54 protein-coding genes and 3 tRNA genes (1 of these 57 running past the window's edge) are annotated in these 57,671 nt (G+C 51.4%); 40 read left to right on the top strand and 17 right to left on the bottom strand.

Features of this window, described 5'->3' with window-relative positions; translation table 11 throughout:
• Nucleotides 1-327 carry the end of a UTP--glucose-1-phosphate uridylyltransferase GalU gene (galU, locus tag CWE07_RS04490; protein ID WP_111568568.1) on the top strand. The gene continues 588 nt to the left of window position 1, outside the view, so the window shows 327 of its 915 coding nt (coding positions 589-915); the start codon falls outside the window, past its left edge; the stop codon is at nucleotides 325-327.
• Nucleotides 328-439: 112 nt separating this feature from the next.
• Here galU and CWE07_RS04485 read toward each other — a convergent pair whose 3' ends face one another.
• Genes CWE07_RS04485 through cmoA form a run of 3 tightly spaced genes read right to left on the bottom strand, consistent with a single transcriptional unit; the run spans nucleotide 440 to nucleotide 3,165 of the window.
• Nucleotides 440-1,366, bottom strand: a complete 927-nt coding sequence (locus CWE07_RS04485; protein ID WP_111568569.1) for a LysR family transcriptional regulator — start codon at nucleotides 1,364-1,366, stop codon at nucleotides 440-442.
• Between the two features lie 58 nt (nucleotides 1,367-1,424).
• Nucleotides 1,425-2,402 (bottom strand): tRNA 5-methoxyuridine(34)/uridine 5-oxyacetic acid(34) synthase CmoB, encoded by a 978-nt coding sequence (gene cmoB, locus CWE07_RS04480; RefSeq protein ID WP_420836537.1) that lies wholly within the window; start codon nucleotides 2,400-2,402, stop codon nucleotides 1,425-1,427.
• A gap of 10 nt (nucleotides 2,403-2,412) precedes the next feature.
• Nucleotides 2,413-3,165, bottom strand: a complete 753-nt coding sequence (gene cmoA, locus CWE07_RS04475; protein ID WP_111568571.1) for a carboxy-S-adenosyl-L-methionine synthase CmoA — start codon at nucleotides 3,163-3,165, stop codon at nucleotides 2,413-2,415.
• Between the two features lie 188 nt (nucleotides 3,166-3,353).
• On the opposite strand from cmoA, the gene CWE07_RS04470 reads away from it, so the two are divergent.
• The 20 genes from CWE07_RS04470 to CWE07_RS04375 all read left to right on the top strand — a co-directional run bounded on the left by CWE07_RS04470 (nucleotide 3,354) and on the right by CWE07_RS04375 (nucleotide 18,561).
• Nucleotides 3,354-3,821: an RNA-guided endonuclease InsQ/TnpB family protein gene (locus CWE07_RS04470; RefSeq protein WP_198679881.1), complete on the top strand. Its 468-nt coding sequence runs from the start codon at nucleotides 3,354-3,356 to the stop codon at nucleotides 3,819-3,821.
• Nucleotides 3,822-3,976: 155 nt separating this feature from the next.
• A complete protein-coding gene (gene aspS, locus CWE07_RS04465; protein ID WP_111568572.1) occupies nucleotides 3,977-5,743 on the top strand; it encodes an aspartate--tRNA ligase in 1,767 nt (588 codons plus the stop codon).
• Between the two features lie 10 nt (nucleotides 5,744-5,753).
• A complete protein-coding gene (ruvC, locus tag CWE07_RS04460) occupies nucleotides 5,754-6,287 on the top strand; it encodes a crossover junction endodeoxyribonuclease RuvC (protein WP_111568573.1) in 534 nt (177 codons plus the stop codon).
• Nucleotides 6,288-6,374: 87 nt separating this feature from the next.
• Nucleotides 6,375-6,986: a Holliday junction branch migration protein RuvA gene (gene ruvA, locus CWE07_RS04455; RefSeq protein ID WP_111568574.1), complete on the top strand. Its 612-nt coding sequence runs from the start codon at nucleotides 6,375-6,377 to the stop codon at nucleotides 6,984-6,986.
• Between the two features lie 15 nt (nucleotides 6,987-7,001).
• The gene (ruvB, locus tag CWE07_RS04450; protein WP_111568575.1) at nucleotides 7,002-8,003 is read left to right on the top strand and encodes a Holliday junction branch migration DNA helicase RuvB; all 1,002 of its coding nucleotides are present in this window, start codon (nucleotides 7,002-7,004) and stop codon (nucleotides 8,001-8,003) included.
• 516 nt (nucleotides 8,004-8,519) lie between these two features.
• Complete coding sequence (gene ybgC, locus CWE07_RS04445) at nucleotides 8,520-8,927, top strand: tol-pal system-associated acyl-CoA thioesterase (RefSeq protein WP_111568576.1); 408 nt, start codon at nucleotides 8,520-8,522, stop codon at nucleotides 8,925-8,927.
• Nucleotides 8,917-9,639 (top strand): protein TolQ, encoded by a 723-nt coding sequence (tolQ, locus tag CWE07_RS04440; protein WP_111568577.1) that lies wholly within the window; start codon nucleotides 8,917-8,919, stop codon nucleotides 9,637-9,639. The genes ybgC and tolQ overlap by 11 nt, the downstream gene beginning before the upstream one ends.
• A gap of 16 nt (nucleotides 9,640-9,655) precedes the next feature.
• Nucleotides 9,656-10,081: a protein TolR gene (tolR, locus tag CWE07_RS04435; protein ID WP_420836536.1), complete on the top strand. Its 426-nt coding sequence runs from the start codon at nucleotides 9,656-9,658 to the stop codon at nucleotides 10,079-10,081.
• Nucleotides 10,082-10,142: 61 nt separating this feature from the next.
• Complete coding sequence (gene tolA / locus CWE07_RS04430; RefSeq protein ID WP_241974060.1) at nucleotides 10,143-11,123, top strand: cell envelope integrity protein TolA; 981 nt, start codon at nucleotides 10,143-10,145, stop codon at nucleotides 11,121-11,123.
• A gap of 84 nt (nucleotides 11,124-11,207) precedes the next feature.
• Nucleotides 11,208-12,518 (top strand): Tol-Pal system beta propeller repeat protein TolB, encoded by a 1,311-nt coding sequence (gene tolB / locus CWE07_RS04425; RefSeq protein ID WP_420836535.1) that lies wholly within the window; start codon nucleotides 11,208-11,210, stop codon nucleotides 12,516-12,518.
• 60 nt (nucleotides 12,519-12,578) lie between these two features.
• A complete protein-coding gene (gene pal / locus CWE07_RS04420; protein ID WP_111568580.1) occupies nucleotides 12,579-13,124 on the top strand; it encodes a peptidoglycan-associated lipoprotein Pal in 546 nt (181 codons plus the stop codon).
• Nucleotides 13,125-13,254: 130 nt separating this feature from the next.
• On the top strand, nucleotides 13,255-14,031 hold the full coding sequence (ybgF, locus tag CWE07_RS04415) for a tol-pal system protein YbgF (RefSeq protein WP_241974059.1): 777 nt from the start codon (nucleotides 13,255-13,257) through the stop codon (nucleotides 14,029-14,031).
• 217 nt (nucleotides 14,032-14,248) lie between these two features.
• Nucleotides 14,249-14,324 (top strand) — tRNA-Lys (locus tag CWE07_RS04410).
• Between the two features lie 32 nt (nucleotides 14,325-14,356).
• A tRNA-Lys gene (locus CWE07_RS04405) sits at nucleotides 14,357-14,432 on the top strand.
• 147 nt (nucleotides 14,433-14,579) lie between these two features.
• On the top strand, nucleotides 14,580-15,623 hold the full coding sequence (nadA, locus tag CWE07_RS04400) for a quinolinate synthase NadA (protein ID WP_111568581.1): 1,044 nt from the start codon (nucleotides 14,580-14,582) through the stop codon (nucleotides 15,621-15,623).
• A gap of 34 nt (nucleotides 15,624-15,657) precedes the next feature.
• Nucleotides 15,658-16,497, top strand: coding sequence for a sugar nucleotide-binding protein (locus CWE07_RS04395; protein WP_111568582.1), 840 nt, complete (start codon nucleotides 15,658-15,660; stop codon nucleotides 16,495-16,497).
• The gene (locus CWE07_RS04390; RefSeq protein ID WP_111568583.1) at nucleotides 16,484-16,714 is read left to right on the top strand and encodes a DUF2798 domain-containing protein; all 231 of its coding nucleotides are present in this window, start codon (nucleotides 16,484-16,486) and stop codon (nucleotides 16,712-16,714) included. Before CWE07_RS04395 ends, CWE07_RS04390 begins: the two co-directional genes overlap by 14 nt.
• Nucleotides 16,715-16,862: 148 nt before the next feature.
• Nucleotides 16,863-16,952, top strand: a tRNA-Ser gene (locus tag CWE07_RS04385).
• Nucleotides 16,953-17,242: 290 nt separating this feature from the next.
• Nucleotides 17,243-17,881 (top strand): hypothetical protein, encoded by a 639-nt coding sequence (locus tag CWE07_RS04380; protein WP_111568584.1) that lies wholly within the window; start codon nucleotides 17,243-17,245, stop codon nucleotides 17,879-17,881.
• The gene (locus CWE07_RS04375; protein ID WP_111568585.1) at nucleotides 17,878-18,561 is read left to right on the top strand and encodes a hypothetical protein; all 684 of its coding nucleotides are present in this window, start codon (nucleotides 17,878-17,880) and stop codon (nucleotides 18,559-18,561) included. The genes CWE07_RS04380 and CWE07_RS04375 overlap by 4 nt, the downstream gene beginning before the upstream one ends.
• Before the next feature lie 33 nt (nucleotides 18,562-18,594).
• Here CWE07_RS04375 and CWE07_RS04370 read toward each other — a convergent pair whose 3' ends face one another.
• A complete protein-coding gene (locus CWE07_RS04370) occupies nucleotides 18,595-20,169 on the bottom strand; it encodes a sensor domain-containing diguanylate cyclase (protein WP_111568586.1) in 1,575 nt (524 codons plus the stop codon).
• Between the two features lie 194 nt (nucleotides 20,170-20,363).
• Here CWE07_RS04370 and CWE07_RS04365 point away from each other — a divergent pair, with 194 nt between their 5' ends.
• A complete protein-coding gene (locus CWE07_RS04365) occupies nucleotides 20,364-20,498 on the top strand; it encodes a DUF3149 domain-containing protein (protein ID WP_111568587.1) in 135 nt (44 codons plus the stop codon).
• Nucleotides 20,499-20,557: 59 nt separating this feature from the next.
• Here CWE07_RS04365 and CWE07_RS04360 read toward each other — a convergent pair whose 3' ends face one another.
• Both CWE07_RS04360 and gltB read right to left on the bottom strand, forming a co-directional pair.
• Nucleotides 20,558-21,973, bottom strand: coding sequence for an FAD-dependent oxidoreductase (locus tag CWE07_RS04360; protein WP_111568588.1), 1,416 nt, complete (start codon nucleotides 21,971-21,973; stop codon nucleotides 20,558-20,560).
• Nucleotides 21,974-21,983: 10 nt separating this feature from the next.
• Nucleotides 21,984-26,468 carry a glutamate synthase large subunit gene (gene gltB / locus CWE07_RS04355; protein WP_111568589.1) on the bottom strand — a complete coding sequence of 1,495 codons (4,485 nt, stop codon included), beginning with the start codon at nucleotides 26,466-26,468 and terminating at the stop codon, nucleotides 21,984-21,986.
• Nucleotides 26,469-26,790: 322 nt separating this feature from the next.
• Here gltB and CWE07_RS04350 point away from each other — a divergent pair, with 322 nt between their 5' ends.
• Nucleotides 26,791-28,164, top strand: a complete 1,374-nt coding sequence (locus CWE07_RS04350) for an SLC13 family permease (RefSeq protein ID WP_111568590.1) — start codon at nucleotides 26,791-26,793, stop codon at nucleotides 28,162-28,164.
• Nucleotides 28,165-28,176: 12 nt separating this feature from the next.
• Here the strand turns inward: CWE07_RS04350 and CWE07_RS04345 are convergent, their stop codons facing one another.
• Genes CWE07_RS04345 through CWE07_RS04310 form a run of 8 tightly spaced genes read right to left on the bottom strand, consistent with a single transcriptional unit; the run spans nucleotide 28,177 to nucleotide 35,058 of the window.
• Nucleotides 28,177-29,664, bottom strand: coding sequence for a complex I subunit 5 family protein (locus tag CWE07_RS04345; RefSeq protein ID WP_111568591.1), 1,488 nt, complete (start codon nucleotides 29,662-29,664; stop codon nucleotides 28,177-28,179).
• Complete coding sequence (locus tag CWE07_RS04340; RefSeq protein ID WP_111568592.1) at nucleotides 29,661-31,160, bottom strand: proton-conducting transporter transmembrane domain-containing protein; 1,500 nt, start codon at nucleotides 31,158-31,160, stop codon at nucleotides 29,661-29,663. Before CWE07_RS04340 ends, CWE07_RS04345 begins: the two co-directional genes overlap by 4 nt.
• Nucleotides 31,157-32,632: a complex I subunit 5 family protein gene (locus CWE07_RS04335; protein WP_111568593.1), complete on the bottom strand. Its 1,476-nt coding sequence runs from the start codon at nucleotides 32,630-32,632 to the stop codon at nucleotides 31,157-31,159. The genes CWE07_RS04340 and CWE07_RS04335 overlap by 4 nt, the downstream gene beginning before the upstream one ends.
• The gene (locus tag CWE07_RS04330) at nucleotides 32,629-32,964 is read right to left on the bottom strand and encodes an NADH-quinone oxidoreductase subunit K (RefSeq protein WP_111568594.1); all 336 of its coding nucleotides are present in this window, start codon (nucleotides 32,962-32,964) and stop codon (nucleotides 32,629-32,631) included. The genes CWE07_RS04335 and CWE07_RS04330 overlap by 4 nt, the downstream gene beginning before the upstream one ends.
• Nucleotides 32,954-33,928 (bottom strand): hydrogenase subunit MbhD domain-containing protein, encoded by a 975-nt coding sequence (locus CWE07_RS04325; RefSeq protein WP_111568595.1) that lies wholly within the window; start codon nucleotides 33,926-33,928, stop codon nucleotides 32,954-32,956. The genes CWE07_RS04330 and CWE07_RS04325 overlap by 11 nt, the downstream gene beginning before the upstream one ends.
• Entirely contained in the window at nucleotides 33,925-34,209 is a 285-nt protein-coding gene (locus tag CWE07_RS04320; RefSeq protein ID WP_111568596.1) for a cation:proton antiporter, read from the bottom strand. Before CWE07_RS04320 ends, CWE07_RS04325 begins: the two co-directional genes overlap by 4 nt.
• Nucleotides 34,206-34,493, bottom strand: a complete 288-nt coding sequence (locus CWE07_RS04315; protein ID WP_241974058.1) for an MrpF/PhaF family protein — start codon at nucleotides 34,491-34,493, stop codon at nucleotides 34,206-34,208. Before CWE07_RS04315 ends, CWE07_RS04320 begins: the two co-directional genes overlap by 4 nt.
• Entirely contained in the window at nucleotides 34,480-35,058 is a 579-nt protein-coding gene (locus CWE07_RS04310; protein WP_157983216.1) for a Na+/H+ antiporter subunit E, read from the bottom strand. The genes CWE07_RS04315 and CWE07_RS04310 overlap by 14 nt, the downstream gene beginning before the upstream one ends.
• 245 nt (nucleotides 35,059-35,303) lie before the next feature.
• Between CWE07_RS04310 and CWE07_RS04305 the strand changes: the two genes are divergently transcribed.
• From CWE07_RS04305 to bfr (CWE07_RS04295), 3 genes are all read left to right on the top strand, one after another.
• The gene (locus tag CWE07_RS04305; RefSeq protein WP_338067864.1) at nucleotides 35,304-35,606 is read left to right on the top strand and encodes a bacterioferritin-associated ferredoxin; all 303 of its coding nucleotides are present in this window, start codon (nucleotides 35,304-35,306) and stop codon (nucleotides 35,604-35,606) included.
• 110 nt (nucleotides 35,607-35,716) lie between these two features.
• Nucleotides 35,717-36,181, top strand: coding sequence for a bacterioferritin (gene bfr, locus CWE07_RS04300; protein ID WP_111568598.1), 465 nt, complete (start codon nucleotides 35,717-35,719; stop codon nucleotides 36,179-36,181).
• Nucleotides 36,182-36,193: 12 nt separating this feature from the next.
• Nucleotides 36,194-36,685, top strand: a complete 492-nt coding sequence (gene bfr / locus CWE07_RS04295) for a bacterioferritin (RefSeq protein WP_338067863.1) — start codon at nucleotides 36,194-36,196, stop codon at nucleotides 36,683-36,685.
• On the opposite strand, the gene asnA is transcribed toward bfr (CWE07_RS04295), so the two are convergent.
• Nucleotides 36,682-37,671 (bottom strand): aspartate--ammonia ligase, encoded by a 990-nt coding sequence (gene asnA, locus CWE07_RS04290; protein WP_111568599.1) that lies wholly within the window; start codon nucleotides 37,669-37,671, stop codon nucleotides 36,682-36,684. The genes bfr (CWE07_RS04295) and asnA overlap by 4 nt on opposite strands.
• A gap of 179 nt (nucleotides 37,672-37,850) precedes the next feature.
• On the opposite strand from asnA, the gene asnC reads away from it, so the two are divergent.
• The 3 genes from asnC to CWE07_RS04275 all read left to right on the top strand — a co-directional run bounded on the left by asnC (nucleotide 37,851) and on the right by CWE07_RS04275 (nucleotide 41,178).
• Nucleotides 37,851-38,312, top strand: coding sequence for a transcriptional regulator AsnC (gene asnC / locus CWE07_RS04285; protein ID WP_111568600.1), 462 nt, complete (start codon nucleotides 37,851-37,853; stop codon nucleotides 38,310-38,312).
• A gap of 179 nt (nucleotides 38,313-38,491) precedes the next feature.
• Entirely contained in the window at nucleotides 38,492-39,499 is a 1,008-nt protein-coding gene (locus CWE07_RS04280; RefSeq protein WP_111568601.1) for an ArsJ-associated glyceraldehyde-3-phosphate dehydrogenase, read from the top strand.
• Nucleotides 39,500-39,510: 11 nt separating this feature from the next.
• Complete coding sequence (locus tag CWE07_RS04275; RefSeq protein WP_111568602.1) at nucleotides 39,511-41,178, top strand: Na/Pi cotransporter family protein; 1,668 nt, start codon at nucleotides 39,511-39,513, stop codon at nucleotides 41,176-41,178.
• Between the two features lie 16 nt (nucleotides 41,179-41,194).
• On the opposite strand, the gene CWE07_RS04270 is transcribed toward CWE07_RS04275, so the two are convergent.
• Both CWE07_RS04270 and CWE07_RS04265 read right to left on the bottom strand, forming a co-directional pair.
• Entirely contained in the window at nucleotides 41,195-41,695 is a 501-nt protein-coding gene (locus tag CWE07_RS04270) for a DUF3429 domain-containing protein (RefSeq protein WP_111568603.1), read from the bottom strand.
• Nucleotides 41,696-41,751: 56 nt separating this feature from the next.
• Nucleotides 41,752-42,729, bottom strand: coding sequence for a calcium/sodium antiporter (locus tag CWE07_RS04265; protein ID WP_111568604.1), 978 nt, complete (start codon nucleotides 42,727-42,729; stop codon nucleotides 41,752-41,754).
• 225 nt (nucleotides 42,730-42,954) lie between these two features.
• Here CWE07_RS04265 and CWE07_RS04260 point away from each other — a divergent pair, with 225 nt between their 5' ends.
• From CWE07_RS04260 to rfaH, 11 genes are all read left to right on the top strand, one after another.
• The gene (locus tag CWE07_RS04260) at nucleotides 42,955-44,556 is read left to right on the top strand and encodes a BCCT family transporter (protein ID WP_198679884.1); all 1,602 of its coding nucleotides are present in this window, start codon (nucleotides 42,955-42,957) and stop codon (nucleotides 44,554-44,556) included.
• A gap of 202 nt (nucleotides 44,557-44,758) precedes the next feature.
• Nucleotides 44,759-46,630: a DUF294 nucleotidyltransferase-like domain-containing protein gene (locus CWE07_RS04255; protein ID WP_111568606.1), complete on the top strand. Its 1,872-nt coding sequence runs from the start codon at nucleotides 44,759-44,761 to the stop codon at nucleotides 46,628-46,630.
• Between the two features lie 76 nt (nucleotides 46,631-46,706).
• Nucleotides 46,707-47,456, top strand: coding sequence for a 3'-5' exonuclease (locus CWE07_RS04250; RefSeq protein ID WP_241974057.1), 750 nt, complete (start codon nucleotides 46,707-46,709; stop codon nucleotides 47,454-47,456).
• Nucleotides 47,457-47,629: 173 nt separating this feature from the next.
• Complete coding sequence (locus tag CWE07_RS04245; RefSeq protein WP_111568608.1) at nucleotides 47,630-48,673, top strand: Fe(3+) ABC transporter substrate-binding protein; 1,044 nt, start codon at nucleotides 47,630-47,632, stop codon at nucleotides 48,671-48,673.
• Between the two features lie 13 nt (nucleotides 48,674-48,686).
• Nucleotides 48,687-50,438, top strand: coding sequence for an ABC transporter permease (locus tag CWE07_RS04240; protein ID WP_338067862.1), 1,752 nt, complete (start codon nucleotides 48,687-48,689; stop codon nucleotides 50,436-50,438).
• On the top strand, nucleotides 50,425-51,480 hold the full coding sequence (locus tag CWE07_RS04235) for an ABC transporter ATP-binding protein (RefSeq protein ID WP_198679883.1): 1,056 nt from the start codon (nucleotides 50,425-50,427) through the stop codon (nucleotides 51,478-51,480). The genes CWE07_RS04240 and CWE07_RS04235 overlap by 14 nt, the downstream gene beginning before the upstream one ends.
• Nucleotides 51,481-51,757: 277 nt before the next feature.
• Nucleotides 51,758-53,764: a M1 family metallopeptidase gene (locus tag CWE07_RS04230; RefSeq protein WP_241974055.1), complete on the top strand. Its 2,007-nt coding sequence runs from the start codon at nucleotides 51,758-51,760 to the stop codon at nucleotides 53,762-53,764.
• Between the two features lie 254 nt (nucleotides 53,765-54,018).
• Complete coding sequence (locus CWE07_RS04225) at nucleotides 54,019-54,549, top strand: hypothetical protein (RefSeq protein ID WP_111568610.1); 531 nt, start codon at nucleotides 54,019-54,021, stop codon at nucleotides 54,547-54,549.
• Nucleotides 54,550-54,654: 105 nt separating this feature from the next.
• Nucleotides 54,655-55,650: a capsular polysaccharide export protein, LipB/KpsS family gene (locus tag CWE07_RS04220; protein WP_157983215.1), complete on the top strand. Its 996-nt coding sequence runs from the start codon at nucleotides 54,655-54,657 to the stop codon at nucleotides 55,648-55,650.
• An 849-nt stretch (nucleotides 55,651-56,499) separates the two neighbouring features.
• Complete coding sequence (locus CWE07_RS04215; RefSeq protein WP_126818977.1) at nucleotides 56,500-56,808, top strand: hypothetical protein; 309 nt, start codon at nucleotides 56,500-56,502, stop codon at nucleotides 56,806-56,808.
• Nucleotides 56,809-57,025: 217 nt separating this feature from the next.
• Nucleotides 57,026-57,517, top strand: a complete 492-nt coding sequence (gene rfaH, locus CWE07_RS04210) for a transcription/translation regulatory transformer protein RfaH (protein ID WP_111568613.1) — start codon at nucleotides 57,026-57,028, stop codon at nucleotides 57,515-57,517.
• The last annotated feature ends 154 nt before the right edge of the window (nucleotides 57,518-57,671 follow it).

The following is a 57,671-nucleotide window of genomic DNA, read 5'->3' as shown; positions in this document are numbered from 1 at the left end:
GGGGAACAAGCGCCGATTAAAGAGTTGGTAGAAAAGCCACCCGTAGAAAGCGCGCCTTCGGATTTAGCTGTGGTTGGGCGCTACGTATTTACCCGTGAGCTATGGCCGCTACTGGCAGTTACCCCAGTGGGTGCAGGTAACGAGATCCAGCTCACAGACGCCATTGCGATGTTGTTAGATAAGCAGCAAGTCAATGCGTATTACATGAAAGGCCGTAGCCATGACTGTGGTAATAAGCTTGGCTATGTACAAGCATTTGTCGAGTACGCTAAGCGTCACCCTGCGTTGGGTAAAGAGTTCTCGGCTTGGTTAAACGGGGTGAAGTAGCGCACGCCAGTTGAGATCCAACAAAACCTCAGTGACAAAAAAGCGGCTGCATGAGCCGCTTTTTTACTTGGTTTTCGAGCTTGCATGCAAGCCTGAAAACCAAATGCCTGCGTTAAGCCTGTCCCAACTCAACCACGTTGGATACCACTTGAGGCTTCATCTCCAGTAACTTGTTGGCGAGTAGCTTGGCGCACGGGCCGGTTTTCTCGCCTTTCGGTAACACCAAATAAAGTAAACCGCTGCGATGTGAGCTGCCGTCGATAATTAAACGCGCAAGCTCACCGCGGGCGATGCTTTGTTCGGTCATGTAGGTTGGCAACCAGCAGAAACCTAAGCCTGATTTGACCAAACGCAGGGCTTCGTCAAAATGGCTAACGGTCCAGCGTTGTTCGGCTTTTAACCAACCTGAGGTTTCAGCAGGCTTACTCGCGGTGTCGCGAATCACGACCTGCAGGTGGTTGAGTAAATCGGCTTGCTTAATCGGCTGTGGCAGCGTCGCAAGTTCATGCTGTGGGTGACACACCAACTCCATGCGGAACTCACCAAAGGGCTCGCCTAACACGCCTTTTGGCAGATTGTGGGTAATCACTACGTCGGCACTCTGCTCAATAATTTGCTCAAGGGTACCCGTGAGCACGGTGTCGTCAATGACCAATCGACTGCCACGGCTTTCGCGATTGAAATCAGCAAAAACTGGCAGCATAGGTGCACGGTTGCACACCATTTCAATTGCAAGTCGAACTTCTGGCTCCCAACCGAAATGCAGATTGTCTGCGAGCTGTTCGAGCTCAGTAATGGTTTGTGTTAACTGCCGGGAGCGACGTAACATGACCTCACCAATATCGGTCAGGTAGGCTTTACGACCACGCACCTCTAGAAGCTGAACGCCAAGCACCTGCTGCAATTTAGCAACCGCATGGTTCAACGACGACTGGCTCTTATTCAGTTGCTCTGCAGCATGCGCATAGCCGCCGAAATCTACAACGGCTTGCAAAATGCGCCACTGTTCAACGGTGGTTTTAGGTCTGTACACGCTCACGTTGTAATCCTTCAAACATCTGAGTATAACAGGCTTGCTGGGCCCGCATCGATGTTTGTCAGATTCTGCGGGCCGTGATTACCGCACGTAATGGTGCGGGATATCCTTCAATAGTCTTAGATGTATCTTTTGGATCAAGAAAATCTACTAAAGATTGATTCTCCATCCACGCTGTAGCCCGCTGCTCCTCAACACTTGTGCGATTCAAATCAACCACTTGGATGTCTTTAAACCCACATCGTCGCAACCATAAACACAGTGCTGCTGTACTTGGCAAAAACCAGACATTGCGCATTTGCGCATAGCGATCCTCAGGCATCAGTACGCTGTATTCATCACCTTGGATCACCAAGGTTTCCAGCACTAACTGTCCGTCTTTACGCAATTGGTCGCGGCATTGCGTGAGGAATTCAATTGGGGAGCGTCGATGGTACAAGACGCCCATACTAAAAACCGTATCAAAAACTTGAAGCTTTGGCAGGTCATCAACCCCTAAAGGCAAAAGCTCTACATCATTTGTTATGGCTTGAGGGGCGTATTTTTGGATCGCTTTGAATTGCATGATAAAAAGCTGACCTGGGTCGATACCCACCGCCATTTTTGCACCCGCACCTTTCATTCGCCAAAGGTGGTAGCCACTGCCGCAACCTATGTCTAATACGTGGCGATCCTGCAAACTATCTAAATGGGGCGCGACGCGATCCCATTTCCAGTCCGAGCGCCATTCGGTATCAATTGACATTCCAAATAAATCGAATGGTCCTTTGCGCCAAGGTTTAAATTGTTGCAGCAAACCTTGAAGTTTTGCTGCATCCCCTGGCTGAATATCGCTCTCGACCCCAAATTTGACCCGATTTTGCAGGTCTACCTCGCTGGGTTCTACCTCTGGCAGTAAGCGCAAAGTTTTCGCCCACTGACCGAAGTCACCATGTAATTGTTGCTGCTGCCAGTCGGCAACTTGCTTGGGCAAAGTTTGTAGCCAATCGCGTAATGGGCTGTGCGCAATGCGTGCATAAAAATTTGAATAATCAATCATCATAGCGGTGTCAGTTGTGCCCTTTGATTGCAAACATCGAGGTGAAGTTATAGCACCGGTACCAGTTATCAATATGACTGAAACCAATAGCTTGCAGACGCTCAATATGCTCTGGCAGGGTGTTCAGGCGCATCACATTCTCAATCGCGGCGCGCTTTTGGCTAATTTCCAACTCGCTGTAACCGTTATCACGCTTAAATTCATGATGCAGGTCAATCAGCAGCGCATCATTGGTTGCGTCATCGGCGCGAATTTTTTCCGATAGAATCAAAATGCCACCTGGCACCAGTGCCTGATATAAACGCTCAAGTAACGCATATCGCATATCTGGGTCAATGAATTGCAACGTGAAATTAAGCACCACCACTGAGCAAGGTTCGTAGTCGGCGGTCAGAATATCGGCGAGGCGAATTTCAACCGGCGTATTGCCGCGAAACGCATTCACGTGAGTTTGGCAGCGTTCCACCATAGCTTTAGAACTATCCAGACCGACGATAAGGCAGTTTTCGGCGCTATTATTTTGCTTCATCGCTAACGTCGCTGCCCCGAGTGAACAACCCAGGTCGTATAACACAGTGCCAGATTGTGCATAGCGAGCGGTTAAGCGCCCAATCCCATGCACCATAGTGGCGTAACCCGGCACTGAACGGTTAATCATGTCTGGAAATACTTGCGCAACGCGCTCGTCGAAACTGAAGTCTGCGACCTCGGCATGTGGCGTCGCGTAAATACGATCATGAGTTTTATTTGCGCTATCTGTCATAACAGTGAGAAAATAACCAAGAAATATTAACCTCTATTGTACCTGATGGTTGCAGCGGCAACCAGTCAGTCGCTCAGGCGGTACCTTGTGAAACAGGCTTTAATTCGAGTTGTTTGTGTTCGCATGCTGCGCCACCTGCGCGCACCTATCACTTTGATTGCAGTGATAATTGGATCAAAATCCCAAAGATGGATCCTATCAAGGCGCGTATTCACCGCAAGGTTGAAGGAAAACTGAAAAGCATCACACTGTCTCGGCAACTTATTGACGAAAACCAAGCGGTGATTGTCGAGACACTGAAAGTCAAAAACATGCTGAAGAACAGGAAATTGTCCAAGCACATTGCCGATGCCAGTTGGTCAGGCTTGATTCAAAAGCTGGAGTACAAAGCCAAAGAGCAAGGCAAGCATCTGGTTAAAATTGATCAATGGTTTGCCAGCTCAAAGACCTGCTCTTTCTGCGGACACAAGCTGGAAGCGTTGTCGCTTAAAGTGCGCGACTGGCAGTGTCCTGCTTGTTTAATCAGGCATAATCGAGACCTTAATGCTGCGCTGAACATTCGAGCGCAGGGTATTTTGACATTAAAGGCCGCAGGACTGTCGGTCTCTGCCAATGGAGGCAAGCGTCAATCTGGTCACGAACCAGTTGCTGCCTGAGAAGTTGGAAGCCTCGCCCGTGGCGCTTTAGCGCTAGGACGGGGAGCAGTCACCGAAAGCAGACATCGACAGTGATGACATTTAAGCTCAGTTCTATATACTAGGTCGCCTTAATTTGAACGCCTTTAACAGCATATTACGACAGGATGATTAGCATGCGCAGCCATTATTGTGGACAAGTCAATGAAACCTTAACCGGACAACAGGTAACCTTAGCTGGTTGGGTCAACCGTCGCCGTGATTTAGGCGGGGTAATATTCATTGATATGCGCGATCGTGAAGGCGTAGTGCAAGTGGTATTCGACCCACAGCAAACTGCGGCCATTGAGCATGCTGATAGCTTGCGCCAAGAGTTTTGTATTCAAATTCAAGGCACCGTGAAGAACCGCCCTGAGAGCCAAGTGAATGACAGCATGGCGACGGGTAAAGTCGAAATTATTGCCACAGAACTGACCATTTTAAGCCGCTCAGAGCCGCTTCCTATCGACTTTAATAGCGAAGTCAGCGAGGAGCAGCGTTTACGCTATCGCTATATTGATTTACGCCGTCCGCTGATGAATCAGCGCCTGCAATTCCGTGCAAAAGTAGCAAGCTCAGTCCGTCGCTTTTTAGACGATAACGGCTTTTTAGACATCGAAACACCGATGTTAACCCGCGCAACCCCAGAAGGCGCACGTGACTACTTAGTGCCGAGCCGCACGCACAAAGGCAAGTTTTTCGCGCTGCCACAGTCGCCGCAGCTATTTAAGCAATTGCTGATGATGTCAGGCTTTGACCGTTATTATCAAATCGTGAAGTGTTTCCGCGATGAAGACTTACGCGCAGACCGTCAGCCTGAATTTACTCAAATTGATATCGAAACGTCATTTATGAGCGCAGAGCAAGTGCGTGAAGTGACAGAGAAATTGGTACGCCAGTTGTTTAACGACATGCTGGATGTCGAGCTCGGCGACTTCCCAACTATGCCTTATAGCGAAGCGATGCGTCGCTTTGGCTCAGACAAGCCGGATTTGCGTAACCCGCTTGAGCTAGTCGATGTCGCTGATATTCTTAAAGACGTTGAGTTTAAAGTGTTTTCAGGCCCTGCCAACGACCCGAAAGGGCGTGTGGCGGTGATCAAAGTACCAGGTGCAGCGGCGCAATTGAGCCGTAAGAATATCGACGACTATGCCAAGTTTGTCGAAATCTATGGTGCGAAAGGTTTAGCTTGGGTCAAAGTCAACGATATGAATGCTGGCCGCGACGGTTTGCAGTCACCTATTTTGAAGTTTATTCCAGATGCAGAACTTGATGCGTTATTGGCACGCGTGGAAGCGGCGGACGGTGATATCCTGTTCTTCGGCGCGGACAACCAAACCGTGGTATCTGAGGCCCTTGGCGCATTGCGCTTAAAGTTAGGCGAAGACCTGAACCTAGTGGCTGAAGGCTGGCGCCCATTATGGGTGGTTGACTTCCCGATGTTTGAAGCCACTGATGAAGGTTTGTTTGCGTTGCACCATCCGTTTACAGCGCCAGTAGGCGTGAGCAGTACTGAGTTGGAAGCGAACCCTGAAGGCACCTTATCAAACGCCTACGACATGGTACTTAACGGTGTGGAAGTAGGTGGTGGTTCGGTGCGTATTCACGAGCAATCCATGCAGGCTGCGGTATTTAGAATTCTAGGCATCAGTGATGAAGAAGCACGTGAGAAGTTTGGTTTCTTACTGGATGCTTTGAAGTACGGCACCCCACCGCATGCGGGCTTAGCTTTTGGTCTTGACCGCTTGGTGATGCTGATGGTGGGTGCAAGCTCAATTCGTGACGTGATTGCATTCCCGAAAACTACTACGGCAGCGTGCCCATTGACCGACGCGCCGGGTGCAGCAAACCCTGCGGCTTTAGCTGAGCTTGGTATTGCACTGAACGACACTAAGCAGGGCTAAGGCGTTAGCCGTGGCCATTATACTCGGCATCGACCCTGGTTCACGCTTGACCGGCTATGGTTTAGTCAAGCAAACCGGAAGTCGAATCGAGTATTTAGGTAGCGGCTGTATTCGCATTGTCAAAGCGAACGAAGATAAACCCCTCGGCGAGCGTTTGCGCATTATTCACGATGGCGTCGCCGAGCTCATCGCACAGTTTCAACCAACTGAGTTCGCCATTGAGCAAGTGTTTATGGCGCGCAATCCTGATTCAGCCCTCAAACTTGGGCAAGCGCGTGGCGCGGCGATTGTGGCAGCTGCGCGTCACGATTTAGTGGTCGCCGAATACTCTGCACGCCAAATCAAGCAAGCCGTGGTAGGTACCGGTGGTGCCGACAAAACTCAGGTGCAGCACATGGTGGTGCAAATGTTAAAGCTACCGGTGACGCCCCAAGCGGATGCCGCTGATGCGTTAGCCGTTGCCATTTGCCATTGTCATACCCGTCAAAGTTTAGTCTCAATGGCGGGTGCTGCGCGTAAAACCGTCCGTAGGCGCTTGCGCTAACCAAAGGTTGGGGTATGCTGATGGCTGCCTCCAATCAGCAAATCTAGCCGCTTACCGGCGCTGAATTGAAATCAACAAGGACTTGGCATGATAGGCCGTATAGAAGGCGTTATTGTTTACAAACAAGCCCCCGACTTACTCGTTGACGTACAAGGGGTTGGTTACGAAATACAGCTACCAATGAGCTGCTTTTTCGAATTGCCTGCAGTGGGACAAACGGTCGCATTGTGGACGCACTTTGTGGTGCGCGAAGATGCGCAACTACTGTTTGGTTTTAATACCCTGAACGAGCGCGCGTTGTTTCGGCAGCTCATTAAAGCCCAAGGTGTGGGCCCGAAAATGGCACTGGCGATTATGTCCGGCATGTCGGCAGGGCAGTTTGTTGCCAGCGTGCAGCAAGGTGATGTGTCGACATTGGTCAAGATACCTGGCGTAGGCAAAAAGACCGCGGAACGCTTAGTGATTGAAATGCGCGACCGACTTAAAGATTTTGGCGCCAATGCGGGCTTTGATCCGAGTAGCAGCGACCCTGAACCTGCTTTAATGGTCAGCGTTGAGAACCCGCTGGACGATGCCCTAAGCGCATTATTGGCGCTTGGCTATAAACCAGCGCAGGCAGAAAAGGCGGTCAAGCAAGTGGCGAAGGCCGACATGGATTCTGAGGCTATTATTCGTCAAGCCTTGAAGTCCATGGTGTAAGTTGGAGATGCAAACATGATAGAAGCTGACCGCATGGTTCAAGGGCGGGCGACTCAGGAAGATGAGATCATCGACCGCGCCATACGCCCCAAGTTATTGGCCGATTACACCGGCCAGGCGCATGTCGTTGAGCAAATGAGCATCTATATTGAGGCGGCGCGCAAGCGCAGTGACGCACTTGATCATGTGCTTATTTTTGGCCCGCCGGGGCTGGGTAAAACCACGTTGGCGAATATTATTGCCAATGAAATGCAGGTGTCGATTAAAACCACGTCTGGGCCTGTGTTAGAAAAGGCCGGCGATCTCGCTGCCTTGCTTACCAATTTGGAAGAAAACGATGTGCTGTTTATTGATGAGATACACCGTTTAAGCCCTGTGGTAGAAGAAATTCTTTACCCTGCTATGGAAGACTATCAGCTCGATATCATGATTGGTGAGGGCCCAGCGGCGCGCTCCATCAAGCTGGACTTACCGCCTTTTACTTTAGTGGGTGCAACCACACGCGCTGGCGCCTTGACCTCGCCGCTGCGGGATCGCTTTGGCATTGTACAGCGCTTAGAATTCTACTCAGTGGAAGAGCTCACTAGCATAGTGCAGCGTTCGGCAGACTATCTTAATTTAAACATGGATCAAGCAGGCGCGCATGAGGTTGCGGCACGTTCACGCGGCACCCCCAGAATTGCTAACCGCCTATTACGCCGCGTGCGTGACTACGCGGAGGTGCGCGCCGATGGCGTGATCAATCGTGAGGTCGCGGCGGCGGCACTCGACATGGTAGATGTCGATAAAGCGGGTTTTGATTACATGGACCGTAAGCTGATGCTGGCGATTATGGAAAAGTTTATGGGCGGCCCAGTTGGCTTGGACAATCTGGCGGCGGCCATTGGTGAGGAAAAAGACACCATTGAAGATGTGCTGGAGCCATTTTTAATTCAGCAAGGCTTTATTCAGCGCACCCCACGCGGGCGTATCGCAACTCAGCACGCTTACCAACACTTTGGCTTAACCAAAGCGTAACAGCTTGTTGTCTGTTTTTGCTATCAACATAGCGGGCAAAAAAAAGCCCGCTCAGTGAGCGGGCAAAACAACAACAAGGAGGAATAAATCCAGGAACTACATTAAGAAGTGCGACAACAATTCTTAAGAAATCCGCATTTCAGGTCTGTTTCCAACGTTTCCCCCTGAAAGATGTGCTTATTATAGCGCTGAGCTGACCAGTTTCAAACGAGAATTAATCCCATCTCGCATTAATTAAAGTAATCTGTTACTGGTTTGTTGAGTTTGATTTTTAACCATATCAATCTCGACGTATTTGTTAACTAGCTGTTTTATAATGGAAAATATATCCAAGCTGAATAATTGAACAATTAATAAAAGTCTGGCTAAATGCACGCCTGATTGGTTTGCTTTGATGTCTGGTTAAGCCCGAGGTTTTACTAAGTTTTTACGCCGAAAATAAGCTTTTGCGATGCCTTTAAATTGGCCTTCTGCATGGGGTATAGTAAATTAACAATTCAAACAAGCGAGTGACGTATTTTGCAGGTTTTTGAATGGCCCGTACGGGTCTATTATGAGGACACCGACGCGGGTGGTATCGTTTACTACGCCAATTACCTAAAGTTTTGCGAGCGCGGGCGCACCGAATGGTTGCGTTCACTTGGCATTGAACAGGACGGTTGGCTGCACAGTGGCACTGCGTTTGTGGTGCGCCATGTGGAGCTTGATTTGAGAGCGCCAGCGCGATTCAACGACTTGCTTAACATTTGTACTAAGGTAACTCAGGTGAAACGGGCAACCGTCGCGTTTGAACAACAGATTTTTAATCAACACCAGCAACTTTTATGTACCGCATACGTCAAAGCGGCGTGTGTTAGCATTCAACAGATGAAACCGGTGGCGATTCCCGCCCCAATTGCAGAGGTAATACAGCGTGCAACATGAATTGTCGATTTGGGAATTAATCCTTGAGGCCAGCCTTTTAGTTCAAGCCGTCATGTTGCTGTTAGTGGCAATGTCGATTGTGTCTTGGGCGATTATTTTTCAGCGCCGCAAAGTGATTGTGAATACCGCCAAAGACACCCTAAAGTTTGAAGACCGCTTCTGGAGTGGCGTTGACCTGGCACGTCTGTATAAAGAAATTAGCGCCAAAGGTGGCAACTTATTAGGTATTGAGCGCATCTTTCACGGTGGCTTTCGTGAATTTGCACGTTTACGCGGTAACCCAAATGCTGATAGTGCGACGGTGCTAGCCGGTGCCCAGCGCTCAATGCGGGTGGCACATTCACGTGAAATGGAAAAATTAGAAACCCATTTAGGTTGGTTGGCGACTATCGGTTCAATTAGCCCGTATATCGGCTTGTTCGGTACGGTGTGGGGCATCATGAACGCATTTACCTCGTTGGGTAGTGTACAGCAGGCCACCCTTGCGATGGTTGCGCCTGATATTGCCGAAGCGTTGATCGCGACCGCATTAGGTTTGTTTGCTGCGATTCCAGCGGTAGTGGCCTACAACCGGTTTAGTTACCGGGTGGAATTACTCGACAATGCTTACATGAATTTCATGGAAGAATTCTCCGGCATTTTGCAGCGCCAGAGCATGAATGCCACAGGTGCGGTTGAGCAAGAACACCCAGCGCGTCGCAACGTCGAGTAAGGGGATAACAATGCAAATGGCATTTCCATCGCGGCGCAAGCGGCGTCCAGTGGCTGAAATTAACGTGGTGCCTTATATCGACGTCATGTTGGTGTTATTAATTATCTTTATGATTACTGCACCGTTGCTGAGCCAAGGGGTCGAGGTTGACCTGCCGCAAGCACAAGCAGAAGCACTGGATAGTGAACAAAGCCAACCCTTGGTGGCCTCAGTCGATGCGCAAGGTAACTACTATTTAAACATGGGCGATCGCCAAGAAGAGCCAATGTCGTTGGTTGACCTGGCAACGCTGGTGGCAGCGCACTTGCAGTTAGAGCCTGAAACCCCAGTGATAGTGCGCGGCGATGGCGCGGTGCCCTATGCCGATGTGGTAGAACTGATGGTGTTTTTGCAGCGCGCAGGCGCGGGATCGGTGGGCTTGATGACACGTTCGCCTGATTAGGCATGTGGTTGAAGCCAGTAAGGCATGACGCTAAGTATACATTGAATAGTTGAGATACACGGTGAAGCAAACAGAACCAACACGTGAAACAAAGTCAGAGCCGGGCGAGCAAGCACCGAAGGGTGCGCCCACGGCCAGCATGAAAGCCGCCTTAGTCAAGGCGGTTTTAGTGCATCTCGGCTTAGTGGTTATTTTTCTGGTCGGGATGGACTTTGATTGGTTAACGCGTGAACGCAGCCCACAACCGATGCTGCAGCCTGATGTTGAGATTGTACAAGCGACTGCAGTAGATCAGGCGCAGGTCGAGCAGGCGGCGCAACGCATTCGCGACCAGCGTGAAGCTGAGCAACGTGCCGAAGAGCAACGCGTGGCAGAGCTGGAGCGCCGCGCGCGTGAAGCCGAGCAACGCAGGCAGCGTGAAGAACAGCAACAGCGTGAAGCCGCCCAGCGTGCTCAGCGTGAGCGTGAACAGGCCGAAGCTGAAGCGCGCAGAATTCGTGAAGAGGCTGCGGCAGAGGAACGCCGCGCGCAAGAAGCCGCCGAACGTCGTCAACGTGAAGAAGCTGCCGCTGAGCAACGCCGTCAGGAAGAAGCTGAGCGTCAGCGTCAGGAAGCCGAACGTCGTCGCCAGGAAGAAGAGCGCCAACGTCAGGAAGAGGCGGAACGTCAGCGCCAGGCGGCGGAGCGGGCAGAGCGTGAGCGTCAAATTCAGGAAGAGCTGGCGGCAGAACGCCAGCGGCGTGAACAGGCACGTCAGCAGCGGGTTTTAACCGAGGTTGAGCGCTATCAAGCGTTGATTCGCCAAGCGATTCAGCGCAATTTACGCACGGATGCATCAATGCGTGGTCGTTCATGTGTATTAACCATTAGTTTGGCGCGCAATGGATTTGTTACCAACGTGGAGGTTGGCGAGGGTGATCGTGCGGTTTGTGAAGCAGGCAGGGCGGCTGCGCTGCGCGCGGGCACATTACCCGTATCCGAAGACCCTGATGTGTATGAAGAAATGCGTCAAATTCGATTACGAATTGAGCCAGAAGTTTAATCAAGAGGTGTGAACGCTGATATGAAATATATAGTTTTAGTCAAAGTGGCGCTCTGGGCGACGGTGCTCACGCTTTCGCTTGGCATGAGCTCAAAAGCCAACGCTGCGCTTGAAATTGTGATTACCGAAGGTATCGACAGCGCACGCCCAATTGCGGTGGTGCCGTTTGTGTGGCGTGGTGACGGGGAAGCACCCTATGATTTTAGCGAGGTGATTACCAATGACTTGCGTCGCAGTGGCCGCTTCAATCCGATTGCCCTTGATGACATGCCACAGCGTGATATTTATCGTGACAATGGGGTGAATTATCAAGCGTGGGCGCGCGAAGGCGTTGAGGCGTTGTTAGTCGGTTATGTTGAACCTGCATCGGTGGGTCGCTATCGCGTCAGCTACGAACTCATTGACCCGTTACGTGGTCAAATCACTGGAGGTAACTCGCAAAGCTTGCAGGGCGGCCAATTGGTGGTGAGCAACGACCACATTTTGGAAGGCCGCAGCTCGGTGGTGCCAGACAACCAGTTTCGTCAGTATGCGCATCGTATTTCTGACGTGGTGTATGAAGCGTTAACCGGCGAACCAGGCGCGTTTATGACGCGCATTGCGTATGTGTTAGTGGACCATAATTCAGAGTTGCCTTATCAGCTTATTGTTGCTGATTACGATGGCTACAATGAACGCGTGCTGCTGCGTTCGCCACAGCCATTGATGTCACCGTCATGGTCACCGGATGGCAATAAATTGGCGTATGTCAGTTTCGAAAACCGCCGTTCAGAAATTTATGTGCAAGACATTTACACCACGGAGCGTGAGCGTATTACCTCGCATCCAGGGATTAACGGCAACCCGGTATTTTCACCTGACGGCACGCGTTTAGCCATGGTGCTGTCAAAAGACGGGCAGCCAGATATTTATGTGCATGATTTACGTAACCAACGCTTACGTCGTCTCACTGAGCACTGGCGTATCGACACAGAACCGAGCTGGGCACCAGATGGTAATAGCATTGTTTTCACCTCTGAGCGGGGTGGTCGTGCACAGATCTATCGCGTTGATATTCAAAGTGGTAATGTACAAAGGTTGACCTTTGAAGGTGAAGCTAATTTCGGTGGTTCAGTTTCCCCTGATGGTCGCCAACTAATTATGGTAAACCGTACCAACGGTCGCTATCATATTGCACGGCAGGATTTTCCGTCAGGCCGTAATTTTCAGGTTTTGACGGAAACTCAGTTAGACGAGTCGCCGAGTCTGGCGCCTAATGGCAGCATGATTATTTATAGTACAACCTATAGAAATCAGCAGGTGTTGGCATTAGTGTCAGTAGACGGACGTTTCCGAGCGCGTATACCTTCGCGAGAAGGGGAAGTAAAGGCTCCGGCTTGGTCGCCTTTTTTATAGAACAAGCCAAACAAAGGTAGCTGCGGCTACCGTGAATAAGAAATTTGAAGGACAACTATCATGCAAGTAAATAAACTCGTTAAAGCTTTGGTATTCGCGCTGCCTATGATCACTCTAGCGGCATGTAGCTCAACTCAGGACACTGGTAGCGAAGCGGAAGCTGAGCGTCGTGCAGCGGAAGAGCGTGCTCGTCAAGAGCAGCAAGCTGGTGTGCAAACAGGTACTGCACAGCGTCAGCTGTCACCTGAAGAAGAGCGCCGTGAGCGGATGGCTGAATTACGTCGCGAAAACACCATCTTTTTCGCGTTCGACGATTCAAACATCTCGTCTGAATACCGTCAAATTCTGCAAGCACATGCAGAGTATTTGGTAAGCAACCCGAACGTGAGCGTGGTGATTGAAGGCCATACTGACGAGCGTGGTACCCCAGAATATAACATCGCGTTGGGCGAGCGTCGTGCGAATGCAGTGGTTAACTACCTGCAGAACCAAGGCGTATTGTCTTCACAGATGTCAACGGTGTCTTATGGTGAAGAGAAGCCATTAGTACGTCGTAGCAACGAACAAGCGTGGGCGCAAAACCGTCGCGCAGTATTAGTTTACTAAGTACCAGTAAAAGCCGCTAAGGCGGCTTTTACAAGTCTGGTGCTGGTGACAGATACGCATCAAGTCAGAGCCTGGCACTCGTTCATTTGAGCCGCCAGGCTTTGCTATGTCGTGGTACAAGAGGCAAGTTATGAACAAAGTTAGTACATTACTCGTGGCCGTCGCCATGGGGACAGCGCCGTCAGTGGCATTTGCGCAGGCACCAGTTTCCAGCGTATCTGGCTCTGGTGATTCATTAGAGCAACGTATTGAGCGCGTCGAGCGTTTGCTTGAAGCACGCGGCGAACAGCAAATTCGTATGGGCGAGCAGCTAATGAATTTGCAACGCGAAGTCAGCGAACTACGTGGCATTACCGAAGAGCATGCACATCAGTTGAATGAAGTGCTGGAGCGGCAGCGCGATTTGTACCAGGAAATCGACCGTCGTGTCGGTGAAATGCGCAGTGGTGGTTCAGCATCGTCAGACGCGACAGCAACGGTTGCCGTGCCGACCCGTGATGATCGCGGCGGTGTTGCTTACTCCGACAATCTAAGTGAAAACCAAGCGTACGACCGCGCAATTGCGTTGGTACTTGAAGAGCGTCGTTATGATGATGCGATTCCAGCGTTTCGGGCTTTCATTCAAAACTACCCGAATTCAGGTTACCTAGGTAATGCGCATTACTGGTTGGGTCAATTACTGTATTCACGCAATGAGTATGGCGAGGCACGCCAGCATTTCCGTGAAGTCGTGGATAACTACCCAGAATCGAATAAGCGTGCCGACTGCATGCTGAAGCTCGGCATTATCGCCCAAAGTGAAAATAACAATTCACAAGCACGCCAGCGTTTCGAACAAGTTATCAATGAATATCCGAACAGCACAGAAGCCGGTTTAGCACGCACACGGTTAAATAATTTACGGTAGGGCAGGCCGCGCCTGCCGCCGCGCAATGGTGGAATGGCATGCACGGCATGCCCCACAACGTAACCGGTAACCTAAAGGTTATCAAAAAGTTACGAAAAGTCGCAAAAACAACCGATTCGCCGTAAAATTAAGCGAAAGGCAATTTTTTTGCTAATTAAGGTTGCATGGCGGAAATTTTTCAGTAATATATGCCGCCGTTGCACAGGACAAATGAAACGGGTCGTTAGCTCAGTTGGTAGAGCAGTTGACTTTTAATCAATTGGTCGCTGGTTCGAATCCAGCACGACCCACCACTTGTCCTTAATCATAGTTGCAACCCCTGCGTGGGTCGTTAGCTCAGTTGGTAGAGCAGTTGACTTTTAATCAATTGGTCGCTGGTTCGAATCCAGCACGACCCACCACTTCTTCAAGAAAAACGCCAGCTTATGCTGGCGTTTTTTGTTTCCGCCCTGCATGCCCCAGCCTCGATTAGACCAAACCTTAAACTTTTCGTATAATGCGCGCGTATTGTGACGCATGAGTCACCCAAACGCGGTTGTGAAGGTTGTATGATTGAAGTAGAAACTCTGGACACTCTGGATTACCAATTTCCGGCAAAGCCCAAGCCATTAAGTGACGCAGACAAAGCGCAGTACATTGCGCGGATCAAAACTTTGCTGCAGGAAAAGAATGCCGTATTAGTGGCGCACTATTACACCGACGCGGATATTCAGGCACTGGCTGAGGCCACTGGCGGTTGCGTGTCTGATTCCCTTGAAATGGCCCGTTTCGGCGCTCAGCACGATGCTGACACCTTAATTGTGGCTGGGGTTAAGTTCATGGGCGAAACGGCGAAAATCCTCACCCCAGAAAAAACTGTGTTAATGCCAACCTTAGACGCGACCTGCTCATTAGACTTAGGTTGCCCAGCCGATAAGTTCAGCGCGTTTTGTGACGCCCACCCAGACCGCACCGTGGTGGTTTACGCGAACACATCAGCGGCGGTGAAAGCACGCGCTGACTATGTCGTGACGTCCAGCATGGCGCTTGAATTGGTTGAGCACTTGGACAGCCAAGGCAAGAAGATTCTTTGGGGACCTGACAAGCATTTAGGTAGCTATATCGCGAAGCAAACTGGCGCCGATATGATCATGTGGCAGGGCGCTTGCGTAGTGCATGACGAGTTCAAAGCGAAAGCTTTGGTGCAATTAAAGCAGCAATATCCTGACGCAGCGGTACTGGTACACCCCGAGTCGCCGCAAAACGTGGTTGAGCTAGCCGATGCGGTGGGTTCTACGTCACAATTAATCAAAGCCAGCCAAACCTTGCCGAATGACACCTTTATTGTCGCCACTGACAAAGGCATTTTTTACAAAATGCAGCAGTTAGCGCCGGGTAAAACCTTCATTGAAGCACCCACAGGTGGTAACGGTGCCACGTGTCGCAGTTGCGCACATTGCCCGTGGATGGCAATGAATGGCCTGGCGGCGATTGAAAATGCACTCACCACAGGCGGCGTCGCACACGAAATTCATGTCGACCCGGACCTCGGTAAACAAGCGATGATACCGCTTAATCGCATGCTCGATTTTGCCAAAACCATACGTGCATAACCTTAAGCGTGCGAAGCGCTAAGAGAGCCCTACAATGAACCACTGGATTTTGCTGATGGGGGCTGGTGACATTGCCCATCGTTTGCAGCCGCTACTGAGCGCACAAGGCTTCAATGTGGCAGGAGCAAGACGACACCCGCCTGCCAAAACCGAGTTTCCACATATTCGCGCAGACGCCCGCAAGGTCGAAGACTGGAAATCATTGCTCGCCCAGCAGCCAGAGGTCATTGTGTTGACCTTGGTGCCTACTGAATTTAGCGACCAAGGTTACCAGCAGGGCTACGTAGAGCCTATTCAGGCGATGCTGGCGGCGTTGCAGGACTGCGACCCTGAGTACCTGCCGTTGATCCTCTTTGTGTCCAGTACCAGCGTATACAGTGAGCGTGACGGTGAATGGGTGGATGAGTCGACCCCCACTGAACCCGATAGTTTCTCAGGCATTCGCTTGCTTGAAGCGGAAAACTTACTGCGGGCCTCGGCATATCCGCATTCGGTTGTGCGTTTTTCCGGCATTTACGGCCCTGGTCGTGAAGGCATGGTGGCGCGCCTGATGAGTGGCGAGTTAACCGTAACCCCGGCGTGGACCAATCGCATTCATGTGCGCGATTGTGCTGGGGTACTATCGCATTTGGTACAGCGGTTCTATGCTGATCGTGCGGTGGAAGATGTATATGTCGCCAGCGACAATCTGCCGATTCAGCAGTCCGAATTTGTCGAAGGATTAGCGGCGATTATGGGCATTGACGCGAGCGAACTGCCGGTCAGTGATAGCGTCGGCCCACGCGGTAGCAAGCGCTGTAACAATGCACGCTTGCTCGCAAGTGGCTATCGCTTTATTTACCCGACGTGGAAGGAAGGCTATGAAAGCCTCTAAGCTGGTCCAGAGCCTGCTATTCCCCCTGTTAATGTCGATCTATATGTCGTTTTTAATGACCGGCCTGATCACTTGGGTTAACACCGGCGTTGAAGGGGACTTTATCGCTCGTTGGTGGCGCGCATTTTATATCGCATGGCCGATTGCTTTTTTGCTGGTGTATTTTGGTGCCAGTAAAATTCGCAAGTTAAGCGAAAACATTATCAAGCGGTCGTAACAGCGCGTTTCGAAACGGCGATGATTCAAATCATGCCAAAGATGGACTGCGAGTGCTACGATTTGTGCACTAAATCAACAATAGCGACGAGGAATCACGCTTTCTCTTGATTGCGTGGCGAAAATTCCATAACATACGCGACCTTACCGGAGAGGTGGCTGAGCGGCTGAAGGCGCACGCCTGGAAAGTGTGTTTAGGTTAATCCCTAACGAGGGTTCGAATCCCTCTCTCTCCGCCAAATTATGAGCCGCAGCCCTTTTAAACAAAGGCTGCGGCTTTTTCTTTGCTCAATCTTCTTCCTTTTTTAATCCGCTGCTTTATTGTCATATCGTCTGTTGGTTATCTTTATTTCAGCGAGCTCGAAACTCGCTCACAGATGTTGGGCGTCTTCGGCATTTACTTGATGATGAGATGAGCAGTTTTCAACTCTACAATTCAGCGCTAAGAATTAAGCCTTGACTTTTTGTTAGACGCAATTGATAGTTGTCCCGTGTCCTAGGACTTAGGACTCTTGGTTGGTGGTGGGAAATGAAAAGTCAAGATATCGTCGTACTATTCAAAATAGAGTCACTCACACAGCGCTGGATCAATCCTAATCGGTATGATGCAGAGTTGCTAGTGCCGCATGCTTCGCCTATCGATTGGCTGGGCGATGATCTTCAGCATAACAATGCGCCACCTGTTGCCTTCACTGAGAGTCTTTTTTCCGTAAGAGCCCTAGAGCAAGACACGGGGATCAGTAAATCTCAAGTTAGCTTAAGTCTGAAACGAATGTTTGACGTAGGCCTAGTAAAAGCCGATCGCAAAACAGGCTTACCTAAAATCAACACTCGTGCGCTGCTTGAATTCATCGCATACGGTATCCAATACGTTTTTCCTGCAAAAGAAGGCGAGGTGACTCGTGGAATCGCCACATCAATTGCTGCGCCGGTTTTGCAAGGTAAGTTAATGACATCCGGGGAGCTTGCGCCCATTTGGCCTTATTTCAAAGGGCAGACTAAAGGTGTGGCGGTTCAGCCGTTACATGAAAATATCTTTGCCGCTATTCGAACAGATGATTTAACTTATGCACTATTAGCGCTAACCGATGCTGTTAGGATTGGCCATTCCAGGGAACGGGGAATCGCTATCGACATGATGCGTAAACTGTTGCGGGTAAGCTCATGAGTAAGATTAATTTCCAAAAAGAGATGCTGGTCCAGGTGGCAACTGCTCTGGATGAATTGCTGCCTCAGTTTGTGTTTATCGGAGGGTGCACCACTGGGCTACTTCTAACTGATGATTTCACCAAAGAGCAGGTTAGATATACCGATGATGTCGACCTGATTGTTCATGTCGGTAGCTATTTTGACTGGACTTGCCTTGCAGAGCGTTTACGGCAATTGGGCTTTCGTGAGTCAATGGACGAGGATGTTATTTGCAGAATGATGCTGGGGCGGCTTAAAGTAGACTTTATGCCGGACAATGCTGATATTTTCGGGTTTAGTAATCGTTGGTATCGCGATGTGATGACGACTGCTCGGGATTTTACGCTGACTGAAACGCTTACTATCAAGCTCGTCGAGCCAGTCTATTTTGTAGCGACTAAGCTTGAGGCCTATTTGGGGCGCGGAAATGGTGATGCGCTATACAGTCACGATATTGAAGATTTGATTAATATCTTTGACGGACGTGAAGAAATCGTTGCTGAGGTTAACGCGGCGGATGGGGAGCTTAAAGACTTTATTCGAGTTCAGCTTCAAGCGCTGCTTGATGATGCTAATTTTGAGTATGCCGTGCAAAGTGCAACAGGGAACAGTAGGGAGCGGGAGTCACTCATTTTTGAGCGCATTGAGGCCTGTGTATGAGCGTGAAGGGGCTTTGAATTGGCTTTCGCTCATTCAAACTGCCGCGACCGAATTGTTACGGGTTTTCTCGCGGTACATGGCGTTATCGCTGGCGGCCAAGAGTTGGTCTAAGGTGCCTGGCAATTGCGCGAAGCGGGCGCAGCCGACGGTGGCACTTAGTGGGTACAGACCTCGTGGGGTGCTAATCGACACATTAGCGAGGGCTTGCTGCAATTCCCGGTACTTTAACTCGACATCACTTACTTGTTGAAAGCATGCAATCGCAATGAATTCATCACCACCAACCCGACCTACAATATCCTCGGCGCGCATGCGCCCTTGCACGGTGGCGGCAATTCGCTTCAACGCGGCGTCGCCTGTGGCATGACCGAAGGTGTCGTTGACCACTTTAAACTTGTCTACATCGATATAAAATGCGGCGTAGTGGCATGTATCCGAATTTGCTTTCGATGCGAATCTGCTGAGTGCGTGGCTCACGCCGCGACGGTTGGCGATATTACATAAGGGGTCAATATTAGCGTCTTTTTCTGCTTGATCGCGGGCAATTGCAATGCGATTAACGCGCCTTGATAAGGCGATTGCCAGCAGAAATGCTTCAATGGCAAAAGCCAGGACAAAACCATAACGTTGCATAAAAGGGCTGTAATTGAGCAACACAATGCGGAAAAACATGCTGACAAAAATCACGCTCAGAGCAATGCATACTAAGCCGGCTTCCGGTACTTTTCGGTAGGCCTGAATACAGGCTAGGACGAATAAAGCAAGAATAATGACTAAGGTGGCATAACCCATAAATATGCCAACTATTTGCCATAGCAGCTCGAACACGAAAGGGTCGGCAAATGCGCGCGCAACAGCGGCGCCCAATACGCTGGCCGCTAACAGCATGAGCGCGCGGTTCAAGCGCGCAAAGTCGCGCTTTAAGTGCAAAAAGATAGATAAAAACCAAGTCGCGCTGAAGACAGTCAAGCCGACTGTAAGTAAGTACGTGGTGTTGAGCAGAGGCACCGCTGCGGTACCGAAAAATAAGTAGAGCTGACCCTCTTGGTGTAAGAAAAATAACGTCAGGCAAGCGATATAAAAGCCGTAGGGCTTAATCGCATGGCCTTTCATTCTCCAGCCAATCACAATCGAAAGCAGTACCAGGGCGAGGCCTAAGCCATAAAATATACCCATCAGCAAGCTGTGGCGTTGACTCAGGGCAATGTAGTCGGACGTAGGGTACCAGCGGAATTTTGGGGTGTAGTCGACGTGGCTGCGAATGTATATCTGCGCCTGAACCTGGCCTCGCGGCAAAGCGTAAGCAATCTCCCCAGCGGGCAAGGGCGCTTGCTCAATGCCGTCTTGAAACCACGCATAAGACTCAACACCCGACCGTTGAAATGTAAACACGGCGCTGTGCTCAAGCTCGCACGTGAGCAGATATTGGTTGTCCCCCTTGTGCATAAATGCCGGGGACTGTTGCTGAGCACTCAGTGGCCATGTGTACTCAGTACTTGGGTCCGTGCGCGTTATATCGCAATAGTCAGCTGACGCCTTGGCAGGCGAAACCGATATCAAGATCAAAAGCCAACTGCTGGTAAGCCAAGCCAATAAAATTTTTACCACGTTTTGCCCCTGTGGTGCTGGTACGAAAGAACCCCTTGGTCCATATCGATTCTATAGTGCACGATAATTTGCACTATCGCACTTGCTATTTTTACCCTTGATTTGCACTTCATCGTGCAATTTGATCCGCGTCAATACCGCAATTCGACGAATCGCTATGCTATAGCTCTATTCATTAGCACGAGGGCGACACCATGAGTATTTGGCAAGAATTCTTTAGAGAGCCAATCATCTTTTTATCGTTTACTGGCTTAGCTATAGTCATCGGTATGTGCATTTTTTACGCCGTATATTTCTACGTTAAAGTCGCGCAGTCGGATAGTCAGTAGTCGATGCTAACCATATAACGCGGTAGACCAGAGTGGAAGCCTACCGCGTACGTCAGTGCTTAAACCTCCAGGTAATCCAGCATACCTTGGGCGGCAGCGCGGCCTTGGGCTATGGCGGTGACCACTAAGTCGGCACCTAGCACCATGTCACCGCCAGCGAAGATTTTAGGGTTGGAGGTTTGCATGGCACAGGCGCTGTCTTCACGCGCGTTGACTAAGTTCCAGTCGTTCAGGGCTACGTCATGTGCGCTTAACCATTCTGGTGGGTTGGCTTGATAACCAAAGGCCAGAATTACGGCATCGGCGTCCATTACAAACTCTGAACCTTCGACGACTTGTGGTCGGCGTCGACCCGCTTCATCAGCAAGGCCAAGCTCGGTTTTGACAAACTTCACCCCAGTCACTTGACCATCGCTGTCGGCGATAATTTCAAGTGGCTGCATGTTGTATTGAAAATCAACGCCTTCTTCACGCGCATGCTCGACCTCTTTACGCGAGCCTGGCATGTTGTGGGCATCGCGGCGATAGGCACACACCACAGATTGCGCTTGCTGGCGAATCGACGTGCGCACGCAGTCCATTGCGGTGTCGCCACCACCAAGGACCACCACGCGCTTGCCTTTGAGGTCAATAAAGCGGTAGTCGGGCATGTCGTAACCGACCACATTAGCGGTATTACCGATCAGGAATTTCAGTGCGGGGACCACGCCTTGGTGCTCAAGCCCCGGCAAGCCGCCGTCGACCGCTTTATAGGTGCCTAAACCTAAGAACACGGCGTCATAATCATCCAGTAATTGTTCAAACTTAACGTCGCTACCGATTTCGACGCCCAATCGGAATTCAATACCCATCTCGGTGAAGATATCGCGACGCCGCTGCATCACTTCTTTTTCCAGCTTAAATGACGGAATACCAAAGGTCAGTAGGCCGCCAATTTCCGGGTGGCGGTCAAATACCACAGGGGTCACTCCATGGCGCACCAACACATCAGCACAGGCCAAGCCCGCAGGGCCTGCACCGACGACAGCGACTTTCTTGCCTGTACTTTGTACGGCACTTAAATCTGGACGCCAGCCCATTTCAAAGGCTTTGTCGGTGATATACTTTTCAATTGCGCCAATGGTGACGGCGCCGAAGTCGTCATTGAGCGTACAAGCCCCTTCACAGAGGCGGTCTTGAGGGCATACCCGACCACATACTTCAGGCAAGCTATTGGTTTGATGCGATAGCTCCGCAGCTTCAATAATACGGCCTTCCGCCGCTAACTCGAGCCACTGTGGAATGTAGTTATGCACTGGGCATTTCCACTCACAATAGGGGTTGCCGCAGTCGATACAGCGGTCAGCCTGTCCACTGACTTGGGTCTGCTCCATGCCATGTTGAATTTCAACAAATTCAATTTTACGCTCCGCTATCGGGCGCTTAGGTGGGTCGACACGTTGAACGTCGACAAATTGATACACATTACCAGTCATACAGGCCTCCTTACATCACCTGAACACGCAGTTCAGCAGCCGATTGTGCACGCCGTCCAATTAAGGTGGCAATGTCACTGGCCTTAGGTTTTACTAACCGGAAGCGCGGCAAGTAAGTGTCAAAATGGGTCAATATATCAAGTGCGCGAGCGCTCGCGGTGGCCTCATAGTGGTCATGAATAAAGCCACGCAAGTGCTCTTGCAATATCGCTTTATCGACGGCTAAGGTTTCCACCAGCTCAGGGTTAATACGCTGCTCGAAGTCATCATGCTCGTCGTACACATAGGCAAGACCACCAGTCATACCCGCGCCAAAGTTAATCCCCGTGTGGCCAAGCACGACGACCACGCCGCCGGTCATATATTCACAACCGTTATCGCCGATACCTTCCACCACAGCGATGGCACCGCCATTGCGCACAGCAAAGCGTTCACCCGCAAGCCCTGCAGCATATAAGCGTCCACTGGTGGCGCCATATAAGCAGGTGTTGCCCATAATCACCGCCTCATGGGTGGCATAGGCGACCCCTTTAGCGGGGCTGATATGAATGCGTCCACCGGCCATGCCTTTACCGACATAATCGTTGGCATCACCAGTTAGCTTTAAGTGCAAGCCGCCCGCATTCCAAACCCCAAAACTTTGTCCTGCGGTGCCTCTAAAATGCAGCACCAGTGGCTTACCGGCCATGCCCTGGTTGCCATGCTGTTTAGCAATTAAGCCCGACAGGCTGGCACCAACCGAGCGGTCGTCATTGCGAATATCGAAATGAAACTCACCGCCTTGACGTGCTTTAACGGCATCGGCACAGCGTGTCATCAAAGTTTGGTTCAAGCGCCCAGGGTCATGGGGCGGGTTGTTACTGACACAATGGTTCGGATGCTCATTGCGTGCTGCAGCTGAGGCTAATATCGGTGCTAAGTCCAAGCGCTGTTGGCGTGCAGTCGCAAAGTGCTGAATCGGCTCGAGCAAATCGGTGCGGCCAATTAAGTCGGTGAGCTTGGCAACGCCAAGCTGGCGCAGATAGTCCCGCACTTCATCGGCAAGCAGTGCGAAGTAATTTTCAACTTTCTCGGGTAAACCATGAAAGTGTTGCTGGCGCAGCGTTTGATCTTGGGTCGCGACCCCTGTGGCACAGTTGTTGAGGTGACAAATACGCAGGTATTTGCAGCCCAACGCCACCATCGGAGCGGTGCCAAAGCCGAAGCTTTCGGCACCTAGTATTGCCGCTTTAATCACATCCAAGCCGGACTTCAAGCCACCATCGACTTGCAAGCGTACTTTATGGCGTAAGTTATTCACGGTCAGGGCTTCATGTACTTCAGCAAGCCCGAGCTCCCAAGGGCTACCTGCATACTTCACTGATGTTAGCGGGCTAGCGCCAGTACCGCCATCGTAACCTGACACGGTAATTAAATCGGCATACGCCTTGGCAACGCCGGTGGCAATGGTGCCGATACCGGGTTCGGAAACTAACTTAACCGACACCACCGCGTCCGGGTTTATTTGCTTCAGGTCGAAGATCAGCTGGGCTAAGTCTTCAATTGAGTAAATATCATGATGTGGCGGTGGCGAAATCAGCGCCACGCCTGGCACCGAAAAGCGTAGTTTCGCGATTTCGGCAGTAACTTTGTCGCCGGGTAATTGGCCACCTTCGCCGGGTTTTGCACCTTGGGCGATTTTAATTTGCAGCACGTCGGCATTGACCAGATAGTGTGGCGTCACGCCGAAACGCCCTGAGGCAATTTGTTTAATCCGTGAATTGCGTTCGGTGCCAAAACGGCGAGGGTCTTCACCGCCTTCACCCGAATTCGAGTGCCCACCAAGACGATTCATTGCCACCGCCAGCGCTTCATGGGCCTCTGGGCTGAGTGCGCCAATCGACATTGCGGCGCTATCAAAGCGTTTAAATAGCTCGCTGGCCGCCTCAGGCTCTGGGCTCTCATGGGAATCTTTGCTTTGCGCAGGTTTAAGTTGCCATAAGTCACGCAACGTTGCGATAGGGCGCAAATTGACATAATCAGCGTAGCGTTTATAGGCCACGACGTCTTTGGTTTCCACTGCTTGTTGCAGCGTGGTCACCACGTCCGGGTTGTAAGCATGGTACTCGCCGCCATGGACGTATTTCAGCAAACCACCATGTGGCAGCGGTTTGCGCGCTAGCCATGCCACCTTGTTGAGTTGCTGTAAGTCTTGCTCGAAGTCTTGCCAATTGGCACCCGTCAGGCGCAGTGAGCAGGTAGGGAAGCAGCGCTGATAGATGTCCTCAGCGACGCCAACCACCTCGAATAGGCCCGCGGAGCGATAGCTGGAAATGGTCGAAATACCCATTTTCGACATGATCTTCAGCAGCCCCTTATTAATACCCTGGCGGTAGTTAAGTACCGCATCGCGTACATTCAGGTTAATCCGTTTGTGGCTCACCATTTGCTCTACGGTTTCGTAGGCTAAGAACGGGTAAATCGCGGTGGCACCTAAGCCCAGCAGTACTGCAAAATGATGGGAATCGCGGGCTGAGGCCGTTTCGACGATAATATTTGAGTCGCAGCGCAATTGCTGATGGACTAAGCGTGTTTGCACCGCACCTACTGCCATTGGTGCTGGGATAGGCAATTTGCCTTTTGCGATGTCACGGTCGCTTAAAATCACAATCGCGATCTTGTCTTCGCGTACTGACTTTTCCACAGCATTGGTCAAACGCTTCAACGCTTGTTCCAGAGATTCTTGCTGTGGGTCATAATTTAAGCTGAACTGGCGCCAGGGGTAATGCTCTTCGGTGAAGGCTTTAAGTTGGTCCAGGTCGGTGTACATCAACACCGGCGAATTAAACAGCACGCGGTCCGCGTAACCCGAGGTTTCATTGAACATGTTCTGTTCACGCCCGACACAGGTCGCCAGTGACATCACATGACGTTCGCGGATCGGGTCAATGGCCGGGTTGGTAACTTGGGCAAATTGCTGGCGGAAGTAGTCATATAACAGGCGCGGTTTAGCCGATAGCACCGCAATCGGGGTATCGTCGCCCATCGAGCCTGTGGCTTCCTGACCATCTTTGGCCAGTACTTTGATCACTTGCTCAATTTCTTCACTGCTATAAAAAAATTGCTTATGAAAAGTCGCCATTTGGGCGTCATCAAACAGGCGTTCACCCAGCTCGGTATCGGTATATTGCTCAAATGGCTTTAAGTGGCGAATATGTTTGTCTAACCATGCTTTGTAGGGGTGGCGTGACTTCAAATCCGCATCAATTTCATGGCTGCGCCATAACGTACCATTATAGGTGTCAACGGCTATCATCTGGCCTGGGCCTAAGCGCCCCTTTTCGACCACTTCGTCGGCGGCGTAGTCCCAGGTGCCTACCTCAGACGCTACGGTAATCGTGCGGTCGCGCGTAATTACAAAGCGTGCAGGGCGCAAGCCATTGCGATCAAGGCTACAGGCTACGTGGCGGCCATTGGTGAGAACCACACCCGCCGGGCCGTCCCAAGGTTCCATGTGCATGGAATTGAATTCATAGAAGGCACGTAAATCAGGGTCCATGGTCGGGTCATTTTGCCACGCGGGGGGAATCAGCAAACGCATGGCACGGAAAAGATCCATACCGCCTGCGAGCAGTAGCTCAAGCATATTATCGAGGCTGGCGGAATCGCTACCGGTGGCCTGCACAAAGGGCTGTGCGTCATCTAAATCGGGTAATAGCGGCGAGCGCATTTTGTAGCTGCGCGCCAACGCCCACTGGCGGTTGGCCGCAATGGTATTGATTTCACCATTGTGGGCCAAGTAGCGAAATGGTTGCGCCAACGGCCAACGCGGCATGGTGTTGGTGGAAAAACGTTGGTGAAATACGCAAATGGCGCTTTGCAGGCGAATGTCGTCTAAATCGGCATAAAAACGAGGTAGATCTTCAGGCAGCATTAAGCCTTTATAGACAATCACCATGCACGACAGCGATGGAATATAGAAATCAGGGTGGTCGCTTAAGCGTTTTTCAATGCGGCGGCGTGCCATGTATAAGCGTCGTTCAAGATCTTTTTTGCGCCAACCCGGCTGAGCATTGACAAATACTTGTTGCTGGTGCGGCATACTTTGGCGTGCGGTGGTGCCAAGTACGCTCGGGTCCACCGGGGTTTCACGCCAGCCAACCACCGTCAGGGTTTCACGCCCTAACTCATCTTCAATCACCGCTTTTTGCGCTGCCCGCTGTTCGTCATCGTGGCTGAAAAACACTTGGCCGACTGCGTACTTTTTACCTAAATTCCAGCCGTTTTCCTCGCCAATGGCGCGAAAAAAAGAATCCGGTAATTGCATTTGTATGCCACAACCGTCACCGGTTTTACCGTCGGCGCCAATCGCACCACGGTGCGTCATACGGTCAAGTGCACCAATGGCCCGGCGCACCAATCGGTGGCTAGGTTCACCATCAAGGTGGGCGATAAGACCAAAACCACAATTGTCGCGTTCATCGTTAGCACGCGTGTTGGCTTGATACAGCGTCATAACTTCCCCCTTTTGTTAACAGCTAGATAACATTAATTCTAGTTGTATAACTACGCAAGGGGGAATCATGCGATAGGCAGTATTAATCAGGTTTATAGTATGTATTCAACCCGCTATGTAATTGGGCTGCATGAATAATTATGCAATTTGTTCATATTTCTGCATTTTTTCGAATTGTTGTGGGTTTGGTGGCAAAATAACCAAAGGCACAGCATCCTTAGCATGGTTGTCCGTGGTCATGCTTTTGCGCCGTTTTCAGCGTATGATATCCGCCGCAATGACAATTACCTGCAATTTTAACCACTAACGATAATAATTCATCATGATAAACCAGCAGACATTACATCAAGGGCTAGGCCCTATCATAGGCGCACTTGCGTTTTTCCTCGCACAGCTTGGTGGTATGCCCGCGCAAGCCGCATGGACACTTGGGGTTACCGTGTGGGTGGCGTGGTGGTGGATAAGCGAAGCCATACCAATTCCAGCCACCTCGTTACTGCCGTTTATCTTGCTGCCAGTGGGCGGCGTGATGCCATTTCAGGACGCGAGCTTATCCCTAGGTAACCACATCATCGTGCTGTTTATGGGCGCCTTTATGCTCGCTAAAGGGATTGAAGCGTCGGGCGTGCACAAGCGAATTGCCCTGGGCTTAGTGGGCCGTTTAGGCGGTAGTAACGGTAAGTTGATTGTCTGCTCATTTATGCTCGCGGTGGCGTTTTTATCGATGTGGATATCGAATACCGCTGCGGTGCTCGCATTGCTGCCAGTCGCGGTGGCGATTGCCACAGCGAGTGACAATAAGCGCTTTCAAATTGCGCTGTTACTGGGTTTAGCTTACGCCGCTTCGTTAGGTGGGGTGGCGACACTGATTGGCACACCGCCGAATTTAGTGTTTGCTTCGGTGTACCAAACCTACACCGGCGAAGAAATGAGCTTTGTGCGTTGGATGGGTTATGGTCTGCCGGTGGTCATCCTGGGGCTGCCGGTGACTGCATTGTGGCTAACCCGTGGGCTCAAACTTGATAAGCCCGTTGAGCTGGAACGCATTGGCGAATTCGATAGCCACGAAAAGCGGGCATTGTGGGTATTTGGCACTGTGGTGTTACTCTGGGTATTGCGCTCGGAGCCCTTTGGCGGCTGGACGAGCTGGTTCAATATGCCGATGGTGGGGGATGCAACTATTGCATTAGCCGGGGTGATTGCGATGTTTTTAGTGCCAGACTCTAAAGGCGGCAAACTATTGAACTGGGACCTGGCGGTCGACATTCCATGGGGCATTTTATTGCTGTTTGCCGGCGGTATTTGTTTGGCCCAAGGCTTTATGCAAAGCGGCTTGAGCGACATTATTGGCGGCGCGTTAGCGACTTATGCCGCGCTACCGGTATGGTTGCTGGTGCTACTATTGGGTTTATCGGTGTCGTTTTTAACCGAAATTACGTCCAATACAGCCACTGCCACCTTACTTATGCCGGTGTTGGCAGCGACGGCGACGGCGGCAAACCTGCCTGTCGAATTATTGATGATCCCAGCGGTCATTGCCTGTAGCTGCGCGTTTTGTTTGCCCGTGGCAACGCCGCCGAACTCGATTGTGTTTTCATCGAATCGCGTCACAATTAAAGAAATGGCCCGTGAAGGGGCCATTTTGAATGTGTTATTGGCGTTTGTGACCACGGTGGTGGTGCTGGTGGTGGTATAAACCCACGTGCGCCTAGCTTGCTTGCAAGCGGCGCACCGTCAAGTAAATCGCAGTCGCCAGTGCCATTGGCCAAATGGTTTCCCAAAGCCCTGTTAAGGTCATCGTTGAGGTCAGCGACAATTCGAGCGGGAACCACCAAATTGCGACGCTGCTGACCAGTACCGCGGCAATGACCGCGTTGCGAATATAGCCGTCCCCTTCGCGAGCTGCGCCTTGGGTGCGTTCTAAAGTAACCCGCAGCTGGCCGTTGATTAGGTCAATAAAGCGTAGCATCAGCAAGGTGGTTGCAGCGGCGGCGAAGGTGAGCAGGAATATCAGTAAACTCAGATTAGTCTGATAGACTTCATCTTTGAGTAAGTATTTAGCCGCGCCGCCCGATGTCAGCGGTAACCCTATCAGGCTAAGTGCGGGAATGCCCAGCAGCATAAGTACCGCCCAATGCGGCAAACGCGCCGGTTGAGTGGCCAAGCCAACACCTAAAAATAGTGCGCCTTTAGCAAGGCCATGGTGCACTGCAAATGCTACCAGCGCGACCATAATACCTGACCATAGTTGTGGCATCAGCAGCGCCACACCCAGCAACGTCGTCATTAAGCCCATTTGACTAATACTGGAGTAGGCTAATACGGCTTTGGGCTTAAGTTGTATTGCACCAAATACCGCGGCCAGAAATGACGCAGCAAGGCCCAGTGCAATGACCACCCAAGCAAATAGCTGAGTATCAATAAACATCCCGTGATCAGCACCTAAAGGCAGAATTTGCATCCACGCAATTAAGCCCGCTTTAATCATTGCACCACTTAGCACCGCACTGGCCGGTGTGGGGGCAACAGGGTGGGCCAGTGGTAGCCAAAAATGCAAGCCCAGGACACCCGCTTTGACACCAAAACCTGCGAACAACAGGGCCGTCAGCCAAATACCATGGCTGTGCTCACTCAGGGCAAGCGGCAGGTAATGCAGCATGGGCTCAACCATGTCGGGCATAATTGCAATTAAGCCCGCTAGTATCAGCACTTCGCCCATAATCGCCATGCCAATATAAATCTTACCCGCACGCAATGCATCGGCGCTCATGTTGTGCACCACCAGGCCGTAACCCGCAAAGGTCATCAGCGCAAAGCCGGTATAAAAGCTGGCGATGTCTTGGGCAACTAGCAGCACCAAGTTGCCGAACATGGTCAGTAACCAAAACAGGGTATAGCGGCGCAGCGCCTGGGGTTTTAAATATCCGAGTCCGAACACACTGGCAATGGCATACAAGCTGGTGGTCATCAGTAGCAGCGGGCGCGAAAAGTCATTCAATTGCCAGACCAGACCGAACATCAGTGCTGGGGCTTGCAGGGTGGTGTCGGGCAACGCGATACCGGCTAGTAGCGCAGGTAACGGCGCACTGACAATCCACCAGCGGTTGTAGCTGGGGGTTGGGTCCACCTTGCGCCAGGCAAACACCGCCAGCACCAGCAGCGGGTATATCAATGCGATTAATAACAACCAGCTCATGGCAAATACTCCCTGACGGCAATCAGCTCAGCCCAACTGAGCGGGCTCCACCCCGCCGCGGCCAATAAGCCTGCGCCGATGCTAAACGCCGCCGTGATAATGGCAGGCCATAATAACCATGGATTGGTTTCAAAGCGTTTAAATGGAATATGTTCAGCGGGCCATTGCTGTGGCGCTTTGCCGAACCATAACTTATGCACAATTGGTAAAAAGTAGATAGCATTCAGGGCTGAGCTGGTGAGTAACACCGCCAGCACCCAAGGCGCCCCAGCCTCCATGGCACCCCAGCCTAAATACCATTTAGACACGAAGCCTGCTGTCGGGGGTATTCCTATCATGCCAAATGCACCGATGGTAAACGCGGCACTGGTGAGTGGCATACGTTGGCCTGCACCGCTCAAATCGGCAATTTTCTTGACCCCAATGGTCTCCGCATACAGCCCAGCGCAAAAGAACAAGGTAACTTTCATAATACCTTGGTGCAACAGGTGCACTAAACCGCCCACGGTAGCGATAGGGCCAAACAGCGCCAAACCCAGAATAATGTAAGACACTTGCGACACAGTTGAGAACGCCAAACGTTTTTTCAAATCCAATTGGCGGATAGCCTGCACGGAGCCATAGATAATGGTGATACTGGCCAGAATCGCAAGCGGCAATAGCAGCTGTAAGCTGGCGGCAAACTCGACGCCATAGACGTTATATATCACCCGCACTATCCCAAAAGCACCGGCCTTCACCACCGCAACCGCATGTAACAACGCACTCACTGGCGCGGGCGCAACCATGGCTTTGGGTAGCCAACCGTGCAGCGGCACCAGAGCGGCTTTCACCCCCAGGCCTGCAATCAGTAAGATAAAAATAATCTGCAAGGTTGGGTAAAAGCTGGCATCGACATCACGCAGCACGCCGGTTTCGGCAAAATCAAAGGCGCCGACCACCGAGTGTAACCAAGCAATACCCAACAGCAACACAGCACCACCGGCCATGGTGTAAATCAAATAGGTGCGGCCTGAATTGAGTGCTTCTTTTGAGCCTTTATGCACCACCAATGGATAGGTGGAAAGCGTCAACATTTCAAAGAAAATCAGAAAAGTAAATAAGTTGCCAGCCATGGCAATGCCCATGGTACTGGCGACACATAAACTAAAGAACCCAAAGAACCGGCTGCGGTTCGGAGTGCCGCGTAGATAGCCCATGGCGTAAATGGTGGTAAACAACCACAGCAACGACGATAGCCCTGCGAACAGCAAGGACAGTGCATCTGCGCGCAGCACGAAGTCGATGTCGCCAATCAAGGTAAAGCGGGTTTCGAACTCTTGTTGGTAATAGACGCCCACGATCATGCCAGCGACGATAGCAATTTTGACAATTGCGGCGAGTAAGTTGAACGCACCGCGCAATATGTTACGTTCGTCCGGAATTATGAAAATCACAATCGCAGACACCAGCGAGGTGGCTAACACCATTAAAGGCAACCAAAAGTTAATATTCATTGGCTGGCCTCCATTAGGCTGCTTTCCACTTCAGGGAGGCTGAGTAGCTCGACCGGAAGTGCGGCAGCAAAACCAAGCGCAATCGCAAGGCCAGCTAAGAAAAGCGCACTTAGCTCCATACCCCAAGGGGCTCGTTTGACTAAACCTTTGCCCGAATCAATCGCTTGTTGGTCGAATGACACGCGAAACACCTTAAAAATATAGGTCGCGGTAAGCAAGCTACCTAAGCTCAGCACCACCACCCAATGCCATTGGCCACTACCAATCGCGCTTTGTAACATTAACCATTTAGCGTTGAATCCACCGCTCGGCGGTAAACCCATTAAGCTAACCCCTGCCAACCCAAAGGCAAATAATGACAACGGAATGCGGGTCGAAATACCCGCCAAGGCGTCAATTTTTTTGCTGCCCACAGCCAGCACTAACGTGCCAACACTTAAAAACATCGCCGACTTTGCTAATGCATGGGCCAACACATGCAGCATACCGCCTTGCCACGCTAACATGCTGTGCTCTGGCGCAGTGCCTGCCGCCAAGGGGAACACCAGCATAAGATAGCCAAGTTGTGCCACCGTGGAATAGGCGACCAGCATTTTGATTTCATCTTGCTGCAGCGCCTTGAAGCCACCGTAGAAAATTGCGCAGGCGCCAATCAGACCAAATCCTTGGGCGGTAATCACAGGTAATACATCCGCGCCAACGTCCAACCACAGACGCGCCAAAATATAAAATGATGATTTGACTACCAAAGCAGATAACAGCGCGCTGACCGGCGCGAGTGCACCGCCATGGGCTGGAGGCAACCAGAAATGGAACGGGAAAATCGCGGTTTTTACCAACAGGCCTAAGCTAATGCTCAGCATCGCCACATGGGTTGTCCAGTTAGGTTCAATTAATTCAGCCAGCTGGCGCATATCCAGGGTGCCGTAGGCACTGTAAAGCAAGGCGACACCGAGCAAGTAACCAATGGAACCCAACAGCGCCATATATAAATAGCGTAAGCCCGCGGCTAAGGTTTGGCGGTTGGCACTTAATATCACCATGCCAACAGCGGCAAAGGTAACGAGTTCTAAACCGACATATAAATTGAACAAATCACCGGCGAGCCAAATGCCATTCAGCGAGGCCAGCAAGAACCAAAACAGTGGCCAAAAATAGCGTGCTTCATGGCGATGGCTGCGCAAATAAAACAGGGCATAGAACGCACACACCATCGCAATCAGCGCAGTTATCGCCAATAAGGTCACGGTGAGGCCATCGGCCACTAAGGTGATACCCAGAGGCGCCATCCAATCGCCAATGGCATAACGCTCGGCGCCATGTAGTTGCACAGAGCGCCAAAGTAGCGCGGTCGCGAGTGACTGCACCAGCATACCCAGCAATGCAATGGGGCCAATGGGTAAACGCGGCAACAACAGGCTAATCAATGCCCAGGCTAGTGGGATCACCAACAAAAACGGGATTAGATTCATTGGCGCGGCTCCTGCTCATAGCTGTCGCCGAGCGTGTCATTATCTTGGGTCAGGGTCACAGCCGCTGAGAGCGCATAAAAGCGGCGAAATATCAGTAAGGCTAGTGCCGTGGCGGACACCGCAACGACAATGCCGGTCAGCACCAAGGCCTGGGGAACCGGGTCGGTTTGGCGTAGATGCTGAGCCATGCCGACCATGATTAAGAACACGCCTGACCCCATAATGTTAAAGGCAAAAATACGTCGCAGCAGATGGGTTTGGACAAAAAACGTGAAAGCCGCTAGCGCAATCAGCCCAGCGCCGACTAGGGCAAACCAAAGATTAGCGCTCATCCTGCTCTCCTTGTAATGAGCTAGTGGGTGCCACCGGCGGTGGCGCCTGGGAAAATAAGCTAAACAGGATTAAGCCAATGGAGAAGGTCAGCATCGCCTCAATAAAGAAGATTAACTCGCCGGCGACACTCTCTGGATAGGTTAAAAATGGTCGGCCGCCTATCATCACGCTGGTCGCCACAGTTAAAAACACAATAAAGCCCAGGGCTAAACCAATGCGTAGCAAGGAATCGGCCAAACGCTCAATCCCAAAGCCAGCTAACTTCAAAAACACTAAAGCGGCTGCGAGTATCGCACCACCTTGGAACGCGCCACCAGGCATGTAAGAGCCCGCCCAGAGTATGTAGACACCGACCACCAACATCGGCGGAACTAAGCGTGCCGACAACCCGTGCAAAATGGGGTCTTTGCTGTTGCCAGCTTCTGGCTCTGAGGTATCGGGCTTGAGCGCCATCGCGACGACCACTGCGACCAGTAGTACCGCAATTTCAAGCAAGGTGTCATAACTTCGAAAGTTCAGTAACACGGCGGTAATCGGGTGTTCAACGCCAGACTCAGGTAAGGATTCTGCCACCAAGTCAGGCAGTGACACTGGTGCGTCTGGTCGCCACCAAATAGCGCCGAGCAGCAAAATAAAAATAATCACCGCACTGAATACTGGAAGAATGCGTGACCAAAGTTGTGGGCGAGCCCCTGTTTGGTCAAATTGAGCGCCCTGATGATGCGCATTCTTGGCACTTAAGTGTGCCACCGCGTCGATCATCAGCACCCCAGTCAGGCCTGCGCCAATCGCGGCTTCAGCAAGGGCGAGGTCAGGAGCGTCCAAGCGCACCCACACCAGCGCAAGGAGCAAACCAAAGGCAATAAACATCACCACTGCACGAAATAGGTCGCGGGAATAGAACACGCCAGCGGCACATAACAACAGTGCAATGCCCAGCAACACATCGAAGGCTAGATTCATACGTCACCTTCCTGCTGCTGTTTGAGATAATGGGCAATAAGGTAACTTGCGGTCGCGCTGGCGACCAATACCAGCAGCCAAATCAGCAATAATTTTATGCCTTGAAAAGCGTTCACCGCACTGGGTAGTAAACCCAGCACTAATAGCCCTAAACCTAAGTTATCGGCTTTGGTAATCGCATGAATACGTGAATAGGCATCGTTGAAGCGCAATAAACCTAAGGTGCCGACAATAAAGAAAAAGCAGCCAAGGCAAATCAAAGCAATTTGCAGATACATCATGACGACGGCCCCTGCATACGTTTAACAAAGGCAACCATCGCAATCACGGCGAGGAGTGCCAGCACGAGCGCAACATCAATGAGGGCGACCTGCTGCATGGCTTGGCTCAGTGCCAATAAAATACCCACGCCGGTAGTGCCAAACAATTGCGCAGCCAACATGCGATCTGTGGCGGTGGGACCGCGCCAAATACGCCATAAGCCAGCGACTAAGGTCACTAATAATAAACCGGCAATAGCGAGCCAAAAGTTTGTTGCCCAAGGCATCGCATTAAGTGTCTGCATGATTGTTCCTCAGCTCGTTGTTCGTGTCGCTTGGCTTGGCAACCGCAGGCGTTAGGCCAAACAAACGCTCGATTTCACGCTCTAAGCGGCGACAGTCGGCAGCAATATCGACATCGGTATCAAGCACATGAAATATCATCAGGTTGTCATCAGCGCTGAAGTCGGTACATAAGGTGCCGGGAAATAGGCCGACGCTGGTGGCAAAGAATTGGCGCGCGCCACCGGGCGGCAGGGTGGTGCTGTAATGTAACGTGCCGGGGTGAATATCAGGTTTAACGCGTAAGGTGCGGCGTGCGACGTCAAAGCCAGCCTGCAGCGATTGCAGTAAGAAGAATAGCGCAAAGCGGGGCAGTGCGTGTAAGCGTAACCTAGGTGCATCGGCCCGTGCAGGCGACAGCCGGATACCGATATAACTGGCCACAGCCACCAGCGGTAAACCCACCCACCACGCCTGGGCGCCTTCAGTGAGTACCCACCACAACAATGCTAAGCCGATGGCAGACACTAGGGTCGCGCGGGTTACGCGCGGGTTGGCCGGTGTGTTATTTGCTTTGGGTGAAGCCACTGATGAACTCCTATTTGCACGTTTATTGACCATGCAAGGCCGCTGAGTGCGCTTAATTATCAATAACTTAGTAGCCTAAAAATATAGTCGAAAGCAGTCAAAAGGCAACTCAACGGCGCTTATATTAGCGCATCATTAGTGCTAAGTGATATTCAAATAGCACCCAAGGCTATTCAAATAAGATGAAAAATTAGACGAGTTTTCAATTACTTTTAACCTGAAAGCGGTTTTTTGAAGAAATGTGTTTGATAACAATTCGCATTCATGCTGTAATTTACCCCATGTATGTATGTCTTTGTAAAGCAGTCACCGATAAAGATATTCACCGTGCAGTGAGCCAAGGCGCGTGTAGCATGCGGTGTTTACGTCAGTTAAATGGCGTAGGCTCGCAATGTGGGCGCTGCGTAGGTCACGCCAAAGAAGTTCTCGGTGAAGCCTTAAGTACACAAGCAGCTGAGACTGGAAATCATTCCGGTACGAATTCGGCTGCACCTGCCAATCCTGTCACCATTGCATCGGGCAACGGTGTCGGCGTATGCTATCCTTAAATCAATTATTCTTGATTAGAAATTAAATTGAAGTTGGGCTGAAGTTAGGCATAAGCGCTGCAAGTATTGCTGCTGCGCGCCGATTCGCTCGAGCTTAAGGAGCAACGCCGATGCAAAGTGATCCGCAAATCATTAGCGCACTCAACCGGGTACTCACCCGCAAGTTGACTGCCATTAACCAATATTTTTTGCATGCGCGCATGTATAAAAACTGGGGCTTTAACCAGCTTAACTCAGTCATTTACAAAGCCTCAATTGATGAAATGAAACACGCGGATGTGGTCATCGAGCGTATTTTATTCCTACAAGGCTTACCGAACTTGCAAGAGCTCGGCAAACTGTATATTGGTGAAGAGCCAGCGGAAATGCTGAAGCTTGATCTGAAGATGCAAGTGGAAGACGCTGCGGTGATTCGTGAAGCCATGACACTGTGCGAAACCCATCGTGATTACGTGTCGCGCGATCAACTCGGTGAAATTCTTGAACAACAGGAAGCGCATCAAGATTGGCTGGATACCCAGCTCGACTTAGTGTCGACACTCGGCGTTGAAAAATACTTACAAAGCAAGCTGTAATCGGAGGCTCCCATGGCAAATACCATGAAAGGTGCAATGCAAAAACCAAGTGAAGTCGTCGATTTACTCAACGGCTTGTTAGCCTATGAATTGACTTCCATTGACGAATACACCGCCCATGCGGCCAAATTCGAAGACTGGGGCTTTGCCAAGCTGCATGCGCGCATTGCGCACGAAGCAGATGACGAACGTAATCATGCCAAGTTACTGATGGACCGCATTATCTTTTTGGGCGGCACGCCAGATATGCGTACTCGAGTTGAATACCCGCAAGGCGAGAGCGTACGCCAAATGCTGGAAGTGGGCTTGCAACTAGAGCGTGATAACGCGCGGACGTTGAAGAAGTCGATTGCGTTTTGTGAAGAAAACCAGGATTTCGTGACGCGTCGTATGTTGGTGCAAATTCTTCAGGACACCGAAGAAGATCACGCATACTGGCTCCGCCAGCAGCTCGAACTTATGGACAAGCTGGGCGAAGCCGTTTACCTACAAGCGCAACTTTAGAGCAGTTCAGCGTGGGCCTGGCGTGTGTGTTCACACCATACGCTAGGCTGCACATAACCAATGTGCGGTTGTTCGAGCAAGAACATACACACCCGCGACTGACCAATACCTCCGCCGACCGACGCTGGTAAAGCACCTTGCAGCAAGGCCTGATGCCATGGCATTTGCGCTGCCGCTTGACGCCCAGCCAATTCTAATTGCTTCAGCAGGGCCGTGGCATCAACGCGGATGCCCATGCTTGACAGCTCAATTGCATCATCCAATACATCGCTCCATACCAATAGATCACCGTTCAAACCTTGCTGACCCTGCTCGTCCATCGTGGTCCAGTCGTCGTAGTCGGGGGCGCGCACGTCATGGCGTTGGCCGTCACTGAGATCAGCACCAATGCCAGTTAAAAATACCGCTTTATGTTCCTTGGTGATCGCGCGCTCGCGCTGTTTTGGGGTCAACCCCGGGTATTTTTGCAGTAATGCCTCGGTGCTAATAAAGAACAAGCTCTCAGGTAATTCTAATTGACTACCGTATTGCGCTTTTACCGCGCCTAAAGTGCGTTTCAGGCTGGTATACACAGCGCTTGCAGCGGTTTTCAGTTGCGCGCTGGTACGGTGAGTAGGCGCCAGCACTTGCTCCCAGTCCCATTGGTCAACGAACACCGAATGCACGGCGCTTAAGCGCTCTTCGTCAGGGCGCAAGGCTTTCATTTGGGTGACTAAGCCTTCGCCTGGTTCAAAGCCATATTTGCCTAAGGTTTGGCGTTTCCATTTGGCCAGCGAATGCACCACTTCGTAATCCGTTTGCAAAGAACTGACACTGACTTTTACCGCCTTTTCATGGCCTGATAGTGTGTCCTGCACGCCTTCGCGAGGGTCGGTAATTAACGGCGCTTGCACTTCAATGAGGCTAAGCTCTTCACACAAAAATTGAGTGAAAGCCTGTTTGACGAAGCTAATTTTTTGTTGGCGTTGAACGAAGCTAGTTTTCATGACGATCACCTTGAATATATTGGGTTAGGTCTGTTGTTGTTGAATACAGCATCATTCAAATTGGTCTTTTGTTCAATAGCGTTCATTAAATTGGCGCTTGCACAATGTTGATATTTAAATTTTTGGCGTTTATTTTAAATATTATCTATTAATTGATGGTTTCAGGCGTGGTGAATTAGATGATCGACAATTTAGACAAAGTGATTCTGCGTACTTTAATGGACAATGCGCGGGTGTCTTACGCAGATATCGCCAAAAACAACCGAGTCAGCCCGGCGACGGTGCATGTGCGGGTCGAGAAAATGCGTAAAGCAGGCATTATTAAGGGGGCTAAGTTAAAGGTGGACCCGCGCAAGCTGGGTTTTGATGTGACCTGCTTCATAGGCATTATTCTTAAACAGGCCGGCGACTACCCACGGGCATTGGCTAAGTTAGAGGCCTTGAGTGAAGTTACCGAAGCCTTCTACACCACGGGGCAATACAGTATTTTCATCAAAGTCGTAGTGCGTAACATTGACGACTTGCAGCGCCTGCTGATTGAGCGCATTCAAGCGATTGATGAAATTCAGTCTACCGATACCTTAATTTCACTGCAAAACCCGATTATGCGTGACGTCGGCTTGGACGCATTAGGGCATTAATACCTGCCATGTTCACAGGTGCAAAGTTTTCAATATACGACTAATCTTTGACGTAGACCTATAGCAAATTCGGTTTCGCCATGCCTACAATGGTAAAGCATATATAGCCACATTCTAAGTTTCACGCTGCGGTATTGGGCGCCCGCTGAAGGGGTGCTGAACGCGAAAAGGATGACTTCATGAGTAAAAAGATAAAGGTAGGAATCAATGGATTTGGGCGCATCGGGCGACTAACGCTGCGCGCTGGCTTCGGCAACCCAAATTTTGAATTTGTGCATATTAATGACCCTGGTTGTGATGCCGCGACCATGGCGCATTTGCTTGAGTTTGATTCAGTGCACGGCCGCTGGGGCCACACCTTGGCCGGCCAAGGTAACACTTTAAGCATTGACGGCCGTGAAATTCATTGCAGCGCAGAAAAAGACGTTAAAAAAATAGACTGGTCAAACTGTGACATAGTGATTGAAGCATCGGGTCATTATAAAACTGCCGAAGCGCTACAAGAGTACCTCGACCAAGGGGTAGAGCATGTCGTGGTGTCTGCACCAGTGAAATCGAAAGGGGTTCCAAATATTGTGGTCGGCGTCAACGATGACGACTTTGATCCCCATGCTCATAGCATTGTCACCGCAGCCTCATGTACTACCAATTGCCTGGCGCCAGTGGTGAAAGTTGTGCTGGATAACTGGGGCATCAAGCACGGTTCAATGACCACGATTCATGCCTTGACCAATTCACAAAACATTTTAGACGCGGCCCATAAAGATCTACGCCGCGCGCGCGCTTGTGGCATGTCGCTGATCCCAACAACCACGGGTTCTGCCAAAGCAATCACTGCAATTTTTCCAGAGCTGACGGGCAAGATAAATGGCCACGCGGTGCGTGTGCCACTCGAATGCCCATCGCTAACCGATATGGTGTTCGAACTTGAGAATTCGACCACGGCTGAGCAAGTGAATGCGGCGTTTAAAGCCGCAGCAGAGGGTGAGCTTGAAGGTATCTTAGGCTATGAAGAACGTCCGCTGGTGTCGATTGATTACACCACAGATCCGCGTTCATCTATTGTTGATGCTTTGTCGACCATGGTGGTGAATGGCACGCAGCTGAAAGTTTACGCTTGGTATGACAACGAATGGGGTTACTCGAACCGAGTGATTGACCTCGTTACCCGAATCGCCACCAGCTAAGTTAAGCGCCGATGACCTTTACAGATTGGGCGATGAGCCTTGGCGGGATCGGTTTCCTGCTGCTTGGCATGGGCATGATGACCGAGGGCTTAAAAGCTGCAGCGGGGGATTCGCTGCGCAGCATTCTTGAGCGTTCCACTCAGACACGCATGCGCGCGTTAGTTACTGGGTTTTCCCTGACGGCCTTGGTGCAGTCATCCAGTGCAGTAATTATGACCACGTTAGGCTTTACCAACGCCGGCATGCTCGGCATGCGCAAAGCGGCTTGGCTGGTCTTTGGTAGTAACGTTGGTACTACCATGACCGCGTGGATAGTCGCGCTGATTGGTCTAAAAATCCGCCTTGATATGATTGCAATGCCACTAATTGGTATAGGCATACTGATGCACCTGCTGATCCGCGGTGGGCGCTTCAAACATATCGGCTATGCGATGGCGGGGTTTGGCATTCTGTTTTTCGGGCTGGGTACATTACGCGACGCCTTTGATAGCGTAGCGGAAGTGTTTCCCGTCGAGCAAATTGCCGCGGCTGGGTTGTGGGGTGTGGCGTTAGGCATTCTCATCGGTGCGGCACTGACTATGTTAATTCAGTCGTCGTCAGCAGCCTTAGCGATCATTCTGACCGCTGCGGTCACTGGCGTTTTCACCCCCTTGGTGGGTGCCTCGCTGGTCATTGGTGCTAACTTAGGCACCACCAGTACCTCGGTGTTAGCGTCAATTGGCGCGACCGCCAATGCCAAACGCCTGGCCTGGGTGCACGTCAGCGAGAAGATATTCACCGGCACCATTGCGCTGGCGCTGCTGTGGCCAATGTGGAAGCTAGCAGATCTGATATCCGATATGGCAGGCGGCACCATTGCCACAGGTCTGGCGTTGTATCACACTTTGTTTAACGTGCTGGGCGTGCTGTTGATGTGGTTCTTCGCCGAGCACTTATTCCGGTTCGTCGAACGCATGGTCAAGCAACCTGATTTAAGCTCTGAAACTGCGCGTTACCTGGATAAAACCGTGTTGTCATCGCCGGTAATGGGCGTAGGTGCGATGCACTCGGAACAAAAGCGCGTATTCAAACAATTGCTGCGCCGAGGGCGCCATATTTTGGCGTTAGCGGACGATGAGCGCGACGGTCACGATGAAGTCAATACCAGCACATTAATGACTAAGATTGCGGATTTTAGCGATGAACTCGGCAAAGTCGCTGGTATGGGCAATCAGTCTGAATTGTATTTAAACCTCAACTGGGCGCTACGGGAAATGCGTGAGTTGCGCCTTAATTTAAACGCGCTGCGTAAGCCAGATGCGAACGGACTGCATGATGCATTGGGCGAGGCGTTAGTGCAGCTGTTGAGTCAGTTAATGGGCAGTGGACAACTTAAAGCATTGTCGGCGATTGAACGTTCACAGTTGATGAAAGCGATTAAAGCCGAGCGGCGCACACGGCGTAAGTTCTTGTTAGCGCAATTAGAGCAGGGCAGTGCCGATGCGACATTAACCACACGCCAGCTCACGCTTATTGCAAACGCTGAAGATGCAGCGAAACGGGTGCTACGTGTAGCTGGGGTGCTGTACCCGGCACAGGAAGCGATTGCGACAGATGAGTTGGCCGCGAGTGACATCGGCCGCCCTGACTCTGATGCCGCAGCAGATGCGCATCCCGACAGTGCCGTGGATGCGCGTTAAGCTCAGTGGGTGCAGACTAACCGGCCTGCACCGCCAATACGCGTTCAGACGCTAAGGTAATAAACCAAATAAAATGCGTACCCATGACCACAAAGGTGATGGGTTTACGCATTTTGCCATACCAGTCGTCTTTCACTGCGCTCAGGTCATAGCGCAGCCACATCATGTAGAACAAGCCCAGTACCGCAAGGGTTGCCAGCGAAGGCAAGAAGGCGACCGCCACCCAAGCCACCAGTGAAGGCACCATGCAAATAACGAGGCGGCCTTGGGGGTTGCTGATACCGTCGCGCATGGCTAAGCCCCAATGAATCCCCCCTAAGAAGGATAAAATCACCGCGCTATACACCACAAAAGCAGCGAGCAACTGCTCTTGATACCAACCAATTGCGCCGACTGCTGCGCTGAGCACAAATGGGGCTAAGCCAAACCAGGCCAGGCGTGTTGCGGTCAATTGACTGTCGCTGTGCATGCCCGGTGGCTGCGGGGGCTTCACATCTGCGCGGGTATCGGCTTGCATAATTAACTACCTGTGTGTCGAAATATTAAAAAATGGGCGGATGTATTGGGCTTGGCTTAAGCGCCTGTACCACTGGCGGCGCTGGTAAATAACCATACCATGTAAGCAGCATAAAGGATCAGCAACACGCCGCCCTCAATGCGGTTAATTCGGCCTTTGCCGCCGCGGCCTAGGCCAAATATCACCAACACCACAGTGAGTAACATCATGGTTGACCAGTCGCGGGTAAATACGTCGTAATCAAACTCAATCGGGGTAATTGCGCCCGCGATACCCACGACGGCCAGCGTATTGAACATATTGGAGCCAAGAATATTGCCTAACGCTAAATCATGCTCTTTTTTACGCACTGCCGCCACGCAAGACGCTAATTCCGGCAGTGACGTACCAATGGCGACTATGGTGAGGCCGATGACTAGCTCGCTCACACCCAGGCTAGTAGCGATATCTACCGCGCCCCAAACGAGTAGGCGAGAGCTCGCGACTAACACCAGTAAGCCAATGATTAACCATAGAATGGCGCGGCCCAAAGGCATGGCATGGCTGTCTAACTCTGTTTCTGCTTCGCTACCTAATACATCGTCGTGGTTGCGGCCTTGGTAAATCGCCCAGCCCATAAACGCAAAAAACAAACCTAATAGTATCCAGGCTTCCCAGCGCGTAATCAGGCCACTTTGGAGTTGCCAGCCGGCGACAATCATCACCACGATTAACAGCGGGATTTCACGGCGGATAATTTTTGAACTCACCGCAATAGGTGCGATAACTGCGGTTAAACCAAGTACGAGGGCGATATTGGCAATATTTGAGCCATAGGCGTTGCCCAATGCCAGGTTGGGCGCCCCATCAATGGCGGCCATGGCGGATACCACCATTTCTGGGGCCGAAGTCCCGAATCCGATGATCAGCATGCCGATTAATAACGGTGACATACCAAGGTGACGAGCGGTCGATGAGGCCCCATCGACAAATTTATCAGCACTCCAGGTAAGCAGTGCCAGGCCAGCCAAAATGGCAATCGCAGGTAGTAGCATAAGTGTCCAATGGTTTACTAATGTTTGAGGCTTACTATACTGTATAGGGTTTTGATACCCTTTAGATAATCAATTTTAACCTGTCAAAATCAATAAGCTAGTGCTGCATGGCCCTGAGCTTGGCGAATCATATCACTATTTAAACAGGTTTTCGCAACACATACGGAGCAAAGCATGAGCAACGACTCAAAGCCTGCTGATAACCAGCAAGAGGCTAACGACCCGATGCGTCCTGACGGCGACGTAACCCCGATAGATACGGATTACACCGTCGGCCAAGACAATGTCGTGGTGAAAGTAGGACCCTTTGGCCTCGATATTCATAACCGCGTATTTGCCATTTCGGGCTTACTGGTGATTGCCTTTGTGGTCGTCACTTTGGCGTTTAATGAGCAAGCCAGCCCCATATTTGAGGGCATGCAAAGTTGGTTGACCAGCAACCTTGATTGGTTCTTTTTAAGTGCGGGCAATGTATTTGTATTGCTGTGCTTAGTGTTGGTGGTGAGCCCGCTTGGTAAAGTGCGCTTAGGCGGTACCGAAGCCGACCCCGATTTTACCTACGCCGGCTGGTTTTCTATGCTGTTTGCCGCGGGTATGGGTATCGGTTTGATGTTTTACGGCGTGTCTGAGCCGATTACTCATTTCACCGAAGCTTATGGTGGCGTGCAAATGGAAGATGGCGTGCGGGTTGACGGCGCGCCACTGGGAGGCGCTGAAGGCAATGCCGAGGCAGCGTATGCGCTTGGTATGGCGGCAACTATTTTCCACTGGGCACTGCACCCGTGGGCAATTTATGCGGTGTTGGCGCTTGGTTTAGCCTTGTTCTCATTTAACAAAGGTTTGCCACTGACGATTCGCTCGATCTTTTACCCGCTGTTGGGTGAGCGTGTGTGGGGCTGGCCGGGCAATGTGATTGATATTTTAGCGGTGCTAGCGACCTTGTTTGGTTTGGCTACGTCGCTGGGGTTAGGTGCATCACAAGCGGCATCGGGGCTTAATTACTTATTTGGTTTGCCAGAAGGGCAAACCATGGAAATCCTGCTGGTAGTGGGTATCACCATCATTGCTTTGGTGTCGGTGATCGCAGGCCTTGATGCAGGGGTGAAGCGGTTGTCGCAAATCAATATGACGTTAGCGGCGCTACTGATGCTGTTTGTGATTATTGTGGGGCCGACTTTAGCCATATTAACTGGCTTTGCGCAGAATCTCGTCGGCTATATCAGTAATCTACCGGCGATGTCGAACCCGTTTGGCCGCGAAGACACCGGCTATTCGCAAGGTTGGACGGCGTTTTATTGGGCGTGGTGGATTTCATGGTCACCGTTTGTGGGTATGTTTATCGCGCGGGTGTCGCGTGGTCGCACCGTGCGTGAATTCCTGATTGCGGTGTTGCTCATTCCTTCGCTAGCGTGTGTGTTCTGGATGACGGTGTTTGGCACTACAGCGATAGAGCAGTATTTAAGTGGTTATGAAGACGTCGCGGCTGCTGAGTTGTCATTGCAGTTGTTTACCATGTTAGACGCGTTGCCGTGGGCACAAGTGACCTCGTTCATTGGTATTATTTTGGTGGTGGTTTTCTTTATTACCTCATCCGATTCGGGGTCATTGGTTATCGACACCATTGCCGCAGGTGGTAAGGTGAATGCACCAACACCACAGCGCGTATTCTGGTGTACGTTTGAAGGCTTGGTCGCCATTGCATTGATTGTCGGTGGTGGTTTGGGCGCATTACAAGCCATGGCCGTGTCTGCAGGGTTGCCATTCACCGCCGTATTGTTAATGTCGTGCATCGCCCTCGTTAAAGGCCTCATGAACGAACCACGGTAGGGCAGGCTCCGCCTGCCGCCGCACGATGGTGGATATAACGTAGGGCAGGCTCCGCCTGCCGCCGCGCGATGTGTAACGGCAGGCGAAGCCTGCCCTACGGTTCGCCGCAATGTCGGAACCCGCCGCGCAATGACGGACCGCGTCGCGCAATGGCGGAACGGTGGTCAAACCCCACGCCGCAGAACGTTTGAAAGGAGCAGATATGCAGGCTGAACATATCGAAGTGGCGAATTTCCTGGGCCAATACGCGCCCTTTAGCGAGCTACCCGAAGACGTAGTGCACGCTGTAGCAGGGCAGGTGGAAGTCGGCTACTTCCAGGCAGGCACCCAAATACTTGAATACAATCAGAGCATTCAAGATCTCCACGTCATACGCAGTGGCGCCGTCGAGGTGTTTCGGCGCACCGGTGAGCTTTACAACCGACTCAGCGAAGGCGGCTTTTTTGGTGAATTCGGTTTACTTGCCAAAGGCCGCGTGCGCTACCCGGTCAAAGCCATGGAAGACACCCTGCTGTATTACGTGCCAGGCGATTTATTTAAGCAGCTATTCGACGAATACGACAGCTTCGCCGAAGCCGTTGAAGTGGAAGATCGCCGCCGCCTATCAACGGCGATTAAAGAACAGGAAGGCAGTCACGATCTACTAGCCGTGACAGTCGACAGCTTAATTACCCGTGAGCCAGTCACCATTGAGCCTGACGCCAGTATCTTCGCTGCCGCAAAACGTATGACTGACGAAGAAGTCTCGTCGTTATTGATTGGGGGCGCACACGCGCCTGATTCTGACGCAAAAAGCCCACCGCTGGGTATCATCACTGACAAAGATTTGCGCAAGCGCGTGCTAGCCGAAGGGCTTGACCCCGCAAGGCCGGTTCGTGACATTATGAGTAGCGGCTTAGTCAGCGTGCAATACAATCAGCGCGTATTTGAAGCCATGCTGACCATGCTCAAAGACAATGTGCACCATTTACCGGTGTGGAAACAAGACCGTGTGGTGGGGGTATTGTCGCTCTCCGATGTGGTACGCCATGAATCGAAAAGTAGCTTGTTTGTGGTCAGCAGTATCTTCAAGCAAAACACTGTCGAGGAATTGGCGCAACTCAAAGAGGCCGTGCATTCAAGCTTTGTACGTATGGTTGAAGAGGACGCCAATTCGCGCATGATAGGCGCCGCCATGTCGACGATTGCACGCAGTTTCAAGCAGCGCTTATTAGAGCTTGGTGAGGAAAAGTTCGGCCCGCCGCCAGTACCGTATTGTTTCCTGGCCTTGGGCTCAATGGCGCGTGACGAGCAAACCTTAGTCACCGACCAAGACAATGCCATGGTACTCGACGACAGCTTCGACCCACAGCAGCACGATAGTTACTTCGCTGACCTCGCCGCTTTTGTGAGCGACGGCTTAGACGCTTGTGGCTACCCCTATTGTACCGGCCATATTATGGCGACCAACCCGAAATGGCGCCAACCACTTAAAGTGTGGCAGCGTTATTTTAGTGATTGGATCGATCAACCGACGCCGGAGAGCCTGCTGCAGAGCTCGATATTTTTTGATCTCGAAGGCGTGTGGGGTAAACAGGAATTTGCCGATACGTTAAATGAGCTCATTCGCCGCCGCGCCAAGCGTAGTAATCGTTTTATCGCCAGTATGGCGAAGAATGCGTTGAACCGCACGCCGCCGCTCGGATTCTTCAAAGACTTTGTGGTGGAAAAGGACGGCAAGCACAAAGACAGTATTAATATGAAGCGTCGCGGTACCGCACCGATTGCTGATCTCGTGCGGGTGCATGCGTTAGCCTCGGGCATTCGCCAGCGCAATTCCTTTGCCCGTTTAGAGGATGTCACTCAAAGCGATATTTTACCCAAAGGCCGTGGCCCCGATTTGCGTGACGCATTGGAATTTATTTCGATTGTGCGTATCCGTCACCAAGCGCGTGAAATTCAGCAAGGCGAGGTGCCGGACAATAACGTCAAGCCGGAGAATCTGTCTGACTTTGAGCGCAAAGCGCTAAAAGATGCATTTCAGATACTTAGCTATGCCCAGCGTTACCTGCGCTATCGCTACGGTGCGAATTAACGCAACTGAATTAACGCAACTAAATTAACGCAACTAAGACAGACTAACTATGTTGTATCTCCCCAAAGAGTCGGCAGTGAGTAAGCCAGAGCCCGAGTTTGGCGGCCAGCTGCGTGCTGACCCTGATATCCATACCGATTGGCCACAGTATTTTAAAGAGCGCGCCGACATGGCACGTGATCCGCGCTTACAAGGGTATTATCGCGCCGGAATGGTAGCCGGCGATACGCCGTTAAAAGATGCGCCATTACTCGCGGTTGATTTTGAAACCACGGGGTTAAATGCGCGCAAGCACGGTATTGTCAGCATTGGTGCGGTGCCGTTTGATTTGCAGCGCATTCGCTTGCGCCAGGCGCGCTATTGGCTACTTAAACCAAGACGCTCATTAACCGATGATTCAGTGGTGATTCACGGTATTACGCATAGTGACATTGCCCAAGCGCCGGACTTAGACGACGTATTAGCCTGTGTACTGGACGCTTTTAAAGGTTATGTTTGGGTGGTGCATTTTCGCGGGATTGAACGCGACTTCTTTAAACAAGCATTGATAGAACGCATCGGTGAGCGCATCGAGTTTCCGGTAATTGACACCATGCAGCTTGAAGCGCGTTTCCATCGTAGCGATAACAGACCTTGGTGGCAGCGCTGGCGCCCGCAGCCAAAAGTTTCGATTCGCTTAGCCGATTCTCGTGCGCGCTATGGCTTGCCCCATTATTCCCCCCACGACGCGACCACTGATGCACTGGCGTGTGCTGAACTGCTGCAAGCCCAGGCTGCACATTTTTTTAGCCCTGATACACCATTGAACCAGATTTGGGTGCCGTGACGGCTCTGCGCTCTAAGCGCAAGGGCCGACAATAAAGTTTAAACGATACTAAAGTTTAAACGATATTGATTCTCATTCATTAGTATGTATACTGTCGACCGTCTTGCCTGATAATCATTGTGATTATCAAACGCATGTCTTAACATACAGGCACAACCGATAAGGGTATCAGCATGAAGAATGTCCTCAAAATTGTTATCGTGGTCGGCGTGGTTTTGGCCATTATTTTGGCGGTCAGCGGCCGAGGTGGTAGCGACGAGAATCAAGTCACCGTGTATTCCGCGCGTATTGAAAGTTTAGTTAAACCATTGCTGGATCAGTTCGAAGACGAAACCGGCATTACCGTAAACCTTCTGACTGGCTCAGGCGATGGCTTGTTAACCCGCTTGCAGCAAGAAGGTGCGAATAGCCCTGCCGACGTGTTCATTACCGTTGACGCTGGTCGCTTGCACCGCGCGAAAGAAGCCGGTTTATTTCAAAGCGTTGAATCAGCTGATTTGATGCAGAACATCCCAGAGCATTTGCGCGATGTGGGTAACCAATGGTTTGGTTTAAGCATACGTGCGCGCCCAATTTTCTATGCCCATGATCGTGTTGATCCGGCTGATTTAAGTGATTACTTAGCCTTGGCAGACGAGCAATGGCGTGGCCGCATCTGTGTGCGTTCTTCAGATAATGTTTACAACCAGTCGCTGGTAGCAGGCATGCTGGCCCACCACGGTGAAGAAGTCACCGAAGAATGGGTACGCGGCTTAGTAGCTAACTTTGCCCGTAGTCCAGTTGGTGGTGACCGTGACCAATTGCACGCAGTAGCCAACGGCCAGTGCGACATCGCGATTGCGAACACCTATTACTTTGGTGGTATGACCGCCAGTGACGATGCGAACAATCAACGCAGCGTGAGCCAGCTAAGCATTCACTGGCCAGCTCAGGGTGAAGGCGAGCAGGGTGTGCACGTGAACGTCAGTGGTATTGGTTTATTACGTCACGCGCAGCACGAAGACAACGCGATTCGTTTAATGGAGTTCCTGGCGGGTGCACAAGCCCAAAGCCAATACGCACAGCGTAACCAGGAATATCCGGTGCGGGTCGATTCTGAGCAAAGCGAGATTACCGCCGCTTGGGGTGAGTTCCGTGCTGACGACCTACCGATTAGTGTCTTGGGTGACAACAACGCAGCCGCTGTTCGCATTATGAACCGCGCAGGCTGGCGCTAAGGCCTGCCCACCCGTGACCCTGTCAGCAGTTAAGCAGAGCACGTCCAATCACGCCGCGAACGGTTCCAGTTCGCGGCTTTCTCGTTTTAGTGTGCCACTGGTTGCAGGGGTGATATGCCTGCCGCTGCTGGTGGTCATTGCGGCGTTCTTTATCGGTATTGTCTCGCCCGAGCAGCGCGAAGTACTGCAACATTTATGGCAAACCGTTATCGGCGAATATGTGCGCCATTCACTGATTTTGCTGGTGGGCGTTGGTGTGCTGGTGTTGGTCATAGGCGTTGCGACGGCATGGTTGACTACGGCATGTCGTTTCCCCGGGGTGAGTTGGCTGCGCTGGGCGCTGTTGTTGCCATTTGCGATGCCTGCCTACATTACTGCATACACCTATGCGGGCATGTTGGGTTTTGAAGGCTCACTGCAGACCTGGCTGCGGGTCACCTTTGATTTAAGTTACGGCGATTACTGGTTCCCGGAAGTGCGCTCAATTGGTGGCGCGGTAGCGATGTTATCGCTGGTATTTTTCCCCTATGTGTACTTAATTACGCGCGCTGCCTTTATTGAACAGTCGAGTGCCGCAATGGAAGCCGGGCGCACCCTGGGGCTTGGGCCTTGGGCCAGCTTCTGGCGCATCGCATTGCCAATGGCGCGTCCAGCCATTGCAACCGGGGTGACACTCGCATTGATGGAAACCCTGGCTGATTACGGCACCGTACATTACTTTGGCGTGACCACCTTTACCACGGGTATATTCCGCACTTGGTATGGCATGGGTGACCCAATAGGCGCGTTGCAATTAGCCTCTATTTTAATGACCTTCGTAGTTGTGTTAATGGTGATAGAGCGCAGTTCACGCGCTAAATCGCGCTTTCATAGTGCCGGGCGCTCAGCGACCCGCACGACCCCGCATCAGCTTAAAGGCGGTAAAGCTTGGCTCGCTTTTGCGGTGTGCTTCTTACCCGTCTTGTTTGGGTTTTTACTGCCCGCGCTGCAATTGGCATGGTGGTCGATTGATCGTTATGATATTTGGCTGCAACCTTCGTTCTGGAACTTAGTCAGCAACACCGTGATTCTGGCAAGTATCGCCGCCGTAGTCACCGTGCTGTTGGCGCTGTGGTTATGTTATGGCAAGCGTCGTATGCCGGTGCCGTTGGTGCGCTCCAGTGTCGGCCTTGCGACCTTGGGCTATGCCATTCCGGGCGTGGTGATTGCGGTGGGTGTCATGGTGCCGCTCGCTTGGCTGGACAACCGCCTGATTGGCCTCAGCCAGTGGGCGCTGGGCTATAACCCCGGGCTGATTTTCTCCGGTACTATCTTTGCGCTGATATTTGCCTACGCGGTGCGCTTTTTATCAGTGTCGATTCAAACCGTCGACAGTGGCCTGACTCAAATTCGCCCCAGCATGGACGAGTCCGCACGTATTTTAGGCCTCAAGCCGAAAGAAATTCTGGCACGCATTCACTTTCCGCTCCTTCGCACCAGTGTGTTAACCGCGACTATTTTGGTGTTTGTTGACGTACTCAAAGAGCTGCCAGCCACGTTAGTGCTGCGGCCATTTAATTTTAATACCCTTGCGGTGCGCGCGCATGAAATGGCAAGCGACGAGCGCCTTGCGGACGCGGGCCCGCCTGCGTTAATGATAGTGCTTGCGGGGTTAATTCCAGTTATTTTACTTAGCCGTGCTATGGGGCGGCGCAAGGCCGACGAGCAAGCGGCCCATGCAGTAGAGCCAAAGCCTGAGGAAATCTATGAGCCTGTTAAAGCTTGATACGATTGAAGTCGCTTTAGGCGGCAACACCATAGTTAACCAAGTGTCATTAAGCTTGGAAGCCGGCGAGATCGGGTGTTTGCTAGGGCCTTCAGGCTGTGGCAAAACCACGTTATTGCGCGCCATTGCCGGTTTTGAGCAAGTTGCCGATGGCGGTATTTGGCTCGCCGATGAGCAAGTATCTGGTGGTCAGGTACGTCATGTCGAGCCGGAGCACCGCGGTATCGGCATGGTGTTTCAAGATTTCGCACTGTTCCCGCATTTAAGTGTCGCAGATAATATTGGTTTTGGTTTACGCAAAGCCAGCCAAGGGGAGAAAAAAGCCCGTGTAGCGGAGCTGTTAGAGCACGTGGGCCTTGAGGGCTATGGACCGCGCTATCCGCATCAATTGTCCGGCGGTCAGCAGCAGCGCGTGGCGCTCGCGCGCGCATTGGCGCCGCGGCCGCGCTTGCTCTTACTTGACGAGCCGTTTTCCAGCCTGGACGCCGAGCTGCGTGAATCGCTGGCGACGCAAGTACGTGACGTGTTGAAAGCCGAGAATATTACCGGCTTGCTAGTGACGCATGATCAGCAAGAAGCATTTGCGATGGCGGACAAAGCCGGGATGATGTACCGTGGTCAATTGCTTCAGTGGGACACGCCGTATGGTTTGTACCACCGACCCGCGCATCATTTGGTGGCTGATTTTATTGGTCATGGGGTTTTATTGCGTGGGCATATTAACCAGCAAGGTTGTGTGGAGACGCCGCTTGGGTGTTTGCATGGTGAGCATTTTGGTAACGCGGGTGTCGGTGAGGTGGTGGACGTATTAATCCGCCCCGACGATATTGTGATCGACCCAGCAGGTGAGCGCGAGGCGAAAATTATTGCGCGCGGTTTTCGTGGTTCGCATTTTTTGTATACCGCGCAATTGCCAGGTGGCGCCGAAGTGTTGTGTATGGCGCCATCGCACAGTGAATATCAGGTCGGCAGTCAAATCCGCCTGCGCATGAACCTCGACCACCTGGTGTTATTCCACGCCGGTTATTGCACCACCGCGTAATTTTACGGCCCAGCGTGCATGTGCGCAATGTCGGTATGTCAACGTAGGGCAGGCTCCGCCTGCCGCCACACGATGGTGGATATGTCAACGTAGGGCAGGTTTCACCTGCCGTTATGCGATGGTGGAACGGCATGCACGGCATGCGTTTGTGCGGTGTTGAATTCGGGATTTGCGGTGCGGCATGCGAAGCATGCCCTACGTTTGTGCGGTGTTGAATTCGGGTTTTGCGGTGCGGCATGCACTACGGTCTGCAGAATATATAACAACAAGGATTTATATGAAAAATTATCAATATTGGTTGATGGCCGCGGGGGTTGCGACGCTCAGCGCTTGTTCGCCTAACGCTGATAATAACAACGACAATGACGCCAGCAGCAATACACAAAGCACTCAGCCGTCAGACAGCAAACCACAAAGCGCAGACTTTCGCCCCAGCGAACACCTTCGCGTACCGACACCAACCAGCGACTTACATAGTTTCGCCAATAGCAATCAAGTGCGCGCACCGCATCTGCACTTGAATCTTGATGTCGATTTTGACGCCCAACAACTGCGCGGTTACGCTCAATACGAGCTTGAATATATCGACGCCAGCGCAAATTACATGGTGCTAGATACCTATGATCTCGACATTCAGCAAGTCGAAATATTCGCCAATGACAGTTGGCAAGAAGGAAGCTTCCGCTTAGGCGATAAAGACCCGGTGCTTGGCCAAGCGCTGACTATCTCAATCGTATTCGAAGGCCATGTCGAAAACAATGTCGAAGGCAGTGTTGAAGACGACAGCGAGCAAGTCTCGCGTGCCGAGCAAGTACGTATTCACTACGCGTCTTCACCAACAGCCACGGGACTCGACTGGGTTTCGCCTGAAGGCACGGCGGGTGGTGAACACCCGTATTTGTACAGCCAATCGCAACCCCATTATGCACGTACATGGGTGCCTATTCAGGACACCGCGGCCTCGCGCTTAACCTTTAGCGCGCGCTTGACCACACCACCAGAACTCATCGGCTTAATGGGTGCAAATAACCCACCAAACCCTGAACGCACGGGCGTGTACGAGATGCAAACCAACCAGCCGATTCCGCCTTATTTGATGGCAATCGCGGTGGGCGATCTCGACTTTTACGCACTCAACGAACGTATGGCAATTTACGCAGAGCCGTCGGTACTGCAGTCGGCCGTGGAAGAATTCTCCTACACCACAGATATGATGGAAGTGACTGAGGCGATGTTCGGACCCTATGCATGGGATCGCTACGACCAGCTAATTTTGCCACCAAGCTTCCCTTTTGGCGGCATGGAGAATCCGCAGCTGGCGTTTATCACGCCAACCGTGATTGCGGGTGATCAAAGCCTGGTGAGCTTAATTGCCCATGAACTGGCGCACTCTTGGTCAGGTAACCTAGTCACCAACGCCACCTGGCGCGATTTATGGCTCAACGAGGGTTTCACCTCATATGTTGAAAATCGCATCATGGAAGCAGTGTATGGTGAAGACCGCGCGCTGATGCAGCGAATGCTGTCAGATCAATCACTCGAATCATCCATTGGCGCCTTGTCTGAGCGCCAACAAGTCTTACACTTAGAGCTTGAACAGCGCGACCCGGAGACGATTTTCACCCGCGTGCCATACGATAAAGCCGCTGCGTTCCTGTTCTTTTTAGAAGATCGCGTCGGTCGCGATACTTTTGATGCCTTCGTGCGTCAATATTTTGCTGACTATGCATTTAAAAGCTTAGATACCAAGGAATTTGAAGCGTACTTGTATGCCAATCTAGTCGATGACCATAGCGATGTGGTCAGTCGTGAAGAGGTCAAAGAATGGCTCTACGAGCCGGGCATGCCAAGTACCTGGGTGCGTGTTGAGGTCGATGCGTTTGCTCGCGTAGACGATGCGCGCACTGCTTGGTTAGAGGGCGAGCAAGTGGACTTCGCAGCGTGGAGTATTCACGAGCGGTTGTATTTCCTGCGCCATTTGCCCCAAGGCTTAAGCAGCGACGAATTAGCGCGGCTTGATAGCGAGCTTGGTTTAAGTGAAACCCGCAATAATTCCGTGTTAACCAGTTGGCTTGGTATCGCTATTCGCGAACAGTACGAGCCGGCACTGCATCGTGTTGACGACATCGTATTTGGGATGGGGCGGTTAGCTTACTTGGTACCTGTTTACGCTGCTTTGTATGAGATGGACGCTGATAGCACACGCGAGATGTATTTGCGCGCGCGTCCGCAGTACCATCAATTGACCCGTGATGCGATCGAAGAAATGCTGGATATTGAGTAGGCGAGTCTATTTTCGCCCTTGGCATGGGCGGTTTTAACCAAAATTAATAGGTTAATTTTTATCGTCCATGCCCGCGTGTTGATATAAGGCATTGGTTAACTAACCAGCATTATAGTTTAGATAGTGTTAAATATAGTTAAGGAACATTAAATGTTGCCTATGTTTCCTTGAATTATGGATATTTCAGCTATATTACTTATCTAACGCGAGCAAAATTGAGCCTCGTAAATTTCTTTATAAAAGGAAGTAGTTTTATGAAAAAATCTATTATCGCACTAGCAGCAGCTGCAGGCATGATGGCAACCACCGCGGCCCAAGCCGACGATTTCACGTATGTAAGTGGTGGTATTTATGACTGGGGCAACAGCGATGTCTACGTTGAAGGCTCTACCCGTGTTAACCCGAACCTGGTTCTGGGTGCAGAATTAACTGACGCTGCTGACTTCACTTTACGTGTTGGCGGCATGTACTTTGTTGACTTCGGTCAGCAGCAAGACGTGGATACTTTCTTGCAAGCGGGTGTGTCTCACATTGATTACCCAAGTAACTCTTTCGACTCCAGCGACACAGGCGTTTTTGCTGGTGCTGGTTTCACCACTAAGTTTGACGAATTTTCACGCTTTATTGTTGACGCGCGTTATGACACCGTTTTAGACGGCTTCTTCTCAGTTGGCGCTCGTTTCCGCTATGAGTTCCTGCAAAACCTGTCTGGTGACGTGGGCTACCGTGTAAACACCAGCGGCGTAGACAACGAAGTACGTGTAGGTTTAACTTACAACTTCTGATCGTTGCTTAGATGACATCTGAACGATATTAAATGCCGGGCCATGTTGCCCGGCATTTCTATATCAGTTACATTGCCCCGGCATTGGTTAAAATGGCAATACACTATGCTTAAAAAAGCAGAGCCCCATGGGCACGTAAAAGACATTGTGCACGATAAAGCGGGCACTGAGCATCGCGTTCTATGCGTCACCCCTATCATTTCTGAAGTGAAAACCCTGGATGAGTTGCTGGGCTGCAAGGTGACCCACACGCCACTAATGCTAAACGCCGCATGCGCGGTGATTATGCACGGGGTGGGGCGACCGATGCGCAAAGTGATGGCGGCGAGTACCGCACTTGAGTTACCGATTTTGTATACCGAGTTTGGGCCGATTCATACCATTGATTATAAGAAATCCAACGCGGTGTCGATGACCGTCGATCACGTCGGTCATGTGAACGCGTCAGACCGTGATACGTACCTGGCGGGTTTAATCAAGGCAGGTATTGATGATGCCGAACTCGCTCGTGCACAAGGGATTATTCGTAGCTGGAAGCAGCAACGAGTGTCGAAGTATAACCACACGCTTGGCCCCCAGGTGCCCGACGGCCGCTATGTCGTGGTGATTGCTGAGCCAACGCCGTTAGGTGGTGATGTGAAGGCAAGTCGGGCAGTGACGGCGTTGTTGACGTCTAAAGCGCAGCAGGCGTTTCCGACGCATAAGCTGGTGGTGTTGAGACCGAAGCAGTACGCGGCGGATGTATTGGCGCAGGCCGATGCAGCGTTTGTGCACAGTGCATTGGTTGGCTTTGAAGCTTTATTATGGGGTGTGCCTTTATATGTCGAAGGTATGCCATTTTATGCGGGGTGGGGCTTAACTGAAGATACCCTGCCAGCGCCGGCGCAGAGTGGTGAACTGGCGCATGGCCTGGCGCAGCTGGTGCACGCTTACATGGTCGGCTACAGCCGTTATGTGAACCCGTTTGATAGTCAGCGTCTGGACGTCGAACAAGCCATTGAGCTGGCGGCTAAAGCACGGCCCGCCGCGTTGGAAGAGGCGCAACGCCGACATAATTTGCGGCAACGCCTGCCGCGTTGGTTGCGCTGGCTGCAACCTTAATCGGTGCGGCATGCACGGCATGCATTCGTATGGCGGTGAATTTGGGATTTGCGGTGCGGCATGCACGACATGCCCTACGGGTGTGCGATGTTGTGTGTTGACGTAGGGCAGGCTTCGCCTGCCGCCGCGCAATGGTGGAATGGCATGCGAAGCATGCCCTACGGTTCGCGATGTTGGAACGGCATGCATTCGTATGGCGGTGAATTCGGGATTTGCGGTGCGGCATGCACGGCATGCCCAACGGGTGTGCGGTGTTGTGTGTTGACGTAGGGCAGGCTTTGCCTGCCGCCGCGCAATGGTGGAATGGCATGCGAAGCATGCCCTACGGTTCGCGATGTTGGAACGGCATGCATTCGTATGGCGGTGAATTCGGGATTTGCGGTGCGGCATGCACGGCATGCCCTACGGGTATGCGGTGTTGTGTGTTGACGTAGGGCAGGCTTTGCCTGCCGCCGCGCAATGGTGGAATGGCATGCGAAGCATGCCCTACGGTTCGCGATGTTGGAACGGCATGCATTCGTATGGCGGTGAATTCGGGATTTGCGGTGCGGCATGCACGGCATGCCCTACGGGTATGCGGTGTTGTGTGTTGACGTAGGGCAGGCTTCGCCTGCCGCCGCGCAATGGTGGAATGGCATGCGAAGCATGCCCTACGGTTCGCGATGTTGGAACGGCATGCATTCGTATGGTGTTGAATTTGGTTTTTTTGGTGCGGCATGCCCAACGGTTGCGCGATTGCATGCAAACACAACGTAAATATTTAGTATTCATCTGTTTAATGCCTTGATAAAGGCGTTTTTTTGGTAAAAATAAAGCTCACGTATGAGCGAAAAACAAATGGGAAGTTTCATGCCAGAACACGATTTTGAACAAAGTGCATTAATGCGCCTGCATCAGCAATACCCAGTCCTGAATAACCTGAGCGGCAGTGTTATTTTTCGTGCCGAAGGCCAGCATTCCGCGCCTAACTTTGTGGCTTGGTCATTCAATGAGAACGCGGAAGCTCACCTGCGAGAATTAGGCATTAAAGACCGAATTGTACAACTCATCGAGCAGCTTATTCATAATCGTTTACGCAGCACGGTGATGCCAGTCTATGAAGGTGTTATCGAATTTATGCAAGGCCAATTTATGATTGAATGGCGAGCGCAAAACTAATCCTTAAGATTTACTTAATATTATTAGGTAAATCTATACAAGCGACCGAACTTAACGCTCGGTCGCTTTTTTATTTACTTAACAAATATAATTTACATAGTTAAAATTGGTTAAATTCGAAAATGCGATGTACACTGCTTAATGATCAAGCGCGACTATGATACTTGACATAGCCCGTCGCTAGATAAGTAGTGTGCGAGAAGTAAAGGGATGTCTGATGGCGAAGTGGTACCTGTTGCAATGTAAGCCGCGTCAAGAAGCGCGCGCTCAAATGCACATAGAAAATCAAGGGTACCAGACCTGCCTACCCAAAGTGACACTGCAAAAGACGCTACGTGGTAAACGTCAGCTCGTCGAAGAAGCCTTATTTCCAGGCTACCTATTTATTGAAATTGACATTCAAAGTGCCAATTTCAACGCGATTCGTAGTACCCGTGGCGTGGTGGGCTTTGTGCGTTTTGGTGGTGTACCAAGTGTCGTACCCAACGCCGTCATCGAGCAATTTCAACGCTTGGCGGCTACACCCCAAGTACTACAATCAGAGCTCAGCGCCGGCAATGCGGTTGAAGTCACTGAAGGACCATTTGCGGGGCTTGCGGCGGTGTATCAAATGCCAAAAGGCAGCGACCGTTGCTTGATTCTTATTGATATGATGGGCAAGCAACAGCAGCTTGAAATTGACGAAGCAAAGCTGCGCAAATCAGACTAACTGCATCGCCCATTTATTCAACATTATTTAGCAAAATCCGCGTAAACCCTCGCCCAATCGGGCGGGGATATAAGCGGGAGCCGCGCAGCGGTTCTAGTCAGGTATGGCCTGACTTTGTACATATTCTTTCAGTGTTTCGATAGTTGCTCCACCT

Origin of the sequence: Aliidiomarina maris (assembly GCF_003987335.1) — a bacterium.
Taxonomy (GTDB): Bacteria; Pseudomonadota; Gammaproteobacteria; order Enterobacterales; family Alteromonadaceae; genus Aliidiomarina; species Aliidiomarina maris.
This window is presented reverse-complemented; position numbering and strand designations above follow the sequence as displayed.

What these genes read in the sequence shown, in the direction of transcription:
- cmoB (WP_420836537.1), bottom strand. Translation starts at nt 2,402, where the DNA reads ATGATTGATTATTCAAATTTTTATGCACGCATTGCGCACAGCCCATTA.
- cmoA (WP_111568571.1), bottom strand. Translation starts at nt 3,165, where the DNA reads ATGACAGATAGCGCAAATAAAACTCATGATCGTATTTACGCGACGCCA.
- CWE07_RS04470 (WP_198679881.1), top strand. Translation starts at nt 3,354, where the DNA reads ATGGATCCTATCAAGGCGCGTATTCACCGCAAGGTTGAAGGAAAACTG.
- aspS (WP_111568572.1), top strand. Translation starts at nt 3,977, where the DNA reads ATGCGCAGCCATTATTGTGGACAAGTCAATGAAACCTTAACCGGACAA.
- ruvA (WP_111568574.1), top strand. Translation starts at nt 6,375, where the DNA reads ATGATAGGCCGTATAGAAGGCGTTATTGTTTACAAACAAGCCCCCGAC.
- ruvB (WP_111568575.1), top strand. Translation starts at nt 7,002, where the DNA reads ATGATAGAAGCTGACCGCATGGTTCAAGGGCGGGCGACTCAGGAAGAT.
- tolR (WP_420836536.1), top strand. Translation starts at nt 9,656, where the DNA reads ATGGCATTTCCATCGCGGCGCAAGCGGCGTCCAGTGGCTGAAATTAAC.
- tolB (WP_420836535.1), top strand. Translation starts at nt 11,208, where the DNA reads ATGAGCTCAAAAGCCAACGCTGCGCTTGAAATTGTGATTACCGAAGGT.
- pal (WP_111568580.1), top strand. Translation starts at nt 12,579, where the DNA reads ATGCAAGTAAATAAACTCGTTAAAGCTTTGGTATTCGCGCTGCCTATG.
- ybgF (WP_241974059.1), top strand. Translation starts at nt 13,255, where the DNA reads ATGAACAAAGTTAGTACATTACTCGTGGCCGTCGCCATGGGGACAGCG.
- nadA (WP_111568581.1), top strand. Translation starts at nt 14,580, where the DNA reads ATGATTGAAGTAGAAACTCTGGACACTCTGGATTACCAATTTCCGGCA.
- CWE07_RS04395 (WP_111568582.1), top strand. Translation starts at nt 15,658, where the DNA reads ATGAACCACTGGATTTTGCTGATGGGGGCTGGTGACATTGCCCATCGT.
- CWE07_RS04390 (WP_111568583.1), top strand. Translation starts at nt 16,484, where the DNA reads ATGAAAGCCTCTAAGCTGGTCCAGAGCCTGCTATTCCCCCTGTTAATG.
- CWE07_RS04380 (WP_111568584.1), top strand. Translation starts at nt 17,243, where the DNA reads ATGAAAAGTCAAGATATCGTCGTACTATTCAAAATAGAGTCACTCACA.
- CWE07_RS04375 (WP_111568585.1), top strand. Translation starts at nt 17,878, where the DNA reads ATGAGTAAGATTAATTTCCAAAAAGAGATGCTGGTCCAGGTGGCAACT.
- CWE07_RS04365 (WP_111568587.1), top strand. Translation starts at nt 20,364, where the DNA reads ATGAGTATTTGGCAAGAATTCTTTAGAGAGCCAATCATCTTTTTATCG.
- CWE07_RS04360 (WP_111568588.1), bottom strand. Translation starts at nt 21,973, where the DNA reads ATGACTGGTAATGTGTATCAATTTGTCGACGTTCAACGTGTCGACCCA.
- gltB (WP_111568589.1), bottom strand. Translation starts at nt 26,468, where the DNA reads ATGACGCTGTATCAAGCCAACACGCGTGCTAACGATGAACGCGACAAT.
- CWE07_RS04350 (WP_111568590.1), top strand. Translation starts at nt 26,791, where the DNA reads ATGATAAACCAGCAGACATTACATCAAGGGCTAGGCCCTATCATAGGC.
- CWE07_RS04345 (WP_111568591.1), bottom strand. Translation starts at nt 29,664, where the DNA reads ATGAGCTGGTTGTTATTAATCGCATTGATATACCCGCTGCTGGTGCTG.
- CWE07_RS04340 (WP_111568592.1), bottom strand. Translation starts at nt 31,160, where the DNA reads ATGAATATTAACTTTTGGTTGCCTTTAATGGTGTTAGCCACCTCGCTG.
- CWE07_RS04335 (WP_111568593.1), bottom strand. Translation starts at nt 32,632, where the DNA reads ATGAATCTAATCCCGTTTTTGTTGGTGATCCCACTAGCCTGGGCATTG.
- CWE07_RS04330 (WP_111568594.1), bottom strand. Translation starts at nt 32,964, where the DNA reads ATGAGCGCTAATCTTTGGTTTGCCCTAGTCGGCGCTGGGCTGATTGCG.
- CWE07_RS04325 (WP_111568595.1), bottom strand. Translation starts at nt 33,928, where the DNA reads ATGAATCTAGCCTTCGATGTGTTGCTGGGCATTGCACTGTTGTTATGT.
- CWE07_RS04320 (WP_111568596.1), bottom strand. Translation starts at nt 34,209, where the DNA reads ATGATGTATCTGCAAATTGCTTTGATTTGCCTTGGCTGCTTTTTCTTT.
- CWE07_RS04315 (WP_241974058.1), bottom strand. Translation starts at nt 34,493, where the DNA reads ATGCAGACACTTAATGCGATGCCTTGGGCAACAAACTTTTGGCTCGCT.
- bfr (WP_111568598.1), top strand. Translation starts at nt 35,717, where the DNA reads ATGCAAAGTGATCCGCAAATCATTAGCGCACTCAACCGGGTACTCACC.
- bfr (WP_338067863.1), top strand. Translation starts at nt 36,194, where the DNA reads ATGGCAAATACCATGAAAGGTGCAATGCAAAAACCAAGTGAAGTCGTC.
- asnA (WP_111568599.1), bottom strand. Translation starts at nt 37,671, where the DNA reads ATGAAAACTAGCTTCGTTCAACGCCAACAAAAAATTAGCTTCGTCAAA.
- asnC (WP_111568600.1), top strand. Translation starts at nt 37,851, where the DNA reads ATGATCGACAATTTAGACAAAGTGATTCTGCGTACTTTAATGGACAAT.
- CWE07_RS04280 (WP_111568601.1), top strand. Translation starts at nt 38,492, where the DNA reads ATGAGTAAAAAGATAAAGGTAGGAATCAATGGATTTGGGCGCATCGGG.
- CWE07_RS04275 (WP_111568602.1), top strand. Translation starts at nt 39,511, where the DNA reads ATGACCTTTACAGATTGGGCGATGAGCCTTGGCGGGATCGGTTTCCTG.
- CWE07_RS04270 (WP_111568603.1), bottom strand. Translation starts at nt 41,695, where the DNA reads ATGCAAGCCGATACCCGCGCAGATGTGAAGCCCCCGCAGCCACCGGGC.
- CWE07_RS04265 (WP_111568604.1), bottom strand. Translation starts at nt 42,729, where the DNA reads ATGCTACTACCTGCGATTGCCATTTTGGCTGGCCTGGCACTGCTTACC.
- CWE07_RS04260 (WP_198679884.1), top strand. Translation starts at nt 42,955, where the DNA reads ATGCGTCCTGACGGCGACGTAACCCCGATAGATACGGATTACACCGTC.
- CWE07_RS04255 (WP_111568606.1), top strand. Translation starts at nt 44,759, where the DNA reads ATGCAGGCTGAACATATCGAAGTGGCGAATTTCCTGGGCCAATACGCG.
- CWE07_RS04245 (WP_111568608.1), top strand. Translation starts at nt 47,630, where the DNA reads ATGAAGAATGTCCTCAAAATTGTTATCGTGGTCGGCGTGGTTTTGGCC.
- CWE07_RS04230 (WP_241974055.1), top strand. Translation starts at nt 51,758, where the DNA reads ATGAAAAATTATCAATATTGGTTGATGGCCGCGGGGGTTGCGACGCTC.
- CWE07_RS04225 (WP_111568610.1), top strand. Translation starts at nt 54,019, where the DNA reads ATGAAAAAATCTATTATCGCACTAGCAGCAGCTGCAGGCATGATGGCA.
- CWE07_RS04220 (WP_157983215.1), top strand. Translation starts at nt 54,655, where the DNA reads ATGCTTAAAAAAGCAGAGCCCCATGGGCACGTAAAAGACATTGTGCAC.
- CWE07_RS04215 (WP_126818977.1), top strand. Translation starts at nt 56,500, where the DNA reads ATGCCAGAACACGATTTTGAACAAAGTGCATTAATGCGCCTGCATCAG.
- rfaH (WP_111568613.1), top strand. Translation starts at nt 57,026, where the DNA reads ATGGCGAAGTGGTACCTGTTGCAATGTAAGCCGCGTCAAGAAGCGCGC.